At 60.1% G+C, this 57,671-nt stretch carries 44 protein-coding genes and 5 pseudogenes (1 of these 49 cut by a window edge); 45 read left to right on the top strand and 4 right to left on the bottom strand.

Features of this window, described 5'->3' with window-relative positions; all coding sequences use genetic code 11:
• The first annotated feature begins 17 nt into the window (after positions 1-17).
• From OMP38_RS14050 to OMP38_RS14005, 9 genes are all read left to right on the top strand, one after another.
• The gene (locus OMP38_RS14050) at positions 18-1,550 is read left to right on the top strand and encodes an MDR family MFS transporter (RefSeq protein WP_277565702.1); all 1,533 of its coding nucleotides are present in this window, start codon (positions 18-20) and stop codon (positions 1,548-1,550) included.
• A 748-nt stretch (positions 1,551-2,298) separates the two neighbouring features.
• On the top strand, positions 2,299-3,885 hold the full coding sequence (locus tag OMP38_RS14045; protein WP_277565701.1) for a peptide chain release factor 3: 1,587 nt from the start codon (positions 2,299-2,301) through the stop codon (positions 3,883-3,885).
• 185 nt (positions 3,886-4,070) lie between these two features.
• Positions 4,071-5,282, top strand: coding sequence for a LacI family DNA-binding transcriptional regulator (locus OMP38_RS14040; protein ID WP_477100073.1), 1,212 nt, complete (start codon positions 4,071-4,073; stop codon positions 5,280-5,282).
• Between the two features lie 194 nt (positions 5,283-5,476).
• Entirely contained in the window at positions 5,477-6,577 is a 1,101-nt protein-coding gene (locus OMP38_RS14030; protein ID WP_277565700.1) for a Gfo/Idh/MocA family protein, read from the top strand.
• A 25-nt stretch (positions 6,578-6,602) separates the two neighbouring features.
• Positions 6,603-7,259: a carbohydrate ABC transporter permease gene (locus tag OMP38_RS14025; RefSeq protein ID WP_277565699.1), complete on the top strand. Its 657-nt coding sequence runs from the start codon at positions 6,603-6,605 to the stop codon at positions 7,257-7,259.
• Positions 7,256-8,323, top strand: coding sequence for an ABC transporter permease subunit (locus OMP38_RS14020; RefSeq protein WP_277566813.1), 1,068 nt, complete (start codon positions 7,256-7,258; stop codon positions 8,321-8,323). Before OMP38_RS14025 ends, OMP38_RS14020 begins: the two co-directional genes overlap by 4 nt.
• Positions 8,324-8,394: 71 nt before the next feature.
• The gene (locus OMP38_RS14015; protein WP_277565698.1) at positions 8,395-9,795 is read left to right on the top strand and encodes an ABC transporter substrate-binding protein; all 1,401 of its coding nucleotides are present in this window, start codon (positions 8,395-8,397) and stop codon (positions 9,793-9,795) included.
• 195 nt (positions 9,796-9,990) lie between these two features.
• Positions 9,991-13,404 carry a beta-galactosidase gene (locus OMP38_RS14010; protein ID WP_277565697.1) on the top strand — a complete coding sequence of 1,138 codons (3,414 nt, stop codon included), beginning with the start codon at positions 9,991-9,993 and terminating at the stop codon, positions 13,402-13,404.
• The gene (locus OMP38_RS14005) at positions 13,358-14,623 is read left to right on the top strand and encodes an S-layer homology domain-containing protein (protein WP_277565696.1); all 1,266 of its coding nucleotides are present in this window, start codon (positions 13,358-13,360) and stop codon (positions 14,621-14,623) included. The genes OMP38_RS14010 and OMP38_RS14005 overlap by 47 nt, the downstream gene beginning before the upstream one ends.
• Positions 14,624-14,914: 291 nt before the next feature.
• Here the strand turns inward: OMP38_RS14005 and OMP38_RS14000 are convergent.
• A pseudogene (locus OMP38_RS14000) lies at positions 14,915-15,846 on the bottom strand (NAD(P)/FAD-dependent oxidoreductase).
• Positions 15,847-16,032: 186 nt separating this feature from the next.
• Here OMP38_RS14000 and OMP38_RS13995 point away from each other — a divergent pair.
• The 3 genes from OMP38_RS13995 to OMP38_RS13985 all read left to right on the top strand — a co-directional run bounded on the left by OMP38_RS13995 (position 16,033) and on the right by OMP38_RS13985 (position 19,949).
• Positions 16,033-17,124 (top strand): Gfo/Idh/MocA family protein, encoded by a 1,092-nt coding sequence (locus OMP38_RS13995; protein WP_277565695.1) that lies wholly within the window; start codon positions 16,033-16,035, stop codon positions 17,122-17,124.
• Between the two features lie 368 nt (positions 17,125-17,492).
• Positions 17,493-18,653, top strand: coding sequence for an Imm51 family immunity protein (locus OMP38_RS13990; protein WP_277565694.1), 1,161 nt, complete (start codon positions 17,493-17,495; stop codon positions 18,651-18,653).
• Positions 18,654-18,785: 132 nt separating this feature from the next.
• Entirely contained in the window at positions 18,786-19,949 is a 1,164-nt protein-coding gene (locus tag OMP38_RS13985) for an alpha-D-ribose 1-methylphosphonate 5-triphosphate diphosphatase (protein WP_277565693.1), read from the top strand.
• Between the two features lie 6 nt (positions 19,950-19,955).
• Here OMP38_RS13985 and sspI read toward each other — a convergent pair whose 3' ends face one another.
• Positions 19,956-20,198 (bottom strand): small acid-soluble spore protein SspI, encoded by a 243-nt coding sequence (sspI, locus tag OMP38_RS13980; RefSeq protein WP_277565692.1) that lies wholly within the window; start codon positions 20,196-20,198, stop codon positions 19,956-19,958.
• A gap of 169 nt (positions 20,199-20,367) precedes the next feature.
• On the opposite strand from sspI, the gene OMP38_RS13975 reads away from it, so the two are divergent.
• From OMP38_RS13975 to OMP38_RS13960, 4 genes and pseudogenes are all read left to right on the top strand, one after another.
• Positions 20,368-21,042, top strand: coding sequence for a potassium channel family protein (locus OMP38_RS13975; protein ID WP_277565691.1), 675 nt, complete (start codon positions 20,368-20,370; stop codon positions 21,040-21,042).
• Positions 21,029-21,884 (top strand): annotated as a pseudogene (locus tag OMP38_RS13970) (TrmH family RNA methyltransferase). Before OMP38_RS13975 ends, OMP38_RS13970 begins: the two are co-directional and overlap by 14 nt.
• Complete coding sequence (locus tag OMP38_RS13965) at positions 21,809-22,036, top strand: helix-turn-helix domain-containing protein (protein WP_277566812.1); 228 nt, start codon at positions 21,809-21,811, stop codon at positions 22,034-22,036. The pseudogene OMP38_RS13970 and the gene OMP38_RS13965 overlap by 76 nt, the downstream one beginning before the upstream one ends.
• A gap of 140 nt (positions 22,037-22,176) precedes the next feature.
• Positions 22,177-22,497 carry a histidine phosphatase family protein gene (locus OMP38_RS13960; protein ID WP_277565690.1) on the top strand — a complete coding sequence of 107 codons (321 nt, stop codon included), beginning with the start codon at positions 22,177-22,179 and terminating at the stop codon, positions 22,495-22,497.
• A gap of 185 nt (positions 22,498-22,682) precedes the next feature.
• Here OMP38_RS13960 and OMP38_RS13955 read toward each other — a convergent pair.
• Positions 22,683-23,535: pseudogene (locus tag OMP38_RS13955) on the bottom strand (NAD-dependent epimerase/dehydratase family protein).
• Positions 23,536-23,767: 232 nt separating this feature from the next.
• Between OMP38_RS13955 and OMP38_RS13950 the strand changes: the two are divergent.
• The 23 genes and pseudogenes from OMP38_RS13950 to fdhD all read left to right on the top strand — a co-directional run bounded on the left by OMP38_RS13950 (position 23,768) and on the right by fdhD (position 48,660).
• Positions 23,768-24,727 carry a sigma-70 family RNA polymerase sigma factor gene (locus OMP38_RS13950; RefSeq protein WP_277565689.1) on the top strand — a complete coding sequence of 320 codons (960 nt, stop codon included), beginning with the start codon at positions 23,768-23,770 and terminating at the stop codon, positions 24,725-24,727.
• A 54-nt stretch (positions 24,728-24,781) separates the two neighbouring features.
• On the top strand, positions 24,782-25,222 hold the full coding sequence (locus tag OMP38_RS13945; RefSeq protein ID WP_277566811.1) for a carboxymuconolactone decarboxylase family protein: 441 nt from the start codon (positions 24,782-24,784) through the stop codon (positions 25,220-25,222).
• Between the two features lie 206 nt (positions 25,223-25,428).
• Entirely contained in the window at positions 25,429-25,890 is a 462-nt protein-coding gene (locus OMP38_RS13940; RefSeq protein ID WP_277565688.1) for a GNAT family N-acetyltransferase, read from the top strand.
• Between the two features lie 808 nt (positions 25,891-26,698).
• Complete coding sequence (locus tag OMP38_RS13935; RefSeq protein WP_277565687.1) at positions 26,699-28,438, top strand: cache domain-containing sensor histidine kinase; 1,740 nt, start codon at positions 26,699-26,701, stop codon at positions 28,436-28,438.
• Between the two features lie 27 nt (positions 28,439-28,465).
• Positions 28,466-30,142: a response regulator gene (locus OMP38_RS13930; RefSeq protein ID WP_277565686.1), complete on the top strand. Its 1,677-nt coding sequence runs from the start codon at positions 28,466-28,468 to the stop codon at positions 30,140-30,142.
• 105 nt (positions 30,143-30,247) lie between these two features.
• Positions 30,248-30,712 (top strand): substrate-binding domain-containing protein, encoded by a 465-nt coding sequence (locus tag OMP38_RS13925; protein WP_277565685.1) that lies wholly within the window; start codon positions 30,248-30,250, stop codon positions 30,710-30,712.
• The gene (locus tag OMP38_RS13920) at positions 30,639-31,322 is read left to right on the top strand and encodes a substrate-binding domain-containing protein (protein ID WP_277565684.1); all 684 of its coding nucleotides are present in this window, start codon (positions 30,639-30,641) and stop codon (positions 31,320-31,322) included. Before OMP38_RS13925 ends, OMP38_RS13920 begins: the two co-directional genes overlap by 74 nt.
• A 116-nt stretch (positions 31,323-31,438) precedes the next feature.
• The gene (locus tag OMP38_RS13915) at positions 31,439-32,983 is read left to right on the top strand and encodes a sugar ABC transporter ATP-binding protein (RefSeq protein ID WP_277565683.1); all 1,545 of its coding nucleotides are present in this window, start codon (positions 31,439-31,441) and stop codon (positions 32,981-32,983) included.
• Positions 32,980-33,942, top strand: a complete 963-nt coding sequence (locus tag OMP38_RS13910) for an ABC transporter permease (RefSeq protein ID WP_277565682.1) — start codon at positions 32,980-32,982, stop codon at positions 33,940-33,942. Before OMP38_RS13915 ends, OMP38_RS13910 begins: the two co-directional genes overlap by 4 nt.
• Before the next feature lie 17 nt (positions 33,943-33,959).
• Positions 33,960-34,958, top strand: coding sequence for an ABC transporter permease (locus tag OMP38_RS13905; protein ID WP_277565681.1), 999 nt, complete (start codon positions 33,960-33,962; stop codon positions 34,956-34,958).
• Positions 34,959-35,104: 146 nt separating this feature from the next.
• Positions 35,105-36,205, top strand: a complete 1,101-nt coding sequence (locus tag OMP38_RS13900) for a Gfo/Idh/MocA family protein (protein ID WP_277565680.1) — start codon at positions 35,105-35,107, stop codon at positions 36,203-36,205.
• A gap of 18 nt (positions 36,206-36,223) precedes the next feature.
• On the top strand, positions 36,224-37,126 hold the full coding sequence (locus OMP38_RS13895) for a sugar phosphate isomerase/epimerase family protein (RefSeq protein WP_277565679.1): 903 nt from the start codon (positions 36,224-36,226) through the stop codon (positions 37,124-37,126).
• Between the two features lie 175 nt (positions 37,127-37,301).
• Positions 37,302-39,530 (top strand): extracellular solute-binding protein, encoded by a 2,229-nt coding sequence (locus OMP38_RS13890; RefSeq protein ID WP_338130569.1) that lies wholly within the window; start codon positions 37,302-37,304, stop codon positions 39,528-39,530.
• A gap of 134 nt (positions 39,531-39,664) precedes the next feature.
• A complete protein-coding gene (locus OMP38_RS13885; protein WP_277565678.1) occupies positions 39,665-40,642 on the top strand; it encodes an aldose 1-epimerase in 978 nt (325 codons plus the stop codon).
• Positions 40,643-40,689: 47 nt separating this feature from the next.
• Positions 40,690-40,878: a hypothetical protein gene (locus OMP38_RS13880; protein ID WP_277565677.1), complete on the top strand. Its 189-nt coding sequence runs from the start codon at positions 40,690-40,692 to the stop codon at positions 40,876-40,878.
• A gap of 59 nt (positions 40,879-40,937) precedes the next feature.
• The gene (locus OMP38_RS13875; protein WP_277565676.1) at positions 40,938-41,834 is read left to right on the top strand and encodes a fatty acid desaturase; all 897 of its coding nucleotides are present in this window, start codon (positions 40,938-40,940) and stop codon (positions 41,832-41,834) included.
• Between the two features lie 15 nt (positions 41,835-41,849).
• Positions 41,850-42,167, top strand: a complete 318-nt coding sequence (locus tag OMP38_RS13870; RefSeq protein WP_277565675.1) for a MocE family 2Fe-2S type ferredoxin — start codon at positions 41,850-41,852, stop codon at positions 42,165-42,167.
• A 19-nt stretch (positions 42,168-42,186) separates the two neighbouring features.
• Positions 42,187-43,419 carry an NAD(P)/FAD-dependent oxidoreductase gene (locus tag OMP38_RS13865; RefSeq protein ID WP_277565674.1) on the top strand — a complete coding sequence of 411 codons (1,233 nt, stop codon included), beginning with the start codon at positions 42,187-42,189 and terminating at the stop codon, positions 43,417-43,419.
• A gap of 30 nt (positions 43,420-43,449) precedes the next feature.
• Entirely contained in the window at positions 43,450-44,436 is a 987-nt protein-coding gene (locus tag OMP38_RS13860) for an aldo/keto reductase (RefSeq protein ID WP_277565673.1), read from the top strand.
• Positions 44,414-44,932: a creatininase family protein gene (locus OMP38_RS13855; RefSeq protein WP_277565672.1), complete on the top strand. Its 519-nt coding sequence runs from the start codon at positions 44,414-44,416 to the stop codon at positions 44,930-44,932. Before OMP38_RS13860 ends, OMP38_RS13855 begins: the two co-directional genes overlap by 23 nt.
• On the top strand, positions 44,919-45,302 hold the full coding sequence (locus OMP38_RS13850) for a hypothetical protein (protein WP_277565671.1): 384 nt from the start codon (positions 44,919-44,921) through the stop codon (positions 45,300-45,302). Before OMP38_RS13855 ends, OMP38_RS13850 begins: the two co-directional genes overlap by 14 nt.
• Positions 45,303-45,482: 180 nt before the next feature.
• A pseudogene (locus OMP38_RS13845) lies at positions 45,483-47,838 on the top strand (FdhF/YdeP family oxidoreductase).
• Positions 47,839-47,870: 32 nt separating this feature from the next.
• A pseudogene (gene fdhD, locus OMP38_RS13840) lies at positions 47,871-48,660 on the top strand (formate dehydrogenase accessory sulfurtransferase FdhD).
• 28 nt (positions 48,661-48,688) lie between these two features.
• Here the strand turns inward: fdhD and OMP38_RS13835 are convergent.
• Positions 48,689-51,262 (bottom strand): AraC family transcriptional regulator, encoded by a 2,574-nt coding sequence (locus OMP38_RS13835; RefSeq protein ID WP_277565670.1) that lies wholly within the window; start codon positions 51,260-51,262, stop codon positions 48,689-48,691.
• 186 nt (positions 51,263-51,448) lie between these two features.
• Here OMP38_RS13835 and OMP38_RS13830 point away from each other — a divergent pair, with 186 nt between their 5' ends.
• The 6 genes from OMP38_RS13830 to OMP38_RS13805 all read left to right on the top strand — a co-directional run.
• The gene (locus OMP38_RS13830) at positions 51,449-53,140 is read left to right on the top strand and encodes an ABC transporter permease (protein ID WP_277565669.1); all 1,692 of its coding nucleotides are present in this window, start codon (positions 51,449-51,451) and stop codon (positions 53,138-53,140) included.
• Positions 53,141-53,326: 186 nt separating this feature from the next.
• A complete protein-coding gene (locus tag OMP38_RS13825) occupies positions 53,327-54,688 on the top strand; it encodes an ABC transporter substrate-binding protein (protein ID WP_277565668.1) in 1,362 nt (453 codons plus the stop codon).
• A 66-nt stretch (positions 54,689-54,754) separates the two neighbouring features.
• A complete protein-coding gene (locus OMP38_RS13820) occupies positions 54,755-55,096 on the top strand; it encodes an L-rhamnose mutarotase (RefSeq protein WP_277565667.1) in 342 nt (113 codons plus the stop codon).
• Position 55,097: 1 nt separating this feature from the next.
• Positions 55,098-55,868 (top strand): SDR family NAD(P)-dependent oxidoreductase, encoded by a 771-nt coding sequence (locus tag OMP38_RS13815; protein ID WP_277565666.1) that lies wholly within the window; start codon positions 55,098-55,100, stop codon positions 55,866-55,868.
• A gap of 18 nt (positions 55,869-55,886) precedes the next feature.
• The gene (locus tag OMP38_RS13810; protein ID WP_277565665.1) at positions 55,887-56,963 is read left to right on the top strand and encodes an enolase C-terminal domain-like protein; all 1,077 of its coding nucleotides are present in this window, start codon (positions 55,887-55,889) and stop codon (positions 56,961-56,963) included.
• A gap of 44 nt (positions 56,964-57,007) precedes the next feature.
• Positions 57,008-57,671, top strand: partial view of a zinc-dependent alcohol dehydrogenase gene (locus OMP38_RS13805; RefSeq protein WP_277565664.1) — the 5' portion only. The gene runs 356 nt beyond the window's last position; only the first 664 of its 1,020 coding nucleotides appear in the window; it begins with the start codon at positions 57,008-57,010; the stop codon falls past the right edge of the window.

Raw genomic sequence — 57,671 nt, 5'->3', positions numbered from 1 at the left:
AAGGGGTGTAAACGCAAATGGCTATGGCTCGACTCGCGCAAGCCGCGATCGGACGCAAAAACAACAAAGCGCTCGTACTGACGGGACTGATGCTCGGCCTGATTTTCGCGGAGCTCGACGAGACGATCGTCTCCACGGCGATGCCGACGATCATCCGGGACCTGCACGGGCTGCCGCTCATGGGCTGGGTGGCCGGCATCTACATGCTGTCCATGACGCTGTTCATGCCGATCCTCGGCAAGCTGGCCGATCTCTACGGCCGCAAACGCGTCTACCTCGCGTGCATCGGGCTGTTCATCGCGGGTTCGTTCGTCTGCGGGCTCGCCCAATCGATGCCGATGCTCCTCGTCGGACGGGGCATTCAAGGGATCGGGGCAGGCGGGCTGATGCCGCTCGCGATGGTCATTTTAGGCGATACGTACGAGCTCGAGCAGCGCGCCAAGCTGCAGGCTTTGTTCGGACCGCTGATGATCCTCCCGCAGCTGCTCGGACCGACGATCAGCGGCGAGCTCATCTCGCACGTCAACTGGCATTGGATTTTCCTGATCAATCTGCCGTTCGGCATACTGACCGCGGCCGTCATGTGGTTCGGGATGGTCGAAAAGAGAGGCGAGGAAAAGAAGAGGATCGACTGGCTCGGCGCCGCGACGCTCATGCTCGCGCTGCTCTCCCTGCTGCTCGCGCCGGTGCTCATCGAGACGCAGGGGCTGTCGTGGAGCTCGCCGCTTATTATCGGCATGCTCGTCCTGTGCGTCGTACTGACGGCGCTGCTCATCTGGATCGAACGGCGCGTGGAAGAACCGATTATCCCGCTTCATCTCTTCCGCAACCGCAACGTCGTCGTGCTGTCGAGCATCGTGTTCATCCTCATGCTCGGCGTCATGGGCACGTTCGCCAACTTCCCGTTTTTCGCGCAAAACGTCATGGATCTGTCGCCGAGGGCTTCGGGGTATTTGAACCTGGCGTTCATGGGCGGGGCGATTCCGTTCAGCATCCTGGTCGGCTTCCTCATCACGCGCGTCGCATACCGCACGATTTTTATTCTTTCGTTTACGCTGCCGATCATCGCCTTGGCGTTCATGCTGCAATTCGACATCGACGTCAGCGTCATGTTCGTCGTCGTCACCTTCGTCATTATGGGCGTCGGCCTCGGCGCGTTGTTCGGGGGAGACAATCTGATCGTCCAGGAGTCGGTCAGCAAAGAGGAAAGCGGGATCGCGCTGTCGACCGTGCAGCTCTTCCAGTCGATCGGGGCGTCGATCGGTCTCAGCGTCTTCGGCTCGCTGCTGGCGGGCGACATCAAGTCGGGCATTGCGGGTATCGCGGATCGATTGCCGGCGGGCACCGCGGGCGAGATCCAGACGGGCGGTATCCCGAAGGGACTCGCGCCGGATCTGCTCGAACAGGTGAAGACCGCGTTCGCGAGCGCGTATCACAATTTGTACGTCATCTCGATCGTGTTCGTCTGCATCGCCTTCGTGCTCTGCTGGTTCCTGAAGAAGGAAGTGCTGCAGAAGCGGGAAGACGGAGACGCGCCGCTGGCGCATTAAGCTGCGGATTTATCGGCAAAGGACAGGAAGCCGCGTTGCACCTCGGGGTGCAATGCGGCTTTTTTACGCGTGCGGGTTGAGATACTTACCTGAGGTGTCGCTCTTGCATGCACGCTCACCGCCGCCATAGCGCAAAAATGCACTATTTTCGCCGCATTCCCTTTGCTCGCGCCACGCTCGCCTCCGCCATAGCGCAAAAATGCGCTATTCTCGCCGTATGCCCTTTGCTCGCGCCATACACGCCACCGCCATAGCGCGAAAATGCGCTATTCTCGCCGCAGGCCCTTTGCTCGCGCCACGCTCACCGCCGCCATAGCGCGAAAATGCGCTATTCTCGCCGCCTGCCCTATGCTCGCGCCACGCTCGCCTCCGCCATAGCGCAAAAATGCGCTATTCTCACCGCCTGCCCTTTGCTCGCGCCACGCTCGCCTCCGCCATAGCGCAAAAATGCGCTATTCTCGCCGCCTGCCCTTTGCTCGCTTCACGCTCATCGTCGCCGCCATCGCGCAAAAATGCGCTATTCTCGCCGCCTGCCCTTTGCTCGCGCCACGCTCGCCTCCGCCATAGCGCAAAAATGCGCTATTTTCACCGCATGCCCTTTGCTCGCGCCACGCTCGCCGCCGCCATAGCGCAAAAATGCGCTATACTCGCCGCATGACCCGTAGATCGCAGTCGTTCACCTCCCTGGCCGGGCACAATATGCTATAATGTAATTTGCCATATTGTCCAAGAGAGGAATCCGTGATTCATGAGCAAAGCGATCCGCGACGAACTTAAGCAGGAAGTGGCGAAGCGCCGCACCTTCGCGATCATATCCCACCCCGATGCGGGCAAAACGACGCTGACCGAAAAGCTGCTGCTGTACGGGGGCGCGATTCATATTGCCGGCTCGGTCAAGGCGCGCAAAGCCGCCCGTCACGCGACCAGCGACTGGATGGAGATCGAGAAGCAGCGGGGGATCTCCGTCACTTCGTCGGTCATGCAGTTTCAGTATGCCGGCAAAAACGTGAACATCCTCGACACCCCGGGTCACCAGGACTTCAGCGAAGACACGTACCGCACGCTGACCGCCGCCGACAGCGCGGTCATGCTCATCGACGTCGCCAAGGGCGTCGAAGCGCAGACGATCAAGCTGTTCCAGGTATGTCGCAAGCGGGGCATTCCGATCTTCACCTTTATTAACAAGCTCGACCGCGAAGGGCAGAATCCGTTCGAGCTGCTCGAGGAGATCGAGCGCGTGCTCGGCATCCGCTCGGTGCCGATGAACTGGCCGATCGGCATGGGACGCGAGCTGTGCGGCGTTTACGACCGCATGAAGAAGCAGGTCGAGCTGTTCCAGGGCAACGATCACTCCACGATCGAGGTCCGCCCGGCCGCCGACTACAACGATCCGGCGATCCGCGAGATGGCGGGCGATTATCTCGCCGACCAACTGGCGCAGGATCTCGAGCTGCTCGACGTCGCGGGCGACCCGTTCGACTACGAGAAGGTCCGAGCGGGCGAGCTGACGCCGGTCTTCTTCGGCAGCGCCGTCAACAACTTCGGCGTGCAGACATTCCTCGAGAACTTCCTGCAGCTCGCTCCGGCACCGACGTCGCGCCGCACGACGGACGGCGAAGTGGAACCTGACGACGAGAAGTTCTCGGGCTACATTTTCAAGATCCAGGCGAACATGAACCCGGCCCACCGCGACCGTATCGCTTTCTTGCGCATCTGCTCCGGCAAGTTCGAGCGCGGCATGTCGGTCAAGCACGTGCGCGCGGGCAAGGACATTAAGCTGTCCCAGCCGCAGCAGTTTCTCGCGCAGGATCGCGACATCGTCGATACCGCCTATCCGGGCGACATTATCGGCTTGTTCGATCCGGGCATTTTCCGCATAGGCGACAGCCTCGCCCAAGGCGCGAACCTGACGTTCGACGAGCTGCCGACGTTCTCGCCCGAGATCTTCGCCAAGGTATCGGTCAAAAACGCGCTCAAGCAGAAGCAGTACCTCAAAGGTCTGGACCAGCTGACCGAAGAGGGCATGGTGCAGGTATTCCGCTCGATCGGCCCGTTCGAGGATACGTATCTCGGCGTCGTCGGCCAGCTTCAATTCGACGTCTTCGAGTACCGGATGAAAAACGAGTACGGCGTCGACATCCAGCTCGCGCGCACGCAGTTCCAGTTCGCCCGCTGGATCGTCGCAGACAAGCTCGACGCTTCGAAGTTCCGCATCAACTCGACGCTCGTCAAGGACAAGAACGACAATAACGTCGCGCTGTTCGAAAACGAGTACGCGATGCGTACCGCCGTGGAGCGCATGCCCGACGTAAAGTTTCTGGAGACGGCGCCGTAAGGCCCGACGTTTCGCTTTTCCTCAGATTAAAGACAGGTCCCAACAAAGGCCGCCCCCCGCGACGCACACGGGGCGGTCTTTGCTTTGGCGCGCCGACATTGTCGGTTGTCCCAAAGGACGGGGTTCGGCTATAATGAAAGCCATATACAAGTTTGGGGCAAATCAAGGCAAAGGAGCGGACCGAATTGGCTACTTTAAAGGATATCGCGGATCAAGTGGGCGTATCGATCTCCACGGTGTCCAGAGTCGTCAACAACGATACGAGTCGTTCCGTCAATGCAGACACGCGCCAGCGCATATGGGACGCGGTCGCGCAGCTTGGCTACAATCCGGGCAAGACGGCGAAGGACGGCGCGGGCTCGAAGCGCGGGATATCCGCGCGGCAGCCCGATATCGGCAAGGTCGGCTGCATCGTGGCGGTTAATCAGAACAAGTACAATCATCCGTACTTTTCTCCGATTCTCGAGGGCATCGAGCGAGGCATTCAGGAGCACGGCGGAGAATTGGCCTATATACACAACGGCGAAGATCTCAAATCTCCCGAGATGCTGCAAAAGGTGATCCAGGACGGCGGGGTGGACGGCATCATCGTCGTCGAGAGCATCGATCCGGTCGTCTACGACGCGATCAAGCGCCATATCCCTTGCGTCGTCGGCATCGACGTATCCGATCCGTCCATTCCGAGCGTCGGCTACGACCGGCTGATGGCGGCGAAGCATGCGGTGCAGCATCTGATCTCGCGGGGGCATCGGCATATCGGCTTCCTCGGCGGCTCCGGCAGGTCGCTCGACATCACCAAGGAAAAAAGATACCGCGGCTACAAAGAAGCGATGGACGAAGCCGGACTCGCGATCCATAAGGAATGGATCCTCGATACGGAATGGAATGCGGAAAAAAGCTATACGCTGATGAAGCGGACGCTCGAAAAGCCGGCCAAGCTGCCGTCCGCATTTCTGGCCGCCAGCGACATGATGGCGATCTCGGCGATGCGTGCGGTATTCGAGAGCGGTCTGCGCATCCCCCCAGGATGTCGCCATCGCCTCCATCGACAATATCGACTTCGCCGAGTACGCGACGCCGCCGCTGACCTCCGTACATATTCCCAAGTTCGAGATCGGTTGGGTGGCGGCCAAGACGCTCGTCGACGTCAGACAGAACAAGTACCCGCTTCCCGTCAAGATTACGCTTCCGTTCGAGTTAATGGCCAGACAATCGACCTGATGCGGCACCATTCGTACACCCTGCCCGTTTATGCGGTGCAGGGTCTTTTGTTTTCCATAGCATTTTGGATATATTTGCGGCAAAATATAAGAAAAATTTGCGTGAAAAGCGGTTTGTGCACATTCTCCAAATTAAAGGCTCTGCAAGCGCTTAGATCAATGAAATCCGAATGTTAGATTGTGCTTCCGTCATAAGTAATCGTATTTTACGAATATTTTCGCCAAATAAAGTCCAAATAACCAAGGAAAAATCCATCCAAATTGCATTAAAAATCCTTGACGGTTTTCCGATATTCGAATAATATTTAAATTGTAATCCAAACAAATAAAGTTTGGCGCAAAAACATCGGAGTTGGGGGATACGATATACGATGAATAAAATTCGGCTGGCACTGATCGGCGTAGGGGATATGGGGACGGGCCATGCGATGGGATTCGATCAAATCGAAAACTGCGAGATCGTCTGGGTCGCGGATCCGAGCGAATCCAACCTGGCAAGGGCGATGCCGTACATAAGAAGAAACAATCCCGGTATCGTTGCGAGTTACCTGGAATTGTTGGAACACCTCGACACCTTCGACGCCGTCGTCATCTCGCTGCCCAACTATATGCATCGCGATGCGGCGGTACCGTTTATCGAACGCGGCAAGCATGTGTTTCTGGAAAAACCGGTCGCGCCGACGCTCGGCGAATGCGACGAGATCATCGCCAAGGCGGAAGCGGCCGGCGTGATCCTGCAGATCGGCCTCACTTACCGTTACTCGAACATCTATCGCCGGATGCGCAGGGAACTGGATGCCGGGCGGCTGGGAGACGTCACCATGATGTGGTGCAAGGAATTCCGCGATCCGTTCCCGCCGGTGGACTGGTTCTACGACGCTTCCAAGTCGGGCGGCGCGCTCATCGAGAAGGATTGCCACCACTTCGATATTTTCAACTGGATGATCGATTCGAAGCCGCGCCGCGTATTCGCTTCCGGCGGCCAGCACGTGCTGAAGGACGGACAGCCTAACGTGATCACCAACTCCTACACGCACTACGAGACCCGGACGCTCACGAGCACTTCGATCGTCGACCATGCCTGGGTCATCGTCGAATACGAGAACGGAAGCAAGGCGAATCTCGGACTCTGCATGTATCTGAAGCCGAGGAACCTGATGGACGAAGGGCTCGAGATCGGTCTGCTCGGCAGCAACGGCGGCCAGATGATCGCCAAGAAGGACAAGACGATCGACATCTTCGGTCCCGAGGACAGGAGCCGCGACCACATCGATCTGGACCACGAATCCGATTCGGTGAACGGCGGACATACCGGCAGCCAGCGGCAGCGGCACGCTTTCCTGAATTCTGTCGCCACGGGCGAAGCGCCTTATGCCAACGGCCGGATCGGCCGGGATGCGCTGCTCGTCGCGCTTGCCGCCGAACGTTCCATCAAGGAAGAACGTTACGTCTACATCAGCGAGCTGAGCTAAGGCCGACAGACAGGGGGAGTCCGCAATGACCTCGAGGTGGAAAGAGGAAGGCACGTTTTTGTTGTTTATCCTTCCTTGGATCGTAGGTTTTCTCGTGTTTTTCGTCGGACCGGCCGCGCTGAGCATGATCTACAGCTTCGCGGATTACAACTCGGTGACGCCGCCGCAGTGGATCGGGTTCGACAACTACCGGGACTTGTTCAAGGATCAGATTTATTTGAAAAGCTTCGGCAACACGCTGTATTTCGTTTTTATCGCCGTGCCGATCACGGTCATGTTCCAAATTCTGATCTCCGTCGTGCTGAACGTCGAGATCAAGGGCATCCGCTTTTTCCGCACGATCTATTACTTGCCTTATCTGGTTCCGCCCGTCGCGACGGTCATCATCTGGCTGCTGCTGTTCGGCACGGACGGCGGCTTCGTCAACCAGCTCCTTGAGGCCGTCGGCATCCCGAAGGTGGACTGGTTCGGCTCCGAAGGATGGAGCAAGCCGCTGATCGTGACGATCGGCATCTGGAGCTCGGGCGGACCGGTCCTGATCTTCCTCGCCGCGCTCAAGGGCGTGCCCGCCCAGCTCTACGAGGCGGCACGCATCGACGGCGCCAGCCGAATCCGCCAATTTTTCACCATCACGCTGCCGATGATCTCGCCGACGATTCTTTCTCGCTGGTGCTGCAGATGATCTACTATTTCCAGATGTTCACCGAATCCCGCCTGCTGAACAACGGGGGCCCGGACTACTCCTCGTCGACCTACATGCTGAATACCTACAATACCGCATTCCGCGACATGAAGTTCGGCTATGCGATGGCGCAGTCCTGGATTCTGTTCGTCATCATTCTGATCCTGACCTGGATCGTGATGAAAACGTCGAACCGCTGGGTCTACTACGAGAGCGATAAAGGGGGGCGACGCATAGGCATGACTTACCGATTCAAAACGCCGCTGCAATACGTCGCGCTGCTCATCGGCCTGTTCATCTTCGCCGGCCCGCTGTTCTGGCTGCTGTCCACGATGCTCAAGACGCAGGAGCAGACGTTCAGATATCCGCCGGAGTTTCTCCCGCATCCGTTAACGCTAAGCGCCTTCGGACGGCTCTTCGAATCGATGCCGCTCATGGGCCGCTGGATCGGCAACTCGTTCGCGATCGCGGGCTCCGTCGGTCTCGGCACGATCCTGTTCTCCTCGCTGATCGCGTTCGGGTTCGCCCGTACGAAGGCGCGTTCGCGCAAGTTCCTGTTCGCCATCGTGCTGGCCACGCTTATGATTCCGGCGCAGGTGACGCTGATTCCGCTGTATCTGCTGTACCGGGATATCGGCTGGTACGATACGTGGCTGCCGCTCATCGTTCCGCACGTACTCGGCAATCCGTACTTCATCTTTTTGTTCAGGCAGTTTTTCCTCACGATCCCGCGGGAACTGGACGAAGCGACCTACGTCGACGGAGGCGGGTACTGGACGATCTACTCCAGGGTTATCTTGCCGCTGTCCAGCCCGATCCTCGTGAGCGGCTTCATCTTCTCCTTCGTCTTTTCGTGGACGGACTTCTTTTCCCCGCTCATCTTCATCCAATCGGAAAAGCTGCAGACGCTCAGCGTCGGCCTCCAGATGATCATGGGCCAGACTTCGCACGACTTCCCGGTGCTCGCGGCCGGTTCGTTCCTCGCGCTGCTGCCGATCGGCGTCATCTACTTCTTCGCCCAGCGCTACTTCATCGAGGGGGTGGTCATGACCGGGATCAAGTAATCCCGGCGGCACCCGTGAGAGCGCATCAAGGGGCAGGTCAATCATTCATCCACGTACAAGGAGGGCTCAACATGCAAACAAAGAAACGGATCGTGCAGCTCGCGGTACTGAGTCTGATCGGAACGATGAGTCTGGCGGCATGCGGCAGCAACAACAATGAAGGCGCGCCTTCGTCTCCTGCGGCTAGCGCTTCGGCGAGCGCTTCGGCGCCGGCGGCGTCGGGTTCGGCATCGGCCGGCGCATCCGCGTCGGATATCTCCGGCAAGGTGACCTATGCGCAATGGGGTACGAACGTGGAGACCGAGCAGACGAAGGAGCTGCTCAAGGGCTTCAGCGAGAAGTATCCGAACGTCGAGGTCGAAGTCGTCAGCAAGGACTGGGGCACCTACTGGACGGCGCTGACGGCGCAGGCCGCGGCCAAGGACCTGCCCGACGTCTATAAGATCAGCTACGCCTACGTGGACAAATACGCCAAGATCGGCGCGATGAAGGATCTGACCGACCTGATCGCTTCTTCCGGCTTCGATACGAGCAACTTCGAGCCCGGCGTGCTGGCCGCCCACCAGGTCGACGGCAAGCAGGTATCGCTGCCGCGCGACGCCAACACGATCGTGCTCTACGATAATAAAGGGCTGTTCGACGACCCCAAGACCAATCCGTCCGGCGCCGCTTATCCGGCGGGCGAGCTGACCTGGGATCAGGCGCTCGACATCGCCAAGAAGATGACGCTCGACAAAAACGGCAAGACGGCCGCGGATGCGGACTTCGACGCGAAAAATATCGTGCAATGGGGTCTGACCGTAGATGCCGCCGGCTCCGCCGACTCCGTGCTCGAGCCGCAGATCGAGTCCAACGGCGGCAAACTCGTGAACGACGACAAGTCGCTCGGTCTCGAATCGCCGGAAGCGAAGCAAGTGCTCGAGTTCTATCGCGATCTCATCACCAAATACCACGTAACCCCGACATTTAGCCAGAGCCAGTCGCTCGCCAAGGAGCCGTTCCTGACGATGACGACGGGCAAGGTCGCGATGAGCTTCGCGGGCTCTTGGTCCGCCAGCGAATTCACGAAGGCGAACATCAAGTTCGACACCGTGCTGCCGCCGAAGTTCAAGGAGACGAAGACGGTCGTACAGGTCGCAGGCAACGCAATGAGCCCATATAGCAAAAATGAGCAGGCGGCTTGGGCGCTGCTGAGCTGGCTGGGCGGTCCGGACGGACAGATCGCGCTCGCGCAGCAGGGCCAGTCGATCCCGGCCAACAAGGCGGCCGCGGAAACGTACCTTGCCAAAGACGAGGGCTACAACAAGCAAACGTTCATCGATGCGCAAAAATACGCGATCTCCGCGCCGTTCTTCGACGGCAAGGAAAAGCTGCTGTGGGAAATCATTCCGCAAAAGCTCGCGCCGCCGCTGTCCGGCAAAGGCGAGCTTGACGCCGCGGTGAAGGAGATCGGGTCGCTTTACGGCAAGTAAGACAATAAGCGCCGGCGGACGCTTGACGTGAAGTCCGCCGGTCCGAACGGCATACCACGAGCAATACGTATAACGCATAGACAATGGGAACCGCACTTCACTTTGATTCAGTCTGTCAAAGCCTGCAGAACCCATTGTCTTTTCTTTTGCCTTTTAAAGCGATTGGCAGACGGGATGAAGGAGGATGCGTGGGATATGAAGCTGGATGACGGAATGAAGGTGGATGATGGAATGGAGATGGATGTCGGAGTGAAGGCGGACAATGGCATGAAAAGGAAGCGCTCGCATCTTAAGCGATGGCTGTCGGCGGGGCTGGCTTTGACGTTGGCCGCAGGACTGGCGCCGATAGTCGGCGGGGCGACGGCAGCGACGGCGGGGGAGGCGTCGGCGTTGGCGGCGCATGCGAGATTCACGGGCGCGCCGGCGGAATGGGATGCCGTTGCGGCGGACGAGACGGCGGGCGGAGGCGCGCTCAGCCTGCTGAAGGGCGTGCAGCGCGGCGGCATGCTGTATTTGCTGGCCGAGGGGACTGCCGTCGATCCCGGCGGCGTCTTCTTGATCGACGCGGACGATGATTCGGCGACAGGCGCGCAGGAGGCGGCTTGGAGCGATGCGACCGGCATCGATTACCGGATCGTCGGCACGCAGGTCCAGCGATATGCGGACGGGGCATGGATGCCGGCCGGTACGGCGGCGTACGCCAATTCGGGCGCGATCGCCGAGGCGGCGGTCGACATCGGGCTGCTGGGCTTGACCGCTTCGGCCCCGCTGAAGGCGGCCTATGCCGAGCCGGCGGCCAACGCGTTCCTGCCGGATGCGGGCAAGCCGATGCTGGCCGTCGAGGCCGAAGCCGCCGCCTTCGGACCCGATCCGGACATCGCGGTCGACGGCGATCCGGCGGATTGGTCCGGCTCGGAGCCGGTCGCCGTGTCCGCGGACGGGCTCACGAAGCTGTACGCCGCGGCGAACGGCGACACGCTGAGCGTCATGGTCAGCGGCAGGATGGGCGACTGGAACGACGTCTTTATCGATACGGACCATAGCAAGGACACCGGCTTCACGACGAACTGGCTGTGGCCGGATTACGGCTTCGACTACATGACGGAAAACGGCGCGCTGTACGCCAGCACCGGCAGCGGCTGGGGCTGGAGTCAGCTCGCTGCGGAAGGCGTCCAGTACGCGGCGTCCGGCTCGGGCAACGGCAAAGTCATCGAGATGTCCGTCCCGCTCGGGGAGCTCGGAATGGCGGCCCCCGCGCCGCTATATATCGGCTTTAACGTCGGCGAGGTGTATGCGCCGGCACCGGCCGCCCAAGCGGCGAAGATCGTGCCCTCGCTGCCCCGCGTGACGGCGGACGGCAACGACGCCGAGTGGTCTGGCATCCGTCCGATCGCGACCGGCACGGGCAATATCCGGGATCTGTCGGCGTTCGTGAAAAACGACAAATTGTATGTGCTCGCGCACGGCTACGACCTGTCTGGCGAGAAAAACCTGTTCATCGACGCGGACAACGATCCGGAGACCGGTCATCAGGGCTGGCAATACGCCGCTACCGGCGCCGATTATCTGGTGCAGAACGGCACGGCATACAAAAGTACGGGCAGCGGCTGGAGCTGGGAGGCGCTCGGCGCCGCGGAGAGCGTCGTGTCGAGCGTATACGCGCCGGCCGGCGAGAGCGTGCTGGAAGCGGCCGTCGACATGAGCGGCTGGGAGGCTTCTTCTACGGTGCGGGTCGCGCTCGGCGTCGGCGCCGACTATGCGCCGGCGGCATCGGGCGCCGCGCGCTATCCGGCCGCCTTGTCCGAACGCGGCGCCCAGATCGCCGTCGACGGCCAGGACGGCGACTGGTCGGACGTCGACAACAAGGCGGCGTCGAGCGGCGGCTCGATTCGGCTGCGCGCGCTACGCGACCGGGAGAAGCTGTACTTGCTGGCGCAGGGCAGCGGTCTGAACACGCAGAACGAATACTTCATCGATGCCGACGGGGACGGCGCGACCGGTCTGCAGGATGCGCGCTGGCCGGGCGGCGGCATCGATTATAAAGTGTCTCGCAACACGCTTTATCGATTCGACGGCGCGGGCTGGACGGCGTCGGGCAAGGTACAGAACGTGCCGGATGCGGGGAACGATCTCGTCTACCTCTATCTGGATCAGATCGGGGCAACGACGGATAGCGGGCTTAAGGTCGCTTATGCGGCGAAAAACGTATTGGCGCTGCCCGGCGTCGGCCGGCCGATGCTGGCGGTGCAGGCGTTGGCCGAGCAGCCGTCCGAGGCGGGCGTCTACTATCCGCGCGAATCGTTCGAAGTGCTGAACAATCCGTACACCGGCTGGGTCGCCTGGGCGCGGGACGTGCCGAAGAAGGCGCTCGGCGAGCCCTATGCGCAGTCGCACAGCATGGTATATGCCGGCATCAGCTGGCGGGAGCTCGAGCCGGTCAAGGGCGAGTTCGACTGGGCGGGCATCGAGGAAAAGTACCAGTTCGCATACTGGGCGAGCCTCGGCAAAAAAATCAATCTTCGTATCGTGATGGACACGCCGACGTCGGATCCGGCGCATAAAGACATTCCCGACTGGCTGTACGACGAGCTGGTCGAGGAAGCGGGCTCCGCGGACGGTGCGGGCAAATGGTACGACTCGTCCGAGATCGGCGCGGGCTTCGCGCCGAACTACAACCTTCCCGTGCTGCTCGAGGAGCACGAGCGGATGATCGGAGCGCTCGCCGCCCGCTACGACGAGGATCCGCGCATTGCCTACGTCCAGATCGGTTCGCTCGGCCACTGGGGCGAATTTCACAACTACCCGGAGCCGCTGTCGGGCAAGTTTCCGAACGTCGCCGTATCCGACCGGTACGTGCAACACTATCTGGACGGCTTCAAGCACAAGCTGCTCGGCATGCGCAAGCCGTTCCCGATCGCGGCGGCAAACGGCCTCGGGCTGTTCAACGACGTGTTCGGCGACAAGGGCTCGACGGAGTCCTGGCTAAGCTGGATTCGCGACGGCTGGTCGGACATCGGTCTGTATATCGAACCGGGCGAGAGCGCGGCCGAAGCGCAGGCGGCGTCCAAGATGCCGGATTTCTGGAAAACGAGCTTCTCCGGCGGCGAATTCACGAGCGGCAATCCGCTGCTCTCGCTCGCCGACGGCAGCATCGTCGAATCGCTCCGGGAAGCGCGGCTGTCCCATACGTCGTGGCTGGGGCCGTCCGCGCCGTTGGACTACGAAGTGGGCAAGGGCGGGATCACGCAGGAAATTCAAGAGAACATGGACACGTTCCGCAAGACGATCGGCTACCGGTATGTATTTAATGCCGTGAAGCACGACGGCGAAGCATCTGCGGGCGACAAGATCGAAGTGAAGACGCAGTGGACAAACAAAGGCGTCGCGCCTTTTTTATTACGACTGGCCGGTCGCCGTCGCGCTGGCGGATGCGGACGGACGGATCGTCGCGTCGAGCGTCACGAAGGCGAGCGGCGTCGATATTCGCGGCTGGCTGCCGGGCGATTACGAAGCGACGCTGCCGCTGGATATCCCGGCAGGACTCGCGAGCGGCGAATACCGGGTGCTGGTCGGCATCCTCGATCCGGATACCGGCAAGCCGGGCATTAAGTTCGCGATCGAGGGCGACCGGGGAGACGACTGGTCGGCGCTGGATACGATCCGGATCGCGGGAACGTCGGCGCCGCCGTCGCCGCCCGGATCTCCGCAGCCGACGCCGACGGCGGATGAGGTGCAGCAGGTCGCGTCGCTGCCTGCGCCGGCCGGCGGCAAGGCGACGGTCGCGATCGCAGCCGGCAAGACCGAGGTTCGGGTGCCGGCGGATGCGGCGTTCGCGCTCGGCGAATCGCTCGCCTTCGCGGACGGCGGCTTCTCGCTCGAGCTGCCGCCGGGCGTATTGAAGCAGCTTGCCGCGCTTCGCGGGGCCGGCGGCTGGCAGGGCGGCGAGCTTTATGTCGTCAGGCGGCCGGGGGGCGAAGCGGCGGCGAAGACGCTGGCGGCCGCTTCGACGGCGAGCGCGGTCTATCGCCAGGCGGGAGACGCGTACGAGCTGGAGCTCGGCGTACGGAGCCCTGCCGGCGTCAAGACGCCGCTTCACCAATTCGACGAAGGTCTGAAGCTGACGCTAGAGCTGGCTGGAGGCGCGGATCGGACGCTGACGGGCATTTATGCGATTCCGGGCGTCGGAGCGCCTGAGTACGTCGGCGGTGCGGCCCGAGGCGATGTCGTCACGGCGACGGTCAAGCATTTTAGCGTGTACGCGGTGTTGGCGCTCGACCGCAGCTACGAGGACGTGTATGCCGGACATTGGGCCGCGGGCGGCATCAAGTCGCTGTCGGCGAAGCATATCGTCCAGGGCGTCGGCGGGAACCGGTTCGAGCCGCTCCGCGCGGTGACGCGGGCCGAGTTCGCGACGATGCTCGCCAAGGCGGCGGGCTTTGCGCCGACGGCGGACGCGCCTGCCTTCCCCGACGTCCCGGCCGACGCCTATTATGCTCCAGCGGTCCGCGCGGCTGCCGCGTTCGGCATCCTCCAGGGCAGAGACGACGGCCGCTTCGGGCCTTCCGATCCGATCACGCGCCAGGAAGCGGCGGTCATGCTGCTTCGCGCATACGAAGCGGCGCATCCTGGCGAGGCGGTCCCGACGTCCGCCCAAGACCGGTCCGCATTCGCCGATGCCGGAGCGACTGCGCCGTGGGCGGAGCCGGCGATCGGGTTCGCGATCGACTACGGCCTGCTGAACGGACTGCCGGGCATCGGACTCGCGCCTGCAGGCATCGTCAGCCGGGCGCAGGCGGCCGCCATGCTCTCGCGGTGGCTGTCCATTTAAGCGATCCAACTGAAGAGAGCCGTACCTTCGCGGTACGGTTCTTTTTTATTTTGGCGAGGGAGGCGTGGACCGCCTATCGTGTAAAAGTGCGCGATCGAGACGTGCAACCTCCGGTCGGCTTGGCTATCGCGTAAAAGTGCAGGATTTTTACCCAGAAAGCAGGGGATCTCGCTCAGAGAGGCGAACTAACGAGCGCTTTTGCGAGATAGATTGCAAAAAAACATCAGGCTGGCCGCCGATGATATACTTTTGCGCGATAGCGCCTGTGGCTATCGAAAACACCCGCATGGTTCAGCCCTGCGCTACTTGTCCCCGCGCCTCCCAGGCTTCCGCCAGCAACTCCGAATTGATGCCCGCGCCGGCCATCGCGCCCATGGCGGCGGCCTGGATGAGCTGATTCATCTCGGTCGCGATGTCGCCGGCGACGAACACGCCAGGCACGCTCGACTTGCCCATTGCATCGATCGCCGCTACGCTGCCGGTCGGGGTCAGCTCACAGCCGAGCGCTTGGGGCAGGTCGGAGCCGGCCACCAGCGTCGGCGCGAAAAAATGCCGGCGCAGGGAACCGAGAGGCCGTCTTCGAGCTCGACCCGGCTAACCATGCCGTTCTCGGAGACGATCCGGCAGATCCGCCCGTCATGCAGCGGAATGTTCCGTACGTGCAATTCCTCGCGCTGCGCGTCCGTCAGCTCGTGCGGACCGTTGGTGAACAAGCTGATACGGTCCGACCAGCCATGGATCGTCTTGGCATAATGAAAGATGTGTTCGCCTTTGGCAATGACGGCAAGCTCTCGATCGCGCAGCTCCCAGCCGTCGCAATAAGGGCAGACGAACGCGCTTTTTCCGTATACGTCGATCAAGCCCTCGATCTCGGGCAGCCGATCCTTTTTGCCGACGGCGAACAGCAGCTTTTTAGCGCGGTAGCTATCGCCCTTCTTGGTCGCGATCTTGAAGTCGCCGTCCGCTCCGGCGATCTCGATGGCGATATCCGCGACGAACCGGACGGAAGGGTATGCGCCGATCTGCTCGACGGCGATACGTCTGAATTCGTCGGGCTTGATCCCGTCTCGCGTCAAAAATCCGTGCGACTCGTGCGTGACGCGATTGCGGGGAAGCCCTTCGTCGATCACGATTACGTTTTTTCTGGCTCTCCCCAGCACGAGCGCCGCATTCAGTCCAGCCGGTCCGCCTCCGATGATCGCCGCATCCAATAACTGATCCATGTGCATGCTCCTTTTGGTGATATCATAGATTCTTAATATCCATGATTATAGCGGACGGTCGGTGCATTATGCAATCGTTTTTTTGCGCGCGACCCAAAATCGAACAAGAAACGGACAACAATGCGTGGGCGGCAAGCGTTATAATGGAAGCGATTAACCCAATCGCGAAGGAGTATGATGATAAGCGTGAGCAAAAATCGGATCGGCTTGATCGGCTGCGGCAATATCAGCGCTATCTACTTGAAAAACCTTACGGCCTCGTCCGATGTGCAAGTCGTGGCGTGCGCGGACATCGACGTCGAGCGTGCGCGCTCGCGCGCGCAGGAGTTCGGCGTGCCGAAAGCATATACGGTCGAGGAGCTGCTCGCGGACCCCGAGATCGACATCGTCGTCAACCTGACCATCCCGGCTTCGCATGCCGAGATCAGCCGCCGTGCGCTCGAAGCGGGCAAGCACGTTTACCTGGAAAAGCCGCTTGCGGTAGAGCTCCAGGACGGCCGCGACGTCGTCGCTTTGGCCGAGTCCAAGGGACTGCGCATCGCCTGCGCGCCTGAGACGTTCCTGGGCGGCGGCATTCAGACCTGCCGCAAGCTGATCGACGAAGGCGCGATCGGCCGGCCGATCGCGGCGACGGGCTTCATGATGGGCAGCGGTCCCGAAGCCTGGCATCCGGATCCGGTGTTCTTCTACCAAAAGGGCGGCGGCCCGCTGTTCGACATGGGCCCGTATTATTTGACCGCCTTCATTTTCCTGCTCGGCGGTATCCGCCGCGTCACCGCATCCGCGGCGATTTCGTTGCCGGAGCGCATCGTCGGCAGCGGGTCCAAGAAGGGCGAGCGCATCCCTGTCGAGACGCCGACGCATATCGCTGGCGTTCTGGACTTCGCGTCCGGCGCGGTAGGCACGCTGATCACGAGCTTCGACGTCGCGGCCGGCACGAATCTGACCAACATGATCGAGATTCACGGCACCGAAGGCACGTTGCGCGTACCAGACCCGAATACGTTCGGCGGTCCCGTCAAGCTCAAAAAGCCGGGCGGCGACTACGAGGATGTATCCCTCTCGTTCGGCTATGACGACAACATGCGCGGCATCGGCGTCATCGACATGGCGCGCGCCATCGCCGAGAACCGCCCGCATCGCGCATCCGGCAGACTGGCGCTGCACGTGCTCGAGACGATGAACGGCCTGCTGCAGGCGTCTGCCGAAGACCGGCACATCGCGCTCGAGCCGCTCGCCGAGCGTCCGGCGATCATGCCTGAAGGCGGATTCGAGTAAGGCTGCCGATCATGCCCTGAGCAGTAGAAGCCCGTACGGATTAAAGCCGTACGGGCTTTTTCGTATGATCTACGAGGATAATGCCGCCGAAATGGCCAACCGTAATAGAAACATGTAAAATTTGGGTAAATTCAATTGATTCTATTTTGAAATATCCCAATTCGTACATATCGGAGGGTGCCGAACGTGGCCAAAGATTTGAACGAGCAACTGAATGACTGGCATCGCAAGAGGGACTACGGCAAAATCGTCGACGCGATCGAACGGATCCCCCCCCGGATGAGCGGGACTACGCGATTATCAGCCACCTGGCCAGAGCTTACAACAACCTCGATCGTTACGAGGAGGCGCTGACGCTGCTGCTGTCGGTGGCCAAGCAGGGCGTCGCGGACGCGCTGTGGCATTTTCGGACCGGATATTCCTACTACTATCTGGATCGTTACGAGGAGGCGATTGCGGCATTCGAGCAGGCGATCCGCTTGGATCCTTCGGATGAGCTGGCGAGAAAGCTGCTTCGATTGAGCCGTACGGAAGCCGAGCGGCTCCTTGCCAAGCCGATGCCGACCCGCGTCTTCTCCGGAGTGCCTTTCGAGCCATTGGACTTTTCCTGTTTTTGGGAAGACAGCGATTATGCGCGCGAAGCCTTTGTATCGGATCCGCCGACAGACGAGCTGATCGCCGAGGTGGAGGAGGAGCTGGGCTACAAGCTGCCGGCCTCGTATATTCACCTGATGAAGCTGCAAAACGGAGGCATTCCGCGCAACACGTGTTTTCCGACGAAAGAGGCGACTTCCTGGGCGGACGATCATATCGCGATAACGGGCATCATGGGGATCGGCAAGGACAAAGACTATTCGCTGTGCGGAGCGTTCGGAAGCCCGTTCATGATCGAAGAGTGGGGCTATCCCGACATCGGCGTCGTATTTTGCGACTGCCCGTCCGCCGGCCATGACGTTGTCATGCTCGATTACCGCGGCTGCGGACCGCAAGGGGAGCCCCAGGTCGTACATGTCGATCAGGAGCGGGATTACCGCATCACCTTTCTGGCTTCGAACTTCGAAGATTTTATCCGCGGGCTGGTAAACGAGGATACGTACGACACTTCGGAAGCGGATACGGAGCAGGATCTGCTGCGCGTGCCCGCCGGCCAGTTTACGACGTCGCTCGCGGAGCTGGGCGGCCATGAGACCGAAATCGAAACGGAGCTGGCTCCCTTTAAGCTCGTCCGGCACGGCGATAGCACCTCCGTCTTTTTGAGCGCCGGCATTTACAAGCAGGATTTGTTCCGCTTGCGGGAGGAAGAAGGCTTCGAAGGCAGCGGCTACGATTGGGCTTCGCTGGCTGCCGTGTTCCTGGAGGAGCGAATGCCTGAACTATCCGGCATCGTCCGGTTCGATCCCGAGGCGGGCATGTTCAGCGCTTATTCCGGCGACCGGGAGGCGATCGTCCGCTTCGCCCACGCCTTTAAGTCCGCCTGCGAGGACGACGTGCTGATCCGGGACCTATTCTCCCGGGCCGAATTGGACTGACGACTCGGCATAGGCTCGAAAACGGCCAATTGCGCCGCAACCGCATAGTCTCCCCATCGAACTCCCAATGTTGCTCCTGCGAGGGCGTTTGTGGAATACTATTCTTATTGTAATGTCGGGGGAGAGCTGGCAATGGAAAAAAGGCTGTTGATTCGTAATGGCAAAATCGTGCTGCGCGGAAGCGTGGAGCAGGCTGATATTTTCGTCGAAAACGGACGTATCGCAAGCATAGGCGGCGGGACGGTCCCGAGCGGGAGCCTGACGACCATCGACGCGGAAGGCGCTTATGTGATGCCGGGCCTCGTCGATATCCACTGCGACGCGATCGAAAAGGAGGTCGAGCCGCGCCCGAATACGCTATTTCCGATGGAGATGGCGTTTTTGCAATTCGAGCGCAAGCTCGCCGGACATGGCATTACGACGATGTACCATTCGTTGTCGCTCGGCGTGGGCCTTAGCCTGAGGGGCGAGCATCTCGTGTCGGAGATGATCGGGACGATCCGGCGGCTTAGCGGCGCGCGGTCGATGATTCGCCATCGCGTGCACCTTCGTTACGAAGTGTCGCACCTAACCGGCTTCCCGCTCGCCGAACGTCTGATTCGCGAAGGGCAGATCGATTATTTATCGCTGATGGACCATGCGCCGGGTCAAGGTCAATATCGCCGTCCGGGCGCTTTTGAGCGATACGTCATGAAAAATCAGGGCGTCGACGCGGAGGAGTGCGAGCGGATCGTCGAGGAACTGCAGGCGCGCAGGGCGCTGATCGATTGGGATAAGCTGCGTCGGCTTACCGCGTTGGCCCGGGATCACGGCATCGCCGTCGCTTCGCATGATGACGATACGCCTGAGCAGGCGGACCGGTCGATGGCGTACGGCGCTTCGATCAGCGAATTTCCGCTCAATCTCGAGACGGCCGCATACGCTTCGGGAAAAGGAATGAAAATATGCGTAGGCGCTCCGAACATCGTGCGCGGGGGTTCCCACGACAAAAACCTGACGGCGATGGATGCCGTCAGGGCCGGCGCCGCCGACATCGTTTGCTCCGATTATCATCCGGCGTCGTTGCTTCAATCGTTGTTCGCCATGCATGCCGGTGGCATTCCGCTCCATGAGGCCGTGCGGATGGCATCGCTCGAACCGGCTGCGGCGCTCGGGCAAGCCGCTAACGTCGGCACGATCGAGCCCGGCAAGCTTGCGGATCTGCTCGTCGTCCGTACGATCGGCGGCGTGCCGGTCGTCACCGATACGATCGTCGAAGGGACGGTCGTGTCGCAGACGAGGGATTACCGGATATAAAGGGGATCAGGAGGGCGAGTGCACGCCTTCCGCTCCCTGGGTTCGCGCCGCGAGCTGGGCATGCAAGGTGTTGACCAGCTGCTCGCGCGTTTCCTCGGCGCTATGGGTCCAGATCATCTCGAATAGCACGCCGATGCCGGGCAGCGTTACCTCGGCATTGCCGATCGAATCTTCGATCGTGGCCCTGAGCTCGGCCTTGCTCTTGCCTTCGACGCGTTTGAAGATGGCTTCTCGCAGGGTGATGTTCATGGCTCTGATCCTCCTCGAAGCGGTCGTCCGCAGACCGGGGCGTGACCGGGCCTGCCGCCCCTATAGCGTCTCCGTCCCGAATGGCGGTTATCCGGCGCGCGGGTCCGTGTTATAATGGAAAACACGAAAAGCGAAGCCGGCAAGGCAGCAACGAGGAGGAACCTTCGGCATGGCCAAGGGCAAAAAGCAATTCGCCGTCATCGGTCTCGGTCGCTTCGGCGCAAGCGTCGCGCAGTATCTGGCGAAAATGGGATACGAGGTGCTCGCGGTCGACGAAAACCAGGAGCGCGTGCAGGATATGGCCAACGTGGTCACGCACGCCGTCTCCGCGGATTCGACCGACGAGGAAGCGCTGAAGGCGCTCGGCATCCGCAATCTGGACGTCGTGGTCGTCGCGATCGGACAAGATATCCAGGCGAGTATCCTGACGACGCTGATCCTCAAGGACCTGGGCGTGCCGAGAATTATCGTCAAGGCGCAAAACGAGCTTCACGGCAAGGTGCTGAGCAAGATCGGCGCCGACAAGGTCGTATTCCCCGAACGGGATATGGGGCTGCGGGTCGCGCATCATTTAATATCGCCGAACATTATCGAGCATATCGAGCTTTCTCCGGACTACAGCATCGTCGAACTGCAGGTGCCTTCGAATATGGCGGGCAAGACGCTGAGGGAGCTCGACTTTCGCGTCAAATTCGGATGCAACGTCATGGCGATCAAGCACGGCGGGGAAAAGATGGACGTGACGCCGCGCGCGGACAAGCCGCTGCAGCGTACCGACGTGCTCGTCATCGTCGGCAACAACGGACAGCTGACCCAATTGGAGCAAGCCTATGCCAGCCTTTGAACCTGCGATCTCATCCGTCGCCAATCCACGCGTAAAGGGATGGGCCAAGCTGTCCGAGCGCAAATATAGGCAGCAGAGCGGGCGCTTCAAGCTGGAGGGCGTCCATCTGGTCCAGGAAGCGCTCGAAGCGGGTTGGCCGCTCGAGGCGGTCGTCTTCGACGAGGGATACGGCCTGCCCGAGGAGCTGATGCCGTACGCGGAGCGCGCCGGATCGGGCGATGGGCCTGCCGCGATGACGGCGTGGGTCCCGGTCTCGCCAGACATCATCGAGAAGTGCAGCGAGACCGAGTCGCCGCAGCCGGTATTCGCGGTGGCGCTGAAGCGAAACGCAGACGAAGCCGCGCTCTTCGGCAGCGGCGCGAACGACCCGATCGCCATGCAGCGCAGAGGTCCCGTCGTCGTGCTCGACGGCGTGCAGGACCCCGGCAACGTCGGCACGATCGTGCGCTGCGCGGCGGCCAGCGGCGCCTCGGCCGTCGTGCTCGGCAAGGGCACGGCCGATCTTTACAATGCCAAGACGCTGCGCGCCACGATGGGCTCGCTCTTCCGCGTGCCGACAGTCGAGGCCGATCTGTCCGAGCTGCTGTCTGAAGCGAAGCGGCAGGGGGGCGGTCCTGTACGGAACGAGCCTGCAGGCAGAGCTTTCCTGCTACGAGATCGACCTGACCGGCGGCGACGTCTGGCTGCTATTCGGCAACGAGGGCGCGGGGCTGTCTCCGGCCGTACAAGCGATGATCGATCGCGCGATTATTATCCCGATGACCGGATATGCCGAGTCGCTGAACGTTGCGATGGCCGCTACGGTGCTGCTGTTCGAGGCGCAGCGCCAGCGGCTGGCCTAAACTCGCCTTTCGCTGGCGAAATAGGAATATCACAAGGAAGATTAAGCGAAATTGAGCAAGGAAAGACCAAGCCATCTGCTGAAACCTTAAAGGAATTAAGGAAGAGGTTCCAAGTTGATTCGAATTGGCTTTTTGATGAGTTGGACCCTTGAGGACATTTATGTTCTTGAGGGTCTTTATCTTTGTACTGATAAATGAAAGTTGTAGACTGAGAAATAAGGTGTTAAACCGAGAAAAATAAATAATAGATGGCAGTGAGGTGTTAAGCTCCTTCGGTCCCGCTGCAGTTGCCTTGAGAATAGATGAGCGTAATTTAATAGGTGCGATGCGTGATTATGTGCCTTTAACAGATAGGGGAGCACAGCAAGCTGAAGAACTCATAGACAGTTATCCGTATCTTGCGCATTGCGATTTGATTCTGTCTTCTCCGTACACTCGCTCCCTACAAACGGCTGCAATTATGAACAGGAAATTGGGACTTCCATTACATGTTGAATTTGACTTGCACGAGTGGACACCTGATAATTGGCAAGCCCCGGCTATCGAAGAAATTATCGAGCTGATGAAGGATTATAAGAAACATAATGGGATCTATCCAGCGGGCGAAAGTTAAGTTTGGGAACTTGAAAAATACTGTATTTTATAATGAGCGTCGAATTCGATCAGGAGGAGCATAAAGGGGGCTATACTTCCGACAATTATTGCTCCTTCTGTCAGTTTTAATAAATTAGAAAAAAGCGGAGATCAAAAATCTCCGCTTTCTTGAACAGAATCCATTGTTTTTTCTATAGCTGTCGCTTAATGAAGCGTCTTAGGGAAACCTTCACGCCATGAAGCGAACCGCGGACTCCAACCATTCCGAAGTGCCTTTGTATTAAGCGCTCCGCGTTCTCCTCTCACGCTTCCTGGCATTGTCTTGGGTTCTGGAGCGTTAAGGGCTTTCGCATAGACAGGCACCCATTCGGTACCCGCTGCCGGATCGCTATCCACAATGTTATAGGTTCCTGTGGGCCATTCCAGCGCCAAAACAGCTGCAGCTGCGGCGTCTTCTGTATGAACAAAAGAAGTGATGCCGTCAGTAGCAGGCAAGTTCCCCATTCGAACTTGCTCTGCGAACAATCCGTCCGAACCGTACCAGGTCCCTTCACCGTACAGCACGCCGTATCTAAGAATGACATGCTCCGGCATTTCCGCAGCGGCGGTTTCCAGTGCATGAACGCCATGTACGCTTGTTAGTTGCGGTTCCGGAGCCTCAAAGTCTAGTGGACAATCCTCCGTTGCCGGCCCTTCTCCGGGCGCATAGGTCATGGTGATGCTTTGCGCGATCATCCGGCGAACGCCAGCGGCGAGCGAAGCATCCACTAAGTTTCTCGTTCCCTCCACGCGAATTCTTGCATTGGCGGACGGATCCATAGCCTGCAGCGAAGTCAGTTGGTGAATGATCACCTCTGGGGATGTTTCGGCAAGTACGCTGAACAGATTCTTGCGATCATATACATCCGCTTGGACGAATGAAGCTCCAGCTTTTTTTTAGGCTTTCTGCATGCTCCGGGTTGCGGATTAGCCCAACCACTTCATGTCCCTTTTGTACGAGCATCGGAATAAGCGCCCTCCCGATGACGCCGCTTGCTCCAGCAACTAAAATCTTCATTTGTTACTGCCTCCTTTACTGTTTGTATTTAAGACCCATTTGTTATCGCATTTGTGACATAAGATGCGACAAGCGCTAAACTAAATGGAAAATAACAAATAAATCGTATGAAGAGCTGTATGGAATTCGATAAGGTTTAGCAGAATAATGGAAGGAAGCAGTATAATAACGGGACATGAAAACCTATCATTCGAAATTTAATAGATTCGATTGAGATAAGGAGTTGCAAGGGATGTTGGATATGTCGGCGGTCGAATCGTACCGTCCTCTGCTGATGACGCTCGCCTACCGGATGCTCGGTTCCTTAAGCGAAGCGGAAGACATCGTGCAGGATGCGCTGGCCGATTATGCAATGACTGTGGATCGCGGCAGCATTACGCACGAAAAAGCTTATTTGGTTCGAATGGTCACCAACAGAAGCTTGAAACTGAAGCAATCCGCGCGCAAACGCCGCGAGTTCTATGTCGGGCAGTGGCTCCCGGAGCCTGCCATTGCCGATGGCGGGATCGGCGGTGCGGCCGCAGCCCTCGGATCCGCAACCGGAAAGAACGGAAATCCTGCCCATTACATCGAGCGGCAAGAGAACATCACATATGTGATGCTCGTTATGCTGGAGAGGCTGACTGCCGTCGAGCGCGCGGTCTTCCTGCTTCGCGAGACGCTTGACTTCGACTATGGGGAAATCTCGGACATCGTGCAGAAGTCAGAAGCGAATTGCCGTAAAATTTTCAGTCGGGCAAAAGAAAAGCTGCAAGGCTTGGCGGGAGAAGGCGGCGGCGCGGAAGCGATCGATCCCATGCGGCGCAACGAGGAACAAGCATGGGCTATCGCCAAAGCGTTCTTGCAGGCGGCCGAGACCGGAAATTCGTCCGCGCTCGTGGACATGCTGGCGCATGACGCCGTACTCGTAACCGATGGCGGCGACAAAGCTCGCGCGGCGATCAATCCGATCGAGGGCAGCGAGCGCATCGCAGCATTTTTTATCGGTAACGCGCGCAAAGGCACGATGGGCGATTCTTTCTTGCCGGTCGACGTGAGCGGCCAACCCGGCTTTATCGTTATCCAGGACGGCCAGCCGGCCATGGTCATGGTGTTCGGTTGGGATGCGGAAAAGCGGATCTCGCGCATTTTTATTATTTTGAACCCTGACAAGCTTGAGGGTGTCACAAACCGATTCGCCGCTTGGTCTTAGATAGCGAAAGTCGATGCAAGCAGGTCGGCACTACTATTTAAGGAGTGATTGGCAATGGAACCCAGAATGTTGTTGAAAGAGGTTAACCCTGCGGCTTTCACGGCGATGGTCGGACTCGAAAAATTTCTGGATGGCGCAAGTCTCGACAAAAAACTGAAGGAGCTTGTAAAAATACGCGCTTCGCAACTCAACAGATGCGCCTTCTGTCTCCAAATTCATACAACAGACGCCCGCAAGCTGGGTGAATCGGAGGTTCGCATTTACACGCTTAACGCTTGGCGAGAAACGTCTTACTTCACCCCGCAAGAGCGCGCGGCGCTGGCGTTGACGGAAGCCGTCACCCTGGTCGCATCCAATCACGTTCCGGACGACGTGTACGAAGAAGCAGCCCGTCACTTCAGCCAGCAGGAGATCAGCGAGCTGCTGATTGCCATTATCACAATCAACGGGTGGAACCGCATCGCAATCACGACGGGCTTGACCCCTCCGGCATAATCCATGGCATCCTACTATTGGAGAACGATAGAGGAATAACAACAGCGGCAGTCCAGGACTTTATTTTCTTGTCCTTTGCTGCCGCTGCTATCTATTAACGCTTCAGTCTAAAAGTTATTTTAAAAAGCTGCCGATTCTTCGATTCAAATCCCCGCTAAATCAACAATTCAAGTTTAATTCTTAAAACAAATAAAGGACTGAATTATATGAACAGTTGTACTTTTCTCATATCAATGGCGACAATCGATGATCTTGATGAACTAACAATTTTGTTTAATGAATATCGGATGTTTTACAATCAGGAATCAAATATTTCAGCTGCAAAGGAGTTCTTATTTGAACGATTTGAACACAGAGAATCCATTATCTTCGTTGCTAAAGATCTGAATCACAATAAAATAATCGGGTTTACTCAACTGTACCCTTCATTTTCTTCAGTTTCTATGCAAAGATCTTTCATTTTAAATGATCTGTATGTACTTTCGGATTTTAGAGGTGCAGGAACTGCTCGGGCATTATTAGAAGCTGCAAAAGATTATGCAAGAAGCATCAAAGCCAAGGGATTAGCACTCTCAACAGCGATTGATAATGTAAGAGCACAAGGGATTTATGAAAAAAGTGGCTATGAAAGAGATGAAGAATATTATCATTATTTTCTAAAGGCCTAGAGAGGCAATAAATTCATTGCCAAAGTCATAGTAGTTTCTACAAGGATTGTGCTATCGGAGAACGTAATTTCAATCTTGACAGGCAGACAGCTGGAACGCGATCAGCTGCCTTCAGTCATTGAAGTATCGGGAGTTTTACGTGGCGGACAAGTGATTCGAATGAATAATCCTGCAGCTGACTATCAGCTGTTTTGGCTATATGTATGGTTGGTCCCCCGATAGGTCCCAACCTGCACAACTTAAAGGGGATGCCCCTCAGCTTACCATATCAAAGCTTGCCAACGGATTATAATGAACAACAAGGCCTACATGACTCTAAAGTCAGGAGCTTGTGAAAATAGTTGCTCCAAGTTGTGCCAAATGGTCGTTACAATAACATGCTAATCGGTCGTTTTTGTGCCAAAGTGAAATACAACTCACAGCGGCCTTCTTGTGTTCGTGACTCCCCCCAAACGCTCCACACGCTGGCTCAGCCTGGCAGGCGGAGCTTTTTTTTTACGTTTCTCACGTGCATGCGCACTGGCGAAGAGAACATCGCAAGGATGGATAAGCGTCAGCACGACATCGACTTCGACGTCGCATGAGGCAGACGAGGCGGACCCATTGGCCCAAGAGGGGAAAGTCGAAACCTCTTTTCGACGGGAGCTTGATGAATTAAGATAAAGAACAAGTTTTGTTGTAAGCGTATACAGAATAGCGGCTTTAGCGGGCTGAGGGGGGATGTCCATGTTTTCCGTACATTGGAACCGATTTTTCCGGTCTTTTTTTCGGTCGCTTAAGGTGGAAGCTATTCATCTTTTTCCTCGTCTTGACCGTCATTCCCGCGATCGTCACCGGCAATCTGTTGTATAACAACGCGTACCGGGGGATCGAAGAGAAAACGGGCTTGTACTCCGAGCAAATCATGGTGCAATCGGCAGGCAGGCTCGATGCGCTGCTGACGGGCATCGAGGACATCAGCCTGCAGATCGTCTCGTCGATCGACATTCAGCAGCTGGTGAATCGAATGGCGGACGCGCCGGACGCCGCGACGGAGCAGCGGGAAGCGGAGCAGCTGAAGCAGAAGCTCGGACAGATTCTAAGCTCCAAGCGGGAGATCGTCGGCGCGCAGCTGCTCATGACCGACAAGGAGCTGGCCGTGACGTCCGGGGAGAAGATGGTGCCCAGCGACTACAAGCTGTCCGAAGAATACACCCAGGCGCTGCTGCGTCCGGAGCCGGTCTACTGGCGGGGAACGATCCAGAACGAGAGTCCCTCCATGCTGTACGAATACATTACGACACTAACCCGTAAGCTCTACTCCGCGAGTGGCAGCGTGATGGCGACGCTCGTGCTGGGGACGAAGGAGTTCGCGCTCGCGGACACGTTCTCCTATATCGATCTGGGTCCGAGCGGATTCGTGTTCATCATGGACAAGGACGGCAAGGTCGTCTCCCATCTGAGCAAAAGCAAGCTGACCAAACCGGCGGAATATGCGTTTGTTCCCCGGATCGTTCATGCCGGGGAAGGCGATATGCGGATGTTCCCCGCCGAGCTTGACGGGGAGAAGTTCATGGTCACCTACGCGAAATCGACCGCGACCGGCTGGTTCGTCGTCAGCGCGATCCCCTATTCCTATCTGATGGAGCGGATCGCGGCCGTCGGCAAGTTTTCCATCCGTCTCGACATCGTCCTGTTCGTGATGGCGACGCTGATCGCGCTGTGGATCTCCTATAGCATATCCAGGCCCGTCCAGCGGCTGGCGGCCGCGATGAGAGCGGTCGAGGGCGGCGATCTGAAGGTGTTCGTCAACCTGAGGAGCACCAACGAGATCGGCGTGCTCGGCAACAGCTTCAACCGAATGATCAAGCGCATCAACCTGTTGATCGACAAGGTGTACGAGGCGGAGATTCTCCAGAAGGAAGCGGAGATCAAGGCGCTGCAGTCGCAGATCAATCCGCATTTTCTGTACAACACGCTCGCGGTCATCGACGGTATCGCTTCGGTGAAGAAGGAGAAGGAGATCAGTGCCATTACCCAGATGCTCGCCGACATTTTCCGATACAGCACGAGCGGCAACGATCAGGCGACCGTCGAGGAGGAGCTAAGCCAGCTGCAGCGATACTTGAACATTCAGAAATACCGTTACGGGGAAGATCTGCGCTGGCAGTTCATCGTGGATCCGCAAGCGCGCAGCTGCCGGATCGTGAAGCTGCTGCTGCAGCCGATCGTGGAAAATGCAGTCATACACGGCATACGCAAGGCCGGCATGATCAAGGTCATCATATTGCCGAGCGGCGATCACCTCTCCGTCTCCATAGAAGATAACGGGAGAGGCATGACGGACGAAACGCTCCAGGAGCTGCTGCTTCGGCTGGAGACGGCGAACCGGCTGCAAAGCAAGGCCGAAGGCGGCAGCCATATCGGACTCGCGAACGTGAACCACCGGATCAAAAGCTTTTACGGCGAGCGCTTCGGATTGACCGTCGTCAGCGCCGAGGGACTCGGCACCAAGGTCAGCTTGACGATGCCGATCGTCAAAAACGAGCCGGCGCCCGGGCAGGAATAAAACAAATGCAGAAGGAAGGGAAACCGCATGCAACTGAACGTCATGATCGTCGACGACGAAGCCTATATCCGCAGCGGCATCAAGGCCAAGATCGATTGGGAGCGTATGGGATTATTCGTAGCCGTCGAAGCGAGCGACGGCGCCGAAGCGCTGCAGGCCATCGAACGAGGCGGCATCGATCTGGTCATCACGGACATCACGATGCCGGTCATGGACGGGCTGGCGCTCATTCGCCGGGCGACGGAGCTTGGCAGCGCCGCGAAGTTTATCATCGTCAGCGGCTACGGCGAATTCGAATACGCCCGCACGGCGATGAAGTACGGGATATCCGAATATTTGCTCAAGCCGCTGAAGTCGGAGGAGCTTGAGGCGTCCCTCGAACGGATCAAAGCGGAGTGCCTCGCCGACGAGCAAGCCTGGCAGAAGGAGAGCGCGAGCCGGGAGGAAACGAAGCGCAAGGAGGAGAGTCTGCTGCACTGGCTGTCCGGCAGCTATACGCGGCCCGGAGATGGAGACGGGGGGAAGGCGCCGCAGCCGGCTCCCGAATGGGCGGCGGGCAGCATGCTGGTCGGCGTGATGAAGGCCGATGTGCTCAACGACGTTCACGACGCGCAGGTGCCGGGGCCGGGGGCGGGGCGGACGCCGACGTTTTACCGCGACGTGGAGACCGCGTTTCAGGCGTTGAGCGAACAGACCGGCGGCTGCTGGGTCGTTCGCAGCGTCAGGCCGGAGCATGATTTCATTGTTTTGTTCCAACCGGCGCTTCCCGGCGGCAAGGACAAGCTCATTCGGGCTTTGGTCCCGTTCTTGGAGCAGCTCGAGCGCAAGATCGGCGTCCGATTCACGGTCGGGCTCGGCTCCGTCCACGATCAGGCCGAGGCGGTCAGAGATTCCTACAGGGAAGCGCTGTTCGCGGTCAAGGAGCGAATACTGCCCTGGACGGGCAAAGTCATCGATTATGCCCGCATTCCCGTCAGAGCCGACAAACCGAACTTTAGCGCGGACACGAGGCTGCTGCTCCGTTTTCTGAAGGAGAAAAAATGGGACAAGGCCAAGGCGCACATCGACCATATGTTCCGTCAGGCCGTCCAAAAGAAATCGCTGTCCAACCACAACGATGCGTACGAGCTGTTTATCGAAATTTATTTTACGATCAAGCAGTTTTCCCAGGAGGAAGCGGCGGTGCATGCCGATGCGGGGGCAGCGCATACCGGGGCGGACCTGACGGACATCGTATCGGCCTTTTGCCACACGGATCAGATGACGGACTGGCTGTATCAGTACCTGGAGTCGGCCTGCCGGCACCTGATCGGCGGACAGGATGCCAGCGGCAAGGAGATCGTATACCGGGTCAAGGCGTATATTCGGGAGTTTTGCAGCTCCGATCTGACCTTAAACGCAATCTCCGAAAAATATCACATCAATCCGATCTACTTCAGCCGAATTTTCAAGACATACGTCGGGGAAAGCTTCAACAGCTATATCACGAGGGTGCGGATGGAAGAAGCGCGTTCGCTCATGGGCACGACGTCGCTGCGGCTGCAAGAGATCGCGGAGATCGTCGGCTACGACGATTCGAAGTATTTCAGCAAGGTGTTCAAAAAGTTTTTTGGCGTCAGTCCGAGCCAATACGCGGAATCGCAAGGTGCGCAGACGAAGGAAGACAGTGCCGCGAACGACGCTGCCGCGATCACGAAGGTATAAATTTTGCACATCACAAGTTAATTCTGTGCGTCTGTCCGAAAGCGTTTCCATGATACCCTTGGTTCAGAACCAAATGCAGTTCCAACTTTCTAGGGAGGCTAATCTATGAAAAGAAGCGTTGCGGTCGTCTTGAGCGTCATCCTGGCATCGGTGCTGGCGCTGACTGCCTGCGGTAAATCGGAATCTTCGACCGGATCCGGTTCGGCGGGCAATCCGGATAAGATCAAGCCGATCGTCGTCGGCGTCAGCAACGGCTACATCGGCAACGGCTGGAGGACGCAAATGACGGAAGACATCGAAAAGCTGGCCGAGGACTACAAGCAAAAAGGGTGGATCGAGAAAATCATCGTCCAGCATGCGGGGCTCGACGTGAACAACCAGATCGCGCAAATCCGCAACATGATCAATGCCAAAGTCGACCTGCTGCTGATCGATCCCAATTCGGAGACGGCGCTTAATCCGATCATCGAGGAGGCGGTCAAAAAAAGGCATCAAGGTGATCACCTTCGACCAGCCGGTGACGACGCCGAAGTCGATCAATGTCGTCATCGATCAAGTGCAGTTCGGTAAAAATCTCGCAGAATGGTTCGTTGAAGCCGTCGGGGAAAAAGGCGATGTCGTGATCGTGAGCGGTCTGGCGGGCGCCTCCGCGAACGTGAACCGCCTTAACGGCATGCGGGAGGTGCTGGCCAAGCATCCCGACATCAAGGTGCTGACCGAGGTGAACGGCAACTGGGACGAAGCGAACGCGCAGCAGGTGACGTCCAACCTGATCGCGTCCTATCCGAAGATCGACGGCGTGCTGACGCAGGACGGCATGGCGCTCGGCGTGGTGAACGCCTTCCTGGCCGCGAACAAGAAGCTCCCGGTCATCACGGGCGAGAACAACGTGGCGTTCCTGAAAAAGTGGAAGGAGCTGAAGGACAGCCAGCAATTCAGCACGTACGGCCAAAACAATCCGCCGGGCATCGGCGCCACGGCGCTCGGGATCGGCGTCCGCATGCTGCAAGGCAAGACGAGCAAGCTGCCGATGCAGGACAATACGTTCTACTATCCGATCGGCACGCACATTAAAAACGATACGCTCGAAGCCGAGCTGAACAAAGTGGCGGACAAACCGGACACGTATACGCTGGACGAATGGCTGTCCGAGGAGCAGCTGGACGCTTACTTCGAATGAGCCCGATGCCGCGCTGACGAATGAATACGCAAGCGAGGAGGGGATACCGCGGTATTCCCTCTTTTGCAGGGCGCATCCGGAACGCTTGGGCGCGGCGTAAAAAAAGGAGAATGGCCATGCATTTACTTCGAGCGACATCGCTTCGAAAAACGTACGGCGGCATAACGGCGCTGAAGGACGGCAACCTGGAATGCAAGCGCGGCAAAGTGTGCGGGCTGCTGGGCGCCAACGGCTCCGGCAAGTCCACGTTTTCCAAAATGATATCGGGGGTCGTGACGCCCGACGACGGAGACATCTGGTTCGACGGGGCGCATGTCCGCATCTCGTCGCCGCAAGAGGCGAAAAAGCACGGCATCATCATGGTGCACCAGCATCTGAGCCTGATCCCGGAGCTGACCTGCTGGGAAAACATGACGCTCGGCTTCGAACCGGTGAGCGGGATGGGATTCCTGAACAACGCGCAATCCCGCGAGCTGGCCCGCACGTATTTGTCCAAGTTCGCGCCCGGGCTGTCCGTGGATCGCAAGGTGAAGGACCTCTCGCTCGCGCAGAAGCAGTTCGTCGAGATCGCCAAAGCGGTCGCGCAAAAGCCGAAGCTGCTTATCCTGGACGAACCGACCGCGCCGCTGGAGCAATCGGAGGTCGAGAAGCTGTTTGCCGTCATTCGCGAATTAAAGGCAGAAGGCACGTCGGTCATTTTTATCTCGCACCGCTTGTGGGAAATTAAGACGATCTGCGACCACGTGGTCGTGTTCCGGAACGGAGAAACCGTCGGGGCGATCGATTTTGCGACCGAGGAAAAAGACGAGGACGCCATCGTATCGATGATATCGGGCAAAGATCTGCAGCTCGTGAAACATAAAGCCCAAACCGGCGGCGCAGCCCGCAAGGAGCGCCAGCTGGAGGTCGAGGCGCTCGCGCTTCGCCAATCGCGGACGCCGGTCCGCTTCGAGCTCGGCAAGGGCGAGGTGGTCGGACTGGGGGGGCTGCAGGGGCAAGGTCAGGAGCAGCTGCTGCTGGCGCTGTCCGGCCTTCATCCGTCGGGAAGCGCCCGGATCACGCTGGGCGGGAAGCGGCTGAAGCTCAGGCATCCCAGAGACGCGGTGCGCGCCGGCATGGTGCTCGTCCCCGGCGACCGGCACAAGGAAGGGTTGTTCCTGCAGCACGACATGCTGCTCAACTTGATCTATCCGCAGCTCGCCGTCCGGAAGACGGGCTTCTTCCTGAGCCGCAGGCGGCTCAAGGCCGAGGCCGAGCAGATCATCGGGCGATTGAACATCGTGCCCGCCGACACGGGCAAGGTCGTGCAGTTCCTGAGCGGCGGCAACCAGCAGAAGGTCGTGGTAGGCAAGTGGCTGCCGCTCGCGCCGAAGGTGCTGCTGCTGAGCGATCCCGCCAAAGGGGTCGACGTCGGCGCCAAGAAGGAATTGTACGATACGGTCAAGCAGCTCGCGGAGCAGGGCACGTCCGTCTTGCTGTATGCCAGCGACTATGAAGAGCTGATGGCCATATGCGACAGGGTGCTCATCCTGTTCGAGGGCCAGATCGTCGATCAATTGATGCCGTCCGACTATAGCGAAGAACGGTTCGTGGCCGCATCCCTGCGCTCGGAGACAGCCGCGGATCGTTCGCCAATCGAAGCTTGGGGTGAAGCGAAGTGATACGAACGCATGGGCTTGAAAACATCCGCCAGTCGGGCCTGCTGCCGATCTGCGCGATCTTTATCGTCGTCGTGGCGGTCAATGCCTGGCTGCAGCCCGGATTTTTTTCCTTCGACGTGTTCCAGTCGAATCTGGCCAGCTTCACGCCGCTCGTGCTCGCGAGCATGGCGCAGGCGGTCGTCGTCCTGGCGGGCGGCATCGACATGTCGATCGGCATGTCGATCACGCTCGGCACGGTCGTCATGGCCGCCACGATGGGAGATTCGCCGGGCAGCATCGCGCTTGGCATCGCGCTGTCGATCGCGGCGATCGTCGCCGTCGGCGCGCTGAACGGCTGGACGGTCGGGTATTTGCGGCTTCCCGCCATCATCTCGACGTTTGCCGTATCCGCGATTTGTTACGGGGCATCCCTGCTCATCATGCCGCAGCCGGGCGGGTACGTGCCGTCCGTTTTTTACGAAACGTATCAATCGACGATTCTCTACGTGCTGCCGGTATCGCTGGTCGTGATCGCAGCTGCCCTGCTCGTATGGGGCTACGTTCAGAAACGAAAAATATACCGCTATATTTACGCCGTGGGAGGCGATGAATCGGCCGCCTACGCCAACGGAATCTCAACCCGGAAGGTGAAGCTGGCCGCCTTTCTGATCGCGTGCGTCTTAATCGCGCTCACCTCGCTTGTCGTCATCTCCCAAACCTCGACGGGCGACGCAAATATCGGCCGTTCCTACACGCTGAATACGATCGCGGCCGTCGTCATCGGCGGGATCAGCCTGCAAGGCGGCAAAGGCAGCGTCTTCGGCGCGGTGCTCGGCGCCTTCATCATCGGGTTCATCTCCAACATCATCTTCTTCGCGAATCTGTCCTCCTTCTATCAGGATCTGATCAAGGGGCTTATCATCATACTGGCGCTGACGCTGTCTCTTCTTCCCGCGCTTCGGAAGAAAGCGTTCGCCTGAAGGAGGCTTCATCGACTATGAGCATGACCAACGCGCAGACGCGCGACATGAACGGACCAGGGGCGGCGCTTCGCGGCATACGCCAGATCGGCAGCCGCAAGGTGCTCGTCGCCTACCTGCTCGTCATTCTCATCTTTATCGCGGGGCAAGTCGTCTCGCCCGGCTTCGCCGCTTTCTCCAACATCATGAACGTCCTGAACATCTCCGCGCTGCTCGGGCTCATCGCATTGGCGCAAATGCTGGTCGTCCTGTCCGGCGGCGAGGGCATCGACCTGTCCGTCGGCGCGATGGCCTCGCTGGGGGCGGTGCTGGCCTCCCAGATGCTGAACGGCGCGGACGGCAACCTGCTGCCCGCGATCGCCGTCGTCCTGCTGGCGGGCTTCGCCATCGGGGCCGTCAGCGGGGCAGGCATCGCTTACTTCAAGGTGCCGCCGCTCGTCATGACGCTGGCCATGGCCAGCGTCATCCAGGGCGTCGCCCTCGTATACACGAACGGCCAGCCCAAAGGCATGGCTTCTCCGCTCCTGAAGGAGCTCGGCGTCGGGAGAACGGCAGGCATCCCGAACCTGGTGCTGCTCTGGATCGCGGTCGCGATTGTCGTCGCCGTGTTCCTGACGCGCACCAGACCGGGTCAGGCGCTGTACGGCCTCGGCACCAACCGATTGACGACGGAGCTGTCCGGCGTGCGGACGAAGGTGTTCACGACGGCGGTATACGGCGCGAGCGGCGCGATCTCCGCGATCGGCGGCATGATGCTGCTGAGCTATACGGGCACCGCGTTCCTCGATATCGGCTCAAGCTATATGCTCCCGACGATTATCGCGGTCGTGATCGGCGGCATCTCGCTGGCGGGCGGGCTCGGCAGCTACAACGGCACCGTCGCCGGCGCGATTTTGCTGACCAGCCTCAGCAGCATTCTCGTCACGCTTCGGATGGGCGAAGGCGGCCGGCAGATCGTCTACGGCGTCATCTTGCTGCTGCTGCTCGCCGTATACGGGCGGCAGAAGGTCAAGTGAATCATTGCCGTCTTCAAAATAAGTAAGCGCGTTCATATGGTATAAATAACACCCCCAACAAGTTGATTTTATGCGTCGGCTTCGGGACGCGGGGATCTTATGATAGGGGTGTAAACGAAGCGCAAGGCAGAGGAGGAGGGTGTCGTTTGGCTGCCATTGACTTAGATCTGAACATCGACCCGGTCATGCCGAGCCGCAAGGACTTCCGCATCGGCTGCATCGGCTCCGGCATGATCATGCGGGATTGCCATCTGGTGGCCTACCGCGACGCCGGCTTCAATCCGGTCGCGATCGCGTCCCGCACGTTCGAAAACGCCCAAGCGGCGGCAGAGCTGCGCGGCATTCCGAAGGTGCATCGCTCCTGGGAGGCGCTCGTCGAGGACCCGGACATCGAGATTCTCGATATCGCGCTTCCGCCGGACCGGCAGCTGGACGTCGTCCGATTGGCTGCGAAGCAGCCGCACATCAAAGGCATCTTGTGCCAGAAGCCGCTGGCGATGAATTCGGCGGAAGCGCGGGAGATCGTCCGGCTGTGCGAGGAGGCGGGCATCAAGATCGCGGTGAACTCCAATATGCGGTACGACCAATCGATCCGGGGGCTGAAAACGGTACTCGAACGCGGCTATCTGGGCGAGCCGGTGCTGGCGACGATCGAGATGCGGGCGATTCCCCATTGGCAGGAGTTCCTCCGCAAATACGACAGAATCGAAATATTGAACATGGGCATTCACCACATCGACACCTTCCGCTATTTGTTCGGGGACCCGGAGAAGATCACGGCGGTGACGCGCCGGGATCCGCGTACGGCCTTCAAACACATCGACGGAATCTCGCAATATACGTTCCAATACGCCAACGAGCTGATGGCGACCAGCCTGGACGACGTATGGGCGTGGCCGGGCGAAGGGACCGAGAAGGACATTTACATCAAGTGGAGAGTCGTCGGCACAGACGGTCTGGCGCAAGGCTATATCGGATGGCCGTATCCGGAGCGTACGCCCAGCACCCTGGAATTCACGACCCGGCAGGCCCCGAACGAATGGTTCCGCCCGACGTGGGACAAGGTTTGGTTTCCCGATGCGTTCCAGGGGACGATGGGGCAATTGCTCCGGGCCGTCGAATCGGACGCCGAACCGGAGATCGGCGGCAGGGACAATCTGAAGACGATGGCCGCGGTAGACGCCTGCTACCTGTCGATTGCCGAAGGCCGCACCGTCGCGTTTTCCGAAGTCGCAGGCTCAATTTAATCGAGGAGGCACGCATTCATGATCAACGTGGGCATTTTTAACGGTTACTATCCTTATACGCTCGACGAGACGATCTCCCGCATCAAGAAAGACGGCTTTAACTGCGTTCAGCTGGACCTGTCGTTCAAGGACCTGGACACGACGCCGGCGAATCTGACGAAGGAGAAGGCGAACTTCATCCGGGACGCCTTCCGCGACGCGAATCTGCCGATCGTCTGCATCTCGGGCTACACGAATCTCGTCCATCCCGATCCGGCCCAGCGCGAGCAGAACGTGAACGAGCTGAAAAACCTGCTGCGCTATGCCCGCGACCTCGGCACCCCCTACGTGATCAGCGAAACCGGCACCTACAACACGGAAAGCGACTGGGTATGGGATCCGAAAAACGGCACGGAGGAAGCGTACGAGGACATTCGCCGCACGCTTGAGGAGCTGGCGAAGTTCGCCTACGACCATGGCTCCGTGTTCCTCGTGGAAAATTACATCCAGAACATCATCGGCTCCGTCGACCAGCTGGCCCGTCTGTTCCATGACGTGAACCATCCGGGACTCGGCCTGCTCATGGACCCGACCAATTACTTTACCGGCCACAACATCGGCCGCGTGGACGAGACGCTTAATCACATTTTCGACGTGCTCGGGGACCGGATCAAGATCGCGCATGCCAAGGACATCAAGCCGGCGGAGGACACGGGGGAGAAGCACGCCGACATCGACGCCACGGAGTCCCATACGTTCCGCGGCGCGGGCGCGGTCGAGCTGCCGGCTCCGGGGCTCGGCATCCTGAATTACGATCTGTATCTGGCCCGCCTGTCCAAGCTGCACCCGAACATTCCGATTATCATCGAGCATCTCGACGAGACGGATATCCCCCGTGCGAAAAAGTTCCTCGACGGCAAGCTGAAGCGCGCCGGCGCCTGAGCCGCCGCCTTGCGAATGAATGGACGATGATCGAACGAGCGCGGATTTTCGCGCTTGTTCTTCTTTTTCTTTGAAAGGCGGGCGCGCAGCGGACTCTTTCGTCGGGAGAAGCTTTTATTTTCGGATGCCGAGTGGTAAAATCCACTTGATTTGCATCCCCCGATGACAAGGAGGGCTGGCTCTGCCCACCATCAAAGACGTAGCCCGGCTCGCCGGCGTATCCGTCGGGACGGTGTCCAACGTCCTGAACGGCAACACGAACAACGCGGCTTTAATCGCGAAGGTAGAGTCCGCCATGCAGCAATTGCAGTATCGGCCGGATGCCACCGCGCGGAATTTAAAAAATACGATGAGCAACGAAATAGCGCTGATCTTGCCCAATATCGTGCATCCGGACATGCAGACGCTGCTGAGCGCCATCGAGACGGAGCTTCGGGAGAGAGGATATCATCTCCTTCTCAAGATTACGAACAACAACCCCATCCTCGAAAAGCAAAGCCTGGAGCAGTGCCTGGAGCAGCGGGCGGGGGGCATTCTTCTGTATTCCGATACCCGCCCGGGCGAGCTTCTGGAACGGGTGCCCGGCGAGACGCCGGTCCTGCTGATCGGCAAGCGCGGCAAGCACGACGTCATGGCCAATTCGATCGTGATCCAGTACGACAAAGCGCTTGAAGAGGCGCTCGCGCGGTTTGACCGCCAAGGCGTGCGGGAAGTCGGCCTCATCCTCGAACGGGAGATTTTGCACGGGAACAGGGTGATGGACATCTACGAGAAATACGGCGTCCGACAAGACCTCGTGCACGTCGTGGACTTCAGCAAGGAACGGGGGTTTAAGGCGGCGTACGAGCTGCTGGATCGCAATCCCGGCCTGAAGGCGATCATCACGAGCAACTACCTGATCTCGGAGGGCACGCGCAAGGCGATTCGGCTGCTGCAGCGGAAGGACGTGGCCCATGTCACGTTCAAGGAGCAGAACTGGATCGAAGACGAAGGCAACTATGCCGCGATCATCGCCGTCTCGTTCCGCAAAGTCGCCGAGGCGGCGGTACGGAAGCTGATGACGGCCATCGACAATCCGCATACGTACGAGCCGATCGCCGAGCAGGTGGAGGCGGAGCTCGTGGAGACGGCCCCGCTGCTGGCCGGTCTGGGCAGCCGCAAGACGGCGGACACGCTGCGTCTGGCCATGTTCGACAGTCCGGCGGCCGAGGCCCTTCGCATGCTGTCGCAGCTGTATACCCGCGAGACGGGCGTCCGGGTCGCGTTCGAGATGCTCGGCTATCGCGAGCTGCGCGAGCGGCTCTTTGCGCCGGAATCCCGGCGCGAAGCGACCGACGGCTTCATGATGGACATCACCTGGGTGGACGGACTCGCCCGGAGCGGGATCGCGCTGCCGCTGGACGAATGGATCGAGGCGTCCGCCGGCTATTTCGAAGGCTTCGTGCCCGGCACGGTCAAAGAGTACGGGATGCAGGGGGGAAGGCTGTACGGTCTTCCGTTCATGTCCGGCACCCAGCTGCTGTTTTACCAGAAGGATCTGTTCGAGAATGCGCAGCTCAAGCGACTGTTCAAGCGCAAGTACGGCGAAGAGCTGGCGCCGCCGTCGACATGGGCGCAATACAATCTGATCGCGGAGTTTTTCACGCGGGAATACAACGAGCGATCCCCGGTCAAATACGGGCAGGTCGGCGTACAGGGTGCGAGCGTCTACACGACCGTATCCTTTCTGAACCGGCTGTGGGCGTACGCCAGCGACATTTTCGCCGACGACGGCAGCGTCGTCCTCGCGAACGGCAATGCGGTGGCCGCGCTCAAAAGCTTGGCGAAAAGCGCGCAGTTCGCGCCGAAAATGCCGATCGAATCGTGGGACGACGCCGTCGAGCGCTTCAAGCAGGGGGACAGCGCCATGGTCGTGCTGTACGATTCGCATGCGGTGGATATCAACGACTATACGAAATCGAAAGTGGCCGGCAACGTCGGCTATGCGTTGATCCCGGGCCGCACGCCCGTATTGGGGGGCTGGAGCCTGGGCGTCGATGCGCGAAGCCGCTGCCCCGAGGCCGTCGCGGATTTTTGGATGTGGGCTTGCGGCAACGCGAGCGCGATTCCCGGCTCCCTGCTCGGCGGCTCTACGCTGCGGCAAAATTACTTTTCCCGGCGGGACCTTGAAAATTTGTATCCCTGGAAATCCCTGCTGCCGGAAAGCTACGCGATCAGCCGCAAACGGATCGTGCCGGCGTCCTTCCAGGGCCGCAACATCGAAAACGAAATTTACAATCGGATCGTGGCGCAAGAGATCAACGATGCCGTCCTGGGCGTCCGCAGCGAGGAGGAAGCGCTGCGCAACATCGAAGCCAGAATCAAAGCGCTGCTAAACACGACCGACGCGGGAAAAGAGGGCTGAAAGCGCAATAATTCGTTATTGCGTCAGCCATTTTCCTGTGATAAAGTGAACTTGCGACCATTCGTGAAACGTTTCATGAACAATATATGAATATACCGGATTGGTATTTTCAGAGCAGGGAGTGATCGAATGCCATGCCCAACTACGCAGCGGTGAACATTCATGAGGAGGGGTCGCAGGTCATCGAATTGTGGGACGAAGCGCGCGAGGCGATCGCGGCGGTGATCCCGGAGCTCGGCAACAATTTGTACCGCTTCACCGTCAGCGGCCGTCCCGTCATTCAGCCGCCCGCGCATTTGCCGGATTTTTGGCAGGATCCGTTCGTTCCGTTCCAGTACGGCATTCCGATCTTGTACCCGCCGAATCGAATCAAGAACGGCACGTTTACGTTTCGCGGACGCCAGTACAGGCTGCCGCTGAACGAGCCCGACAACCATCTGCACGGGGAAATTTGTTCAAGGGTCTGGGAGGTCCTCGCTTACGGCGCTTCCGAGGAGGCCGGCGCTTATGTGACCTGCCGCTTCCGCTATACGGATCATCCCGAGATCGTCTCCTATTTTCCCCACGAGCTCGTATTCGAGGTCACGTACCGGCTTTATGAAGGCGCTCTCATCATGGAGAGCTCGATCGTGAACGAAGGGAAGGACGAGGCGCCCTTCGCCTACGGCTTGCATCCGTATTTCCCGATATTCGTCGAGGACGGGGAAGCGGTCGTGCTTCAGGTTCCCGCGGCCAGAGAGTGGCCGGTCACAAGCGAGGCGTTCGTGACGGGCGAGCCGGCGCGCACGGCGTATGGCGAGCAGTTAAGCGAGGGCGTCGACCTGAGAGATTATCCGATATCGGGTTGCAGCCTGATCGAGCTTGCGGCGGATGACCGCGTCTGCAGGATCGGCATGACAGCGCGCGGCTACACGATCGCCTACCGGATCGACCCGGGCTTCCCGTTTCTCGTGCTGTTCCGCCCGCATTGGGCGTCTGCCTTTTCGCTGGAGCCGTATACGTACGTCACGGATGCCTTCAATCTCCCTTACGCGCATGACTTGACCGGGGCGAAGGGGATCGGGCCGGGAGAGACGCTCAGCTTCGCCAACCGCTTGTGGATCGAGCATTGAACAACGATACGACGTCGAGCGATCGACTTTGAAGGAGGCGCTTTAAAATGGCTGCGACAGCAGACAAAAGAGACTACAGCTTGACCGGACCGGAAGGCAAACGCGCGGAGGAGAAAGGACTGGTCGCCGCCGACTGGTATCAAACCCCCCATCCCGCGGGCGCAGATGAAGGCGCTCATGAAGCGCAAGAACGGACCGGCGATACGGGATACGATCATCTGGTTCGGGGGGGCTGATCGTTCTCGGATATCTGGCGTATCTGTCCTGGGGAACCTGGTGGGCGGTGCCCGCGTTTTTGGCCTACGGCATTCTGTACGCGACGCCGGCCGACTCCAGATGGCACGAATGCGGCCACGGCACGGCGTTCAAGACGCCGTGGATGAACGAGGCCGTCTACCAGATCGCTTCGTTCATGATGCTCCGCTCGGCGACGCCCTGGCGCTGGAGCCACACCCGCCATCATACCGATACGTTCATCGTCGGGCGCGACCCTGAGATTTTGACGGAGCGGCCTCCGGTATGGAAGGTGCTCATCATGGAGGTGGCCCACCTGTACGGCGGGCCGAAGGAGCTCAAGCGATTTTTCCTGCACGCCGCGGGCAAGGTGGATCGCACGGAAAACGAGTACATTCCGGCCTCCGAGCGCCGCAAGACCTATTGGGAAGCCCGCATCTACCTGTTCATTCTGCTCGCCGTCGTCGCGCTGTGCGTGTTCACCAAAAGCGTTTTGCCGGCCATGTTCGTGTTTTTGCCTTCTTTCTACGGCTCGATCATCGTCATTCTGTATGCCATGACCCAGCACCTCGGCTTGTACGAGGACGTGCTGGACCACCGCCTGAACACGAGGACGATGTATTTGAACCCCGTCCTGCGGTTCCTGTACTGGAACATGAACTATCATATCGAGCACCACATGTTCCCGATGGTGCCGTACCATCAGCTGCCGCAGCTTCACGAGGCGATGAAGCACGATTGCCCGGCGCCGCGGCCCGGACTGTTCCCGGCCCTGAAGGAGGTGTTCGTCGCGCTGCGAAGGCAAAAAAAGCGACCCTGCCTATGTCATCGTGAAGCCGCTGCCGTCGACCGCGAATCCCTATTACTACGGCGTATCGAACGTTCCGGACCCCAAATGGCGCACAAGCTGAGGCCGGCTCGGCCGCATGTTACAAACGCATACTTTCCAAACTCATAAAAGGAGCTGGACACCATGGCGCAAACCGAATGGATCGAAGCTTGCGAAACGGACGACATCGAAGAAGAGGACGTGATCCGGTTCGATCACGGAGACCGGACGTTTGCCGTCTATCGGACGGATAAAGGCGATTTTTACGCGACGGACGGCTATTGCACGCATGAACGGTTCCACCTGTCGAACGGCCTGGTCATGGGCAGCACGATCGAGTGTCCCAAGCACAACGGCCGCTTCGACATCCCGACCGGCTCCGCCAAGCGCGCGCCGGTGTGCGTGGATCTGAAAACGTATCCCGTCAAAGTGGAAAGCGGCAAAGTTTATATCCAGATCTGACTGCTAAGGAGCAACCCTCATGAATAATTACGGAATGGTCATCGTGGGAGCGGGCGAAGCCGGCGCACGGGCGGCGGCGGAATTGCGTTCGCGCGGCTGGACGGGCGAAGTCACCCTCGTCGGAGACGAGCGTCACGCGCCTTACGAGCGCCCGCCCCTGTCGAAGCAGGCGCTGTCGGGGGAAGAGGCGCCCGCGCCCGTCACGATCCTGGATCGTCCGCGGCTGGATGCGCTCGGCATCCGGCTCGTGTCAGGCGACGCCGCCGTCCGGATCGACCGCGCGAGCCACGAGGTCTTGCTCGCGGGCGGCGGCAAGCTGCCCTATGAGCGGCTTCTGCTGGCGACCGGCGCCAACCCGCGCAAGCTGACCTTGCCGGGCGACGCCTCCGGCGACATGCTGTATTTGCGTAAATTCGAAGACGCGCTGGCGATTCGAAGCCGTCTGGCCGCCGGCAGGCGGATCGTCGTCATCGGGGGCGGCTTCATCGGCCTGGAGACGGCGGCCAGCGCCCGCGCGGCAGGCTGCGAAGCGACCGTGATCGAGGTGGCGCCCCGAATTCTGATGCGCGGCGTGCCCGAAGCGATCGCCGCGACAGTGGAGGCGCTGCATCGCGCCAACGGCGTGGACTTCAGGATCGGGATCCCGATCGACAGCGTGAATCGCGAGGACGGCGAATATGTCATCGCGCTGGCCGACGGCAGCCGGGTGCGGTGCGACGCCGTCGTCACGGGCATCGGCGCGGTGCCGGAGACGACGCTGGCGGCCGAATGCGGCCTCGAGCTCGACAACGGCGTGAAGGCGGACGAATGCCTGGCCACGTCGGATCCCGACATTTTCGCCGCCGGCGATTGCTGCTCGTTCCCGCATCCGCTGTACGGGAAGCGTATCCGGCTGGAGGCGTGGCGCAACGCGCAGGACCAGGGCACCCATGTCGCCGGCAATATGCTCGGCGACCGCGCCCCTGACGGGGCTGTCCCGTGGTTCTGGTCGGACCAATACGACCGGACGCTTCAGGTGTCCGGACTGTCCGAGCCGTCCCATACGACCGTGCTGCGCGATCTGGGCGAAGCCGGCAAGCTGTATTTTCACCTCGACGGCGACGGCCGCCTCGTATCCGCCAGCGCGATGGGAACGGCCGGCATCGGCAAGGAGATTCGTCTGGCCGAGATGCTCATCGAGCAAAGGGCCCACCCGTCCCCGGAATCGCTGGCGGATGCCGGAATTCGTTTGAAGGCGCTATTGCGGGCCTAATTGACCCTCTATCCGAAAGGAATGAATGCTTTGCAATATAATCCGTTTGGCAAACTCGGCACGCGCGTGTCCCGGCTCGGCTTCGGCGCGATGGGACTCGGCGGCGTGTTCGGCGCCTTCGACGAGAAGGACCTGATCCGCTCCGTCCTGCACAGCCTCGATCAAGGCGTGAATCTGATCGACACCGCGCGCAACTACGGGGAGTCGGAGCGCATCCTCGGGCTGGCGCTGAAGGAATGGAGCGGCGAACGGCCGTTTATCGCTTCTAAAATCCAGTCGAAGGGTCCAGGCAATCTTGGCTGGGGCCAGCCGATCCCCGTGGAGACGGCCTTTCCGAAAGGATGGCTGCGAGAGAGCACGGAGACGTCCCTCCGCCTGCTGGGCGTGGAGACGATCGACCTGATGCAGCTCCACCAATATTGGCCGCAATGGGACAAAGCCGATTACTGGATGGAGGAGCTGCTGCAGCTGAAGCAGGAGGGCAAGATTCGAGGCATCGGCATCTCCTTGCCCGACCAGCGCCACGATCTTGCGCTGACGCTCGTGCAAACCGGGAAGATCGACGCCGTACAGACGGTGTTCCACATTTTCGATCCGCTGCCCCTGGACAGTCTGATCCCGATCTGCCAGGAAAACAACGTAGCCGTCATCGCCCGCTGCATTCTGGACGAAGGCGGGCTGACCGGCTTCCTGAAGGCGGACACCGTCTTCGAGGAAGGCGACTTCCGCAAAAACTACTTCGACTACTTGCCGCGCGGCGTCTATATCGACCGCGTGAACAAGCTGAAGGAAGCGTTCGTGCCCAAGTACGCGGGCAGCCTGGCGGAGCTGGCCATCCGGTTCGTGCTTCAGCATCCGGGCGTGACGACGGCCATCAGCTCCATGCACGTGAAGCAATATGCCGACGAGAACATCGCCGCGGCAGGCTGCGGGCCTCTGCCGGACGACGTGTTCGAAGAGATCCGGCGCCATTACAGATGGGTGAGAAACCTGTATGAAACCAAGTACTGGAACTAAGGTTCTATGGGCGGAGCTGCTGCCGCACGAATTCAAGCAACGTCAAGAGGCATGCCCGGTCGTCTATCTGCCGCTTGGGCTATGCGAGCCGCACGGGCAGGTCAGCGCCTTCGGTCTCGACACGATCAAGGCCGAATGGCTGTGCGAAGAGGCGGCGCGCAGGGAGGGGGGCATCGTAGCCCCCTCCATGGGCTATCACATCCACGAAGCGGGTTACCACGCGAGATGGCTCGAGGAGGAGGTCGGCGAGGAAAATCCGCACATGACGGGCATCCCGCCCGCCGTGATGCTTCATCTCTTCCTGTATCAGCTGCGCGCCTTCGCGAATGCGGGCTTCTCGACGATCGTCGTCGTCAGCGGGCACAGCGGGGGCAATCAACTGGACCTGCGGCTGGCGGCGGAGCAGTTCATGAAGCGGGTGCCGGTGCAAGTGTGGGTGCGGAGCGACCCCGAACTGGTGGAGGGGCTGTACGAGGGGGATCATGCGGGCTCCTGATGAGATCTCGCAGCTGATGTACCTGCGTCCGGATCTGATCGACATGGAAGCAAGGGTGCTTGAGGATCAAGCGGGCTCCGGCGGCCGGCTGGCGCTGGCGGCGGACGCCGACCAGGCGACTGCCGAACGGGGCCGGGCGATCATGGAGGCCTGTCTGGACAGCTTGTGCCGGGAGGTGGACGGGATCAAGGCGGAGCTCGGGGGAGGCGCGCTTTCCTCCGGTGGATTACGGGACGGTCGAGGAAATCTGGGGCGTTGTATGGCGTTCCGCAGCGGACTGGACGACGGCTCGGCCTTGGCCGGGCCAGGCGGCGGTCACGCCGCAGTCGCGGTGGAAACCCTACGAACGCCACGCGCCCGCCGGGCATGAATCGGAGATTTAACCGCGGGCAAGCGACGAGGGCGATGCGACTGCGGGGGCGAGCACGGGGATGGATACGGGGATGGACGCATCCCCGTTTTCTTTTTGTCTCCGGAGCGAACCTGCCGTTCTCGCAATGTGAAGGCTCTCATTATATTAGATTGCAGGCGTGGAGGAGGGGGACGCAGTATGGGCAAGACGAAGCATACCGGACCGATGAAGCTGCCGGGGCGGCCCGATCCGAAGCTGTGGGTCAGCCGGGTCCCGTTCGGACTGGGCAAAATCAAACCGAAGCATATCCGCGATACGTTCAAGGTGGCGTGGGACAACCGCGACAATCTGCCGTATGCATACCGCATCCTCACCCAGGGCGTATGCGACGGATGCGCGCTCGGCGTCTCCGGCCTGTACGACCGGACGCTGGCGGGACCGCATGTGTGCACGACAAGGCTGAACGTTCTTCGGCTGAATACGATGCCCGCGATCGAGCCGAGTGTGCTGCATGCGGACATCGAGGAGCTGCGCAAGCTGGACAGCACGCAGTTGAGGAAGCTCGGCCGGCTGCCTTATCCGCTCGTCCGCGAGCGAGGGAGCCGCGTCTTCCGTCGCGCGTCGTGGGACGAGGCGATGGACCGGATCGCGGCCAAGATTCGCGGCATCGATCCGAAGCAGCTCGCGTTCTACCTGACGGCCCGGGGCATCACCAACGAGTCCTATTACGCGGCGGCCAAGGCCGCGCGCTATATCGGCACGAACAACATCGACAACGCGTCGCGAATCTGCCATTCCCCTTCCAAGACCGCGCTGAAGCGGTCGCTCGGCATCGGCGCATCCAGCTGCAATTACAAGGACTGGATCGGCACGGACGTACTTGTGTTCTGGGGCAGCGTCGCGTCCAACAACCAGCCCGTCTCGACCAAATACATGTACGCGGCCAAGCGCAAGGGCACGAAGATCATCGTGATCAACCCGTACCGGGAGCCGGGCATGGAGGACTACTGGATCCCGTCCATTCCCGAATCGGCGCTGTTCGGCACGAAGCTGGCCGACGACTTCTATCAGGTGAACATCGGCGGCGATATCGCGTTCATGCACGGCGTCATGAAGGCGTGGTTCGATATGGAGGAGGCGCGTCCCGGCTCCGCGATCGACCATGCGTTCGTCCGCGCGCACGCGACCGGCTACGAAGCGCTGAAGGCGCATGTCCGACAGCAGGATTGGGAGCCGCTCGAACGGGCTTCCGGTCTGCCGCGGGAACGGATGACAGCATTCGCCGAGCTGCTGGCCCGCGCCCGCTCGGGCGTGTTCGTATGGAGCATGGGGCTGACGCAGCACCGGTTCGGCACGGACAATATCTCGCAGGTGGCGAACCTGGCGCTGCTGCGCGGCTTTATCGGCCGCGCGCATTGCGGCGTCATGCCGATCCGGGGCCACAGCGGCGTGCAGGGCTCCGGCGAGATGGGCGCGGACCCGTTCAGCCTGCCGGGCGGCGAGTTCGCGGGCGACGACGTCGGCCGCGTGGAGCGGCTGTGGGGCTTCGAGCTGCCGCGCTGGCAGGGCGACATCGTCGGCGTGTCGCTGGAGAACGCGCTGCTGCCGGACGCGCACGAACGCAAGCTAAAGGTGTTCTACACCTCCGGCGGCAATTTTCTGGAGACGATGCCCGATCCGGACTTCGTCCGGCGCTGCCTGGAGCGCGTGGATGTCCGCATTCATCAGGACATCGTGCTGAACACCTCCACGCTCGCGGACGCGCGCGAGGAAGTATGGGTGCTGCCGGCGATGACGCGCTACGAGCAGCCGGGCGGAGGCACCTCGACCTCGACGGAGCGGATGGTCTACTTTTCGCCGGAGATCGAAGGGCCGCGGATCGCCGAGGCGCGTCCGGAGTGGGCGATCTACGGGGAATTGGCCGCGCGGGTGAAGCCGGAGCGCGCGGAGGCGGTCCGCTTCGCAGACGCGGCCGCGATCCGGGCGGAGATCGCGAGGGCGGCGCCGAACTACGACGGCATCCAGCATCTCTCCCGGCGAGGCGACGTATTCCAGTGGGGCGGCGCCTGGCTGTGCGAGGACGGCGTCTGTCCGACGCCGGACGGCAAGGGCCGGCTGCTCCCGATCGAGCTGCCCGAGCGGCGCAAGCCCGAAGGGAGGTTCTACGCCACGACCCGGCGGGGCAAGCAGTTCAACTCGATGATCTACGGGGAGAAGGATCCGTTCAACGGCGCGGGCCGGTACGACGTGCTGATGCCCGCGGACGACGCCCGCGAGCTGGGGATCGAGGAAGGGGGAGGCGATCGTGGCGTACAACCGGCACGGCACCTTCCACGGGCGGGCCAAGTTCGAGCCGCTGGCGCAAGGCAATATCGGACTGTATTGGCCGGAGAGCAACGCGCTATTTCCGAAAGGGGTATACGAGCCGTTCGCGGGCATTCCGGAATACAATGCGTACGTCGTCGTGGAGAAGGCGGAAGCGTACCATGCGTTGAAGGATGCCCGTTATGTGGAAAAACGCGTGGCGGAGCTGGAGCTGGAGCCGCCGGAATGAGCGGGAGCGCCAAGCAAGAGGAGGGTACCGTCATGAATCCGAAGGCAACCGCGGTCTGGCCGACGATCAAGGTCGTCGGGACGGACGTCGCCGAGCGGGAGGACGCGATCGCGGAGGAGTATCCGCTGACGATCCGTCTCGACGGCGAGGAGTTCGCGACGCTCGTCTGCTCTCCGGGCGAGCTCGAGGACCTCGTCGTCGGCTTTCTCGCTTCGGAGGGCGTCGTCCGCTCGGCGGACGATATTCGCGAGCTGTCCCTGGACGAGGAGCGGGGCTTCGCCTACGTGAGCCTGCATCGCCCCCAATCGACCGGCAAGGACTTTTATTCGAAGCGGCTCATCGGCTCCTGCTGCGGCAAGAGCCGACAATTTTATTTCCACAACGACGCGCGCACGGCCAAGACGGTCACCGGAGGCATGAACGTCACCGCGGACGAATGCCTGGCGTACATGCGGCAGCTGCAAGAGAGCTCCTCCGATTTTCATCTCACCGGCGGCGTGCACAACGCGGCCCTGTGCCGGGACGGCGCGCTCGAGGCACAGCGCTCCGATATCGGGCGGCACAACGCGCTGGACAAGCTGTTCGGCCACTGTCTCCGCCATCGCGTACCGGCCAAAAGCCATGCGATCGCGTTCAGCGGCCGCCTGTCCTCCGAGGTCGTGCTCAAAGCGGCGAAGATCGGCTCGCCCGTCCTGCTCTCCAAGTCGGCGCCGACCGGTCTGGCTCTCCGGCTTGCGGACGATCTGGGCATTACGTGCGCGGGCTTCATCCGGGGGGAGCTCGCTGAACATTTATACGCATCCCCGCCGGATTTTGCTGTGAGTAGGCATCCCCGGCGCCACCCGCGGCTTTAGCGACTGCGGTATTCGCTTGGCGTGAGGCCTGTCACCTGCTTGAAGATGCGGCTGAAATAATAAGGATCGGGATAGCCGACCCGCTCGCCGATTTGCTTGACGGTCCAGTCCGGCTCGCCGGCGAGCAGCCGCTTGGCTTCCTGAATGCGAAGCGTGATCACATATTTGGAAGGCGGCTCTCCCATATACTTGATGAATATTTTCGTCAGGTATGACGGATTGAAGTTGAACTGCCGCGAGATGTCCTCCAGGTTCAAATCCCGATCGAAGTTGTCCTTCAAAAACTGCTGTACCGATTGTACGATCTCCTCCGGGGTGTAGGCGTGGTTGTCCAGCGTGGTCACCTTCGCCGCATTCCGCTCTCCCCGCTCCTGCTGCACCTTCATTTTGATTTTCGCCAGCACCAGCTCGAGCTCCCCGGTCTTTACCGGCTTGAGCAAGTAGTCGACGACCTCGTGCTGCAGCGCGTGGCGGGCATATTCGAATTCGTTGTAGCCGCTGATGACGACTTTATGCACGTGCGGGAACTTGAGATGCGCGACCCGGATGACCTCGCGGCCGTCGAGGATCGGCATCTGAATGTCGGTGAACAGCAGGTCGACCGGCGTGCGCGCCAGCCAGTCGAGCGCTTCTGCGCCGTCAAGCGCGGTGCCGACCACCTGGAACGCCGGATCGGCGGCCTGGATTTTTTTGACCAGATTTTGCAGGATCAGCTCCTCGTCCTCGGCTACGACGGTACGGATGATGACCGGCTGTTGTTCCATGTTCCGTTTCCTCCCGTTGTCGACATTCCGCCGATCGTCACGATCGCGCCGCCTTCTGGCGCATCTTCGATGCGGAACGTCATTTTTTCTCCGTACAGCATTTTCAGCCGGATATAAACGTTCAGCAGCCCCATGCCGCCAAGACCCAGGTTCAGGCGCCCGGCCGGTCTGATTGATCCGCTCCACGGCCTCCCCGAGCCGAAGGCGGGCGTTCTCGCCGAAGCCGGGGCCGTTGTCCCGCACCTCCGCGTACCACATCGCTCCCTCGGCGTAGGTCCGAATCCGGATCTGCCACGGCGGGACGCCCTTCGTCCCGTACTTGACCGCATTCTCGACGAGGGGCTGGACGATCAGCTTGGGCACCTGAACTTGACCGAGCGCCTTGTCGGCGTCCAGCGCGAAGGACAGACGGCTGCCGTAGCGGAAGCCGATACACCGCAGAAACTTTTCCGTATGGGTCAGCTCCGTCTCCAGATCGACCAGCGAGTCGCCGTCCGAGGAAATATACCGGAGCAGGTCGGACAAGTTTTCGATCATGCCTACGATCTCCCGGTTCATATTCTCTTCGGCCATGACGCCGATCGTCGCCAGCGTGTTGTACAGGAAATGGGGATTCATCTGCGACTGCAACGCCAGCATCTTGGCCTGCAGCTCCTGCTGCTGGGCGAGCAGCAGCTCGTCCATGGAGTACTTGAGCCGCTCCCCCATTTTTACGAATGCCAGCTGCAGCCGGTCCAGCTCGTTCAGCCCGCTGGTCAGCTCGACCGGGGTGGGCGACGCGATGCTGTCCAGATTCGTGGATTTGATGAGCGCGTGCATGCGGGCGATCGGCTTCGTGATGCGCTGGGCCGCCACGAACGTCAGCAGGAGCGCGAACAGCAGTATGCCGACGGAAAACGCGATAAACGCCTTCGTAAAGGTGCGAAGCGGCGTAAAAAGCGACTTCTCGGACAGGATGACGGCCGAATTCCAGCCCGTGAATTCGGAATGCGCGATGGCGAACAGCTCCCGCTCTCCCGTGGCCGGGTTGACGATCGAACCGCCGCCGGGGCGCTCCCTGAACTGCCGGACATAGGCCGACTCCGCTTCGTGGCCGGGCCCCGCAGGGTAGATCAGCTCGCCCTGCTCGTTGTAGACGATCACGCCCTCCTGCCGGGACTGAACGATCGTCTTGAACAGATTGACGACCGACTGCTTGACCTCGACGATCCCTTCCGGCGTGTTGTACCGGTCCATGAACAGGCGGAGGAGCGAGATGGAGTAGGCGTCCTCCTGCGTCGGCAACACGTGGGTGAGCTGCTCGTCGCGCTCGGGAATCGTGATCACCTTGCCTTTCTCGTTGGCGACCACTTCCTTGTACCAGGGCATCGTCACCAGCGACACCGCCGTCCGACGATTATCGAATCCCGAGCCGAACATATTGCCCTGAAAGTCGTACAGATTGACCTGCTGCACGGGCATGGCCGGCCCGTTGGCGGCGACGAGAATCTCGGCGAGCTCCTTCGTATTGGCGATGTCTTCCGCGCTGCTCCCGCTCTCCTCGCTCTTGCCGGAGAACTTCAGGAAGCGCTCCTTCACCAGATTGGAATACAAAATATTTTGCGAAACCGTATCCATTTTTTGAATCTCCAAATCCAGCTTCTCCTTGACGGACAAGGAGGTGCCGGAGATCGAGTCGGCCGCCTGCTTGCGGAGCGTGTCGGAGGACCACAGGTAGAAAAGCAGCAGCGAAATGGTCAAAATCAGCGCGATAATGACCGAGTAGGCAACGAAAAGGACCGATCGGATAGACCTGCGCCTGAACATGCGACACCTCCATGCCCCCATTGTGCGTCTTGTCCGGCTGCCTTGTCAAAGGGGGGCGAAGGTAAAATAAGTGCAAGGCAGATGGTCGGTTTTCTGCATGGCGGGGAGATGGCGCCGATTTTATAATGAAAACGCAACCAAAACAAGTAAGCGCATTCAGATTGCTCAGGTTTGGAGGGGTTGAGTTTGAAAGACAGGACGTATCCGTATTACTTCTCGCTCGGCGCCATGCTGCTCTACGTCCTGCTGCTGGTGTTTCCCGGCGTCGCAGGCATCCTGTACGCTTTCACGGACTGGAACAGCTACGATTCCGCCGTTCACTTCATCGGCCTGGACAACTTCAGGCAAGTGTTCTCGGGAGAGAATATGTATTTGTCCTATATCAAGAATACGCTCGTATTCACGGTATCGACGATCTTGCTGAAGACGGTGATCGGCTTCTTCCTGGCGCTGATGCTGATCAAGGGCGTCCTGCTCAAAAACATGCACCGCGCCGTCATGTTCATGCCCGCCGTCGTGCCGATGCTGATCGTCGGCCTCATCTTCAAGTCGGTGCTGCATCCCGACACGGGACTGCTCAATACGTTCCTGCGCGAGGTCGGACTCGGGGCGCTCGCGCAGCACTGGCTGACCGATCTTACGTGGGCGTTCAAGTCCATCATCGCGGTCGACGTCTGGAAAGGAGCGGGCTACATTATGGTCATCCTGCTCGCCGGGCTGCAGACGATTCCGAAGGACTACGACGAAGCGGCGGAGATCGACGGCGCCGGCTACTGGAGCCGCATCTGGCACATCACGCTTCCGCTGCTGGCCCCGGCGCTGACCGTGTCGGTCGTGCTCAACATGCTGTACGGGCTGAAAATTTTCGATACCGTCTACGTGCTGACCAACGGCGGCCCGGGCTATGCGACGGAAGTCATCTACACCGGCGTATTCAAGGAATTTTCGATGGGCCGCTACGGCGTCGGAACGGCGTTGTCCACGGTGCTGTTCATGTTCATGACCGTGCTCGGGTATTTCGTCGTCAAATGGATGGGCAGAGAGGGGGGAGGCGCGATGAGCCTGCGTCTTGTCAAACGATGGTCGCTGAACGCGTTCGTATGGATCGTGAGCGCCGTCACGATCGCGCCGCTCGTGCTGATCCTCATCAACTCGCTGAAGGATTCGGCGCAAGCGAGCTCGATGGGCATGGATCTGCCCACGTCGCTGCACCTGGACAACTTCGCGGTCGTGTTCGAGAAAGGGAAGCTGTCCCAGTCGCTCTGGAACAGCCTGCTGTATGCCGGCTTGTCCACCGCGCTGTGCGTCGTGCTCGCCGCGCTGGCCGCCTACGTCTATTCGCGCAAGCCGAATCGCCTGAACCGCTTCAGCTACATGTTCATGCTGCTGGGCCTGGCGATGCCGCTGAACTATTTCACGCTGACGAAAACGATGCAGCTCCTCCATCTGATCAACACGCAGACGGGCATCATCCTGCTGTACGCGGCCGTGCAAATTCCGCTCAGCGTGTTCATCCTGTACGGCTTCGTCGGCGGCGTGCCCAGGGAGCTGGACGAAGCGGGCATCATCGACGGGTGCGGTCCGGTCCGTCTGTTTTTCGAGATTATTTTCCCGCTGCTGAAGCCGGCGGCGGTGACCGTGTTCATCCTGGCCTTCCTGAACTCGTGGAATGAATTTTTGCTTCCGCTGTACTTCCTCAATTCAGCCAGCCAGTGGCCGATGACGCTGTCGGTGTACAACTTCTTCGGGCAATTCCAGATGGACTGGAATCTCGTCAGCGCGGACATCGTACTGACCAGCTTGCCTGTCGTCGTGCTGTATTTGCTCGGACAGCGGTCCATCATCGCAGGCATGACGGCAGGCTCGGTCAAAGGCTGATGCGGGATGCGGCTTGCTGTAAGGCGTGCGGTGCTGCGTGCCGAATCGGCGCGCGCGAAGACAGGCCACGGCCGGCGAGGTAAAAAAAAGTGCAAGCAAGAGAACGGAATCGTGCATTTCAAGCGGTTCGGCAGCGCCGTTAAAATGAAAGCGCAAACAAAAATAAAGTCTAAGGGGAATCCTCAGATGAAAAAAGCGATGGGCATGCTGACCGTACTCGGATTGACCGCCGGCCTGCTGGCCGGCTGCGGAAGCGACAAAGATGCCGCGTCTTCGTCTTCCGGCGCCGCCGGCACAAGCGGAGCCGGCACGGCCGCGGCCTCCGAAGCGCCGAAAGAAAAAGTGACTTTGACTTATACGGCCAGCCAGGACTGGATCAAGGAATCGGAAATGCAGCTGGCCAAAAAGTTCGAGGAGCAGACCGGCATCCACATCGATTATCAGATCGTGCCGGCCGATCAGTATCAGAACCTGCTGAAGGTGAAGCTGAACTCGAAGGAAGCGCCGGACATCTTCGGCGGCCAGGACGGCAAATTCGATCTCGGTCCCTTATACGACGTAGAAAACAACGCGGTCGACCTGAGCGGGGAAGAATGGACGAAGCGGGAAAACAAGCTGTTCCTCGAACAAGCGACCTGGAACGGCAAAGTATACGCGCTGACCATCTGGGATCCCACCTACGACTATTACGTGGTGTACAACAAGAAAATTTTCGAAAGCCTCGGGCTTCAGGTTCCCAAGACATACGCCGAATTCCTCGCGGTGTGCGAAGCGATCCAGAAGTCGGGCGTCACGCCGATCTACGAGCCGGTATCGGACGGCTGGCACCATGTGCTGTGGTTCCCGGAGATCGGGCCCAAATTCGAGGAAGCAAGCCCGGGCCTCGTCGACAAGCTGAACGCCAACCAGGCGCAATTGGCCGACGTGCCGATCATGGAACAGGCGCTCACGCAGTTTTCCGAGCTCGTGAAGAAGGGCTACATGGGCAAGAGCTACTTCTCCAATACGTTCGCGGATACGGAGAAAAACATGGCCGGCGGCAAGTTCGCGATGACGGTGCACAACCTGGGCCTGCCGGCGACGATCGAAAAAGCGTTCCCGGAAGTGAAAGCGGATACGTTCGGCTACTTCCCGATCCCGCTCGTCGACAACCAGATCATGAACATCGCGCCTGCCGCGCCGAGCAAGTTCATCTATTCGGGCTCCAAGCACATCGAAGAGGCGAAGAAGTACTTCCAGTTCCTGACGGAGCAAGAAAACCTGCAATATTTCCTCGACAACGAGCCGCGGTTCCTCGCGCTCAACTTCGAAGGCATTCAAGGCCGCTTCACGCCGGAGCAGCAGCAGTTTTTTGACACTTACGGCGCGAAGCAGGGCTCCGGGCTGCAGATGACGGCCAAGTACGTCAACCCGCAATGGATGGATATCGGCAAGGACATGAGCGCGATGATCAGCGGCGCGATGCAGCCGAAGGACGTGCTCAAAAACGCCGACAAGCGCCGGATGGAACAGGCGAAGGCGGCCAAAGATCCGGCCTGGCAGCAATAAACGCACGGCAGCAGAGCCCGTCCTTCACCGGGGCGGGCTTTCTCTTGGAGCGAAAGGAGGGCGCGCATGATCGAGAGATCGCTCTGGGTCGCGACGCTGCGGGCGGACAAGGTCGAGGACTACGAACGGCTGCATGCGCGGCTGCCGGCGGAGATCGCCGCCCAGCTCGGGGACAAGGGCTTCGTACGCCTCGATATTTACCGGCACGGACTCGCGCTGTTCATGACGTGGGAGGTCGATCCGGGACGGGCGAAGGCGGGCCGCATCGTGCGCGAATCGGCCGAGCGCGCGTGGGATCGCCTGACTGGCGATTGCTTCGCGGAAAGCTGGAGACAGGTTCCCCTGCTGTTCCGACTGTCGGACCATCTGCATAAGGCATCACAACTCGAGGGACAAGGGGCGGATTGATATGGCGCTTGACTGGCAAGGCAAAACGGCGATCGTGACCGGCTCGACGAGCGGCATCGGCAAAGCCGTCGCAGAGAAGCTAGCCGCGCACGGCATGCGTACCGTCGTTCACGGACGCAACCGGGAAGCGGGCGAGACGACGGCTGCGGGCATTCGGGCCGCCGGCGGTGAGGCGCTGTTCGTGCAGGCCGATCTGCTGGACCCGGAGGCGCCTGGGAAGCTCGTCGACACGGCGGTCTCCGCATGGGGCCGCGTCGACTGCATCGTGAACAACGCGGCGCTCGTGTGCAACAAGCCGATCGCGGATATCCGCCACGAGGATTGGGACCGTCTCTTCTTCGTCAACCTGAAGACGCCGTTCTTCCTCGTTCAGCGGGCGCTGCCGTGGCTCGCGCAGAACAAAGGGACCGTCGTCAATGTCGGCTCGATCAACGGTACGTTGAACAAGCCGGACAATGTCATATACGACGCGATCAAGGCGAGCCTGAACCATATGACGCGCGGGCTGGCGCTCGATCTCAGGGACCGGGGCATCCGCGTCAACACGCTCATGCCGGGCGGCGTCGCCACGCCGCTCATCGACCAGTGGTTCCACCAGATGTACGACGATCCCGCGGTCGCGCAGCGGCTCGCGGACGAGGAGAAGGCGAAGCCGTTCATGGGCGCGCCGGAGCAGATCGCCGACGCCGTCCTGTACTTGTGCGGCGGCGGCGCTTCCTGGATCAACGGGGCCGTCATTCCGATCGACGGCGGCTACAATATCGGATGCTAGGGAGAGGCGGGAGCGATCGTGAAAATCATTGACGTGAAGGCTTATGCCGTCAAGCAGGAGGTCTCCATTCCGTTCAAGTGGCGGAAGGGTTTGCCGCAAGGCTCGCATTTGAACGAAATGGGCATTTTGCGCGTGATCACGGACGAGGGGATCGAAGGCGTGGCGGTCGCCCAGCGCGGTCTGATGACGGTGGACTATACGCAGCGCCGGCTGAAGGACTTGCTGATCGGCAAGGACCCGCTGCTCAAGGAGCGGCTCTGGCACGAGATGTGGGAGCTCGACCGGGCCGAGGAATTCCAGATTTACTACATGGGACTGCCTGACGTCGCGCTCTGGGACATCACGGCGAAGAAAGCGGGCATGCCGCTGTACCAGCTGCTCGGCGGCTCCCGCGATCGCGTGCAGGCTTATGCCTCCACCGTGACGTACGATACGACGGACGAATATCTTCGGGTCGCGGACTACTGTCTTGAGAAGGGCTACCGCGCGATCAAGCTGCACGCTTGGGGCGACGCGCGCGCCGACGCCAAGCTGTGCCAGGCGCTGCGCAAGCACGTCGGAGACGACATTTGCCTCATGTACGACGGCTCGGCCGGCTTCGACCTGCAGGATTCGATCTACCTGGGCAAGGCGCTCGAGCAGGCGGACTATTACTGGTACGAGGAGCCGATGCGGGAATTCAGCATCTGGAACTACAAGAAGCTGTGCGACGAACTCACGATTCCGGTGCTCGCTGCCGAGACGTCCGACGGATGCCATTACAATGCGGCGGACTTCATCGTACACGGCGCCTGCGACAGAATCCGGACCGGCACGGTGCTCAAGGGCGGCATCACGGGCTCGCTGCGGATCGCCCACCTGGCGGACAGCTTCGGCATGAAAGCCGAAATCCACGGCGGAGACCAGGTGAACGTGCAGCTCGCCTGCGGGATCGGCAACAATACGTTTTTCGAGGTGCTGGCGTGGGGAACGGGGCCGATCGGATTCGGCTACCCGGTTGAGGAAGACGGCTTCATTACCGCGCCGCAGGTGCCGGGAATCGGTTATTCGTTCGACTGGGAAGAGATCGAGCGCAAGGCTTACGCCAAAGTGTAGCGACGCGAAGCCGAAGACATCGTCCAAGAGGAGCGAAAGCCGTCATGAGAGCCGTTTACTATCATGGAAGCAAGACGCTTGTCGCCGGGGAAGCGGCATCGGTCCCCCCGGGACCGGGGGAGGTCCGGATCCGGGTCGCCTACGCCGGGATATGCGGAACCGATCTGCATATTTATCACGGCCATATGGACGCCAGGGTGACGACGCCTCATATTATGGGCCATGAGATGTCGGGCGTGATCGAGGATGTCGGCGCGGAGGTGAATGGACTGCAGCCGGGCGATCGCGTCACCGTCATGCCGCTGCATCCGTGCGGAGACTGCCCGGCTTGCCGGGCGGGGTACGGACATATTTGCCATCGCCTGAAGTTTTTGGGCATCGAGACGCCCGGCGCTTATCAGACGCTGTGGACCGTCCCCGCCTTCGCCGTGCTGCCGATTCCCGAGTCGTTGAGCCTGGAGCTGGCCGCGCTGCTCGAACCGCTGGCCGTCGCCTGCCATGACGTCCGGATCGGCGCGGTGCAAAAAGGAGAGCTGGCCGTCGTCATCGGCGGCGGTCCGATCGGCGCGCTGATCGCGTTCGCGGCGCGGGAGAACGGGGCGCGCGTGCTCGTCTCCGAGATCAATCCGTACCGGCTGGCGCTGCTCGGCCGTCTGGGCTTCGAGACCGTCGATCCTTCGCGGGAGGACGTCGCTGCCCGGGTGAACG

This window comes from Cohnella ginsengisoli, from assembly GCF_029525555.1.
GTDB classification, from domain to species: Bacteria; Bacillota; Bacilli; order Paenibacillales; family Paenibacillaceae; genus Cohnella; species Cohnella ginsengisoli.
This window is presented reverse-complemented; position numbering and strand designations above follow the sequence as displayed.

What these genes read in the sequence shown, in the direction of transcription:
- OMP38_RS14050 (WP_277565702.1), top strand. Translation starts at nt 18, where the DNA reads ATGGCTATGGCTCGACTCGCGCAAGCCGCGATCGGACGCAAAAACAAC.
- OMP38_RS14045 (WP_277565701.1), top strand. Translation starts at nt 2,299, where the DNA reads ATGAGCAAAGCGATCCGCGACGAACTTAAGCAGGAAGTGGCGAAGCGC.
- OMP38_RS14030 (WP_277565700.1), top strand. Translation starts at nt 5,477, where the DNA reads ATGAATAAAATTCGGCTGGCACTGATCGGCGTAGGGGATATGGGGACG.
- OMP38_RS14025 (WP_277565699.1), top strand. Translation starts at nt 6,603, where the DNA reads ATGACCTCGAGGTGGAAAGAGGAAGGCACGTTTTTGTTGTTTATCCTT.
- OMP38_RS14020 (WP_277566813.1), top strand. Translation starts at nt 7,256, where the DNA reads ATGATCTACTATTTCCAGATGTTCACCGAATCCCGCCTGCTGAACAAC.
- OMP38_RS14015 (WP_277565698.1), top strand. Translation starts at nt 8,395, where the DNA reads ATGCAAACAAAGAAACGGATCGTGCAGCTCGCGGTACTGAGTCTGATC.
- OMP38_RS14010 (WP_277565697.1), top strand. Translation starts at nt 9,991, where the DNA reads ATGAAGCTGGATGACGGAATGAAGGTGGATGATGGAATGGAGATGGAT.
- OMP38_RS13985 (WP_277565693.1), top strand. Translation starts at nt 18,786, where the DNA reads ATGGAAAAAAGGCTGTTGATTCGTAATGGCAAAATCGTGCTGCGCGGA.
- sspI (WP_277565692.1), bottom strand. Translation starts at nt 20,198, where the DNA reads ATGAACATCACCCTGCGAGAAGCCATCTTCAAACGCGTCGAAGGCAAG.
- OMP38_RS13975 (WP_277565691.1), top strand. Translation starts at nt 20,368, where the DNA reads ATGGCCAAGGGCAAAAAGCAATTCGCCGTCATCGGTCTCGGTCGCTTC.
- OMP38_RS13950 (WP_277565689.1), top strand. Translation starts at nt 23,768, where the DNA reads ATGTTGGATATGTCGGCGGTCGAATCGTACCGTCCTCTGCTGATGACG.
- OMP38_RS13945 (WP_277566811.1), top strand. Translation starts at nt 24,782, where the DNA reads ATGGAACCCAGAATGTTGTTGAAAGAGGTTAACCCTGCGGCTTTCACG.
- OMP38_RS13940 (WP_277565688.1), top strand. Translation starts at nt 25,429, where the DNA reads ATGAACAGTTGTACTTTTCTCATATCAATGGCGACAATCGATGATCTT.
- OMP38_RS13930 (WP_277565686.1), top strand. Translation starts at nt 28,466, where the DNA reads ATGCAACTGAACGTCATGATCGTCGACGACGAAGCCTATATCCGCAGC.
- OMP38_RS13925 (WP_277565685.1), top strand. Translation starts at nt 30,248, where the DNA reads ATGAAAAGAAGCGTTGCGGTCGTCTTGAGCGTCATCCTGGCATCGGTG.
- OMP38_RS13915 (WP_277565683.1), top strand. Translation starts at nt 31,439, where the DNA reads ATGCATTTACTTCGAGCGACATCGCTTCGAAAAACGTACGGCGGCATA.
- OMP38_RS13905 (WP_277565681.1), top strand. Translation starts at nt 33,960, where the DNA reads ATGAGCATGACCAACGCGCAGACGCGCGACATGAACGGACCAGGGGCG.
- OMP38_RS13895 (WP_277565679.1), top strand. Translation starts at nt 36,224, where the DNA reads ATGATCAACGTGGGCATTTTTAACGGTTACTATCCTTATACGCTCGAC.
- OMP38_RS13885 (WP_277565678.1), top strand. Translation starts at nt 39,665, where the DNA reads ATGCCCAACTACGCAGCGGTGAACATTCATGAGGAGGGGTCGCAGGTC.
- OMP38_RS13880 (WP_277565677.1), top strand. Translation starts at nt 40,690, where the DNA reads ATGGCTGCGACAGCAGACAAAAGAGACTACAGCTTGACCGGACCGGAA.
- OMP38_RS13870 (WP_277565675.1), top strand. Translation starts at nt 41,850, where the DNA reads ATGGCGCAAACCGAATGGATCGAAGCTTGCGAAACGGACGACATCGAA.
- OMP38_RS13865 (WP_277565674.1), top strand. Translation starts at nt 42,187, where the DNA reads ATGAATAATTACGGAATGGTCATCGTGGGAGCGGGCGAAGCCGGCGCA.
- OMP38_RS13855 (WP_277565672.1), top strand. Translation starts at nt 44,414, where the DNA reads ATGAAACCAAGTACTGGAACTAAGGTTCTATGGGCGGAGCTGCTGCCG.
- OMP38_RS13850 (WP_277565671.1), top strand. Translation starts at nt 44,919, where the DNA reads ATGCGGGCTCCTGATGAGATCTCGCAGCTGATGTACCTGCGTCCGGAT.
- OMP38_RS13835 (WP_277565670.1), bottom strand. Translation starts at nt 51,262, where the DNA reads ATGTTCAGGCGCAGGTCTATCCGATCGGTCCTTTTCGTTGCCTACTCG.
- OMP38_RS13825 (WP_277565668.1), top strand. Translation starts at nt 53,327, where the DNA reads ATGAAAAAAGCGATGGGCATGCTGACCGTACTCGGATTGACCGCCGGC.
- OMP38_RS13820 (WP_277565667.1), top strand. Translation starts at nt 54,755, where the DNA reads ATGATCGAGAGATCGCTCTGGGTCGCGACGCTGCGGGCGGACAAGGTC.
- OMP38_RS13815 (WP_277565666.1), top strand. Translation starts at nt 55,098, where the DNA reads ATGGCGCTTGACTGGCAAGGCAAAACGGCGATCGTGACCGGCTCGACG.